This is a genomic window from Marinovum algicola, from assembly GCF_900109145.1.
GTDB classification, from domain to species: Bacteria; Pseudomonadota; Alphaproteobacteria; order Rhodobacterales; family Rhodobacteraceae; genus Marinovum; species Marinovum algicola.
Map to the genome: position 1 here is coordinate 52,118 of NZ_FNYY01000005.1, position 55,834 is coordinate 107,951.

The 55,834-nt window shown below is 66.6% G+C and carries 53 protein-coding genes and 1 riboswitch (1 of these 54 only partly in view); of the genes, 37 read left to right on the forward strand and 16 right to left on the reverse strand.

Features of this window, described 5'->3' with window-relative positions:
- Positions 1-35 precede the first annotated feature (35 nt).
- The 4 genes from BMW90_RS08885 to BMW90_RS08900 all read left to right on the forward strand — a co-directional run bounded on the left by BMW90_RS08885 (position 36) and on the right by BMW90_RS08900 (position 4,832).
- On the forward strand, positions 36-1,922 hold the full coding sequence (locus tag BMW90_RS08885) for a PhoX family protein (protein WP_074836171.1): 1,887 nt from the start codon (positions 36-38) through the stop codon (positions 1,920-1,922).
- Positions 1,923-2,069: 147 nt separating this feature from the next.
- A complete protein-coding gene (gene fabB, locus BMW90_RS08890) occupies positions 2,070-3,299 on the forward strand; it encodes a beta-ketoacyl-ACP synthase I (RefSeq protein ID WP_074836172.1) in 1,230 nt (409 codons plus the stop codon).
- 7 nt (positions 3,300-3,306) lie between these two features.
- Positions 3,307-4,098, forward strand: a complete 792-nt coding sequence (locus BMW90_RS08895) for an enoyl-ACP reductase FabI (protein WP_048533954.1) — start codon at positions 3,307-3,309, stop codon at positions 4,096-4,098.
- 80 nt (positions 4,099-4,178) lie between these two features.
- On the forward strand, positions 4,179-4,832 hold the full coding sequence (locus tag BMW90_RS08900; RefSeq protein ID WP_074836174.1) for a hypothetical protein: 654 nt from the start codon (positions 4,179-4,181) through the stop codon (positions 4,830-4,832).
- Positions 4,833-4,835: 3 nt separating this feature from the next.
- Here BMW90_RS08900 and BMW90_RS08905 read toward each other — a convergent pair whose 3' ends face one another.
- Entirely contained in the window at positions 4,836-5,705 is an 870-nt protein-coding gene (locus BMW90_RS08905; RefSeq protein WP_074836436.1) for a hypothetical protein, read from the reverse strand.
- 105 nt (positions 5,706-5,810) lie between these two features.
- Between BMW90_RS08905 and miaB the strand changes: the two genes are divergently transcribed.
- The gene (gene miaB, locus BMW90_RS08910; protein WP_074836175.1) at positions 5,811-7,142 is read left to right on the forward strand and encodes a tRNA (N6-isopentenyl adenosine(37)-C2)-methylthiotransferase MiaB; all 1,332 of its coding nucleotides are present in this window, start codon (positions 5,811-5,813) and stop codon (positions 7,140-7,142) included.
- A gap of 79 nt (positions 7,143-7,221) precedes the next feature.
- Here miaB and BMW90_RS08915 read toward each other — a convergent pair whose 3' ends face one another.
- Positions 7,222-7,563, reverse strand: coding sequence for a hypothetical protein (locus BMW90_RS08915; RefSeq protein ID WP_048532868.1), 342 nt, complete (start codon positions 7,561-7,563; stop codon positions 7,222-7,224).
- A 494-nt stretch (positions 7,564-8,057) separates the two neighbouring features.
- Between BMW90_RS08915 and BMW90_RS08920 the strand changes: the two genes are divergently transcribed.
- The 14 genes from BMW90_RS08920 (at position 8,058) to BMW90_RS08985 (ending at position 25,125) form a co-directional block, all read left to right on the forward strand.
- Positions 8,058-8,654 (forward strand): OmpA family protein, encoded by a 597-nt coding sequence (locus BMW90_RS08920; protein ID WP_048532867.1) that lies wholly within the window; start codon positions 8,058-8,060, stop codon positions 8,652-8,654.
- Between the two features lie 13 nt (positions 8,655-8,667).
- Positions 8,668-8,979: a hypothetical protein gene (locus BMW90_RS08925; RefSeq protein ID WP_048532866.1), complete on the forward strand. Its 312-nt coding sequence runs from the start codon at positions 8,668-8,670 to the stop codon at positions 8,977-8,979.
- 147 nt (positions 8,980-9,126) lie between these two features.
- Positions 9,127-10,143 carry a PhoH family protein gene (locus BMW90_RS08930; protein ID WP_048532864.1) on the forward strand — a complete coding sequence of 339 codons (1,017 nt, stop codon included), beginning with the start codon at positions 9,127-9,129 and terminating at the stop codon, positions 10,141-10,143.
- An 86-nt stretch (positions 10,144-10,229) separates the two neighbouring features.
- Positions 10,230-10,754 (forward strand): rRNA maturation RNase YbeY, encoded by a 525-nt coding sequence (gene ybeY / locus BMW90_RS08935; RefSeq protein ID WP_048532863.1) that lies wholly within the window; start codon positions 10,230-10,232, stop codon positions 10,752-10,754.
- Between the two features lie 11 nt (positions 10,755-10,765).
- Positions 10,766-11,689 carry a hemolysin family protein gene (locus BMW90_RS08940; protein ID WP_048532861.1) on the forward strand — a complete coding sequence of 308 codons (924 nt, stop codon included), beginning with the start codon at positions 10,766-10,768 and terminating at the stop codon, positions 11,687-11,689.
- A 2-nt stretch (positions 11,690-11,691) separates the two neighbouring features.
- Positions 11,692-13,239, forward strand: a complete 1,548-nt coding sequence (gene lnt / locus BMW90_RS08945; protein WP_074836177.1) for an apolipoprotein N-acyltransferase — start codon at positions 11,692-11,694, stop codon at positions 13,237-13,239.
- Positions 13,240-13,275: 36 nt separating this feature from the next.
- A riboswitch (SAM-SAH riboswitch) is annotated at positions 13,276-13,323 on the forward strand.
- Positions 13,324-13,329: 6 nt separating this feature from the next.
- Positions 13,330-14,496, forward strand: coding sequence for a methionine adenosyltransferase (metK, locus tag BMW90_RS08950; protein ID WP_074836178.1), 1,167 nt, complete (start codon positions 13,330-13,332; stop codon positions 14,494-14,496).
- 109 nt (positions 14,497-14,605) lie between these two features.
- Positions 14,606-15,064: a GAF domain-containing protein gene (locus tag BMW90_RS08955; RefSeq protein WP_074836180.1), complete on the forward strand. Its 459-nt coding sequence runs from the start codon at positions 14,606-14,608 to the stop codon at positions 15,062-15,064.
- Between the two features lie 103 nt (positions 15,065-15,167).
- Positions 15,168-15,737 carry a helix-turn-helix domain-containing protein gene (locus tag BMW90_RS08960; RefSeq protein ID WP_048532857.1) on the forward strand — a complete coding sequence of 190 codons (570 nt, stop codon included), beginning with the start codon at positions 15,168-15,170 and terminating at the stop codon, positions 15,735-15,737.
- Positions 15,738-15,761: 24 nt separating this feature from the next.
- Entirely contained in the window at positions 15,762-18,197 is a 2,436-nt protein-coding gene (locus BMW90_RS08965) for a GcvT family protein (RefSeq protein ID WP_074836181.1), read from the forward strand.
- A 118-nt stretch (positions 18,198-18,315) separates the two neighbouring features.
- The gene (locus BMW90_RS08970; RefSeq protein WP_074836182.1) at positions 18,316-19,212 is read left to right on the forward strand and encodes a homocysteine S-methyltransferase family protein; all 897 of its coding nucleotides are present in this window, start codon (positions 18,316-18,318) and stop codon (positions 19,210-19,212) included.
- Positions 19,213-19,288: 76 nt separating this feature from the next.
- Positions 19,289-21,736 carry a GcvT family protein gene (locus BMW90_RS08975; RefSeq protein WP_074836184.1) on the forward strand — a complete coding sequence of 816 codons (2,448 nt, stop codon included), beginning with the start codon at positions 19,289-19,291 and terminating at the stop codon, positions 21,734-21,736.
- Between the two features lie 188 nt (positions 21,737-21,924).
- Positions 21,925-23,538, forward strand: coding sequence for a tetratricopeptide repeat protein (locus BMW90_RS08980; RefSeq protein WP_074836185.1), 1,614 nt, complete (start codon positions 21,925-21,927; stop codon positions 23,536-23,538).
- Positions 23,539-23,754: 216 nt separating this feature from the next.
- On the forward strand, positions 23,755-25,125 hold the full coding sequence (locus tag BMW90_RS08985) for an aspartate aminotransferase family protein (RefSeq protein WP_048532846.1): 1,371 nt from the start codon (positions 23,755-23,757) through the stop codon (positions 25,123-25,125).
- 118 nt (positions 25,126-25,243) lie between these two features.
- On the opposite strand, the gene BMW90_RS08990 is transcribed toward BMW90_RS08985, so the two are convergent.
- Positions 25,244-25,714: a c-type cytochrome gene (locus tag BMW90_RS08990; RefSeq protein WP_074836186.1), complete on the reverse strand. Its 471-nt coding sequence runs from the start codon at positions 25,712-25,714 to the stop codon at positions 25,244-25,246.
- 193 nt (positions 25,715-25,907) lie between these two features.
- Here BMW90_RS08990 and idi point away from each other — a divergent pair, with 193 nt between their 5' ends.
- The 6 genes from idi to BMW90_RS09020 all read left to right on the forward strand — a co-directional run bounded on the left by idi (position 25,908) and on the right by BMW90_RS09020 (position 30,971).
- Positions 25,908-26,438, forward strand: coding sequence for an isopentenyl-diphosphate Delta-isomerase (gene idi, locus BMW90_RS08995; RefSeq protein WP_048532844.1), 531 nt, complete (start codon positions 25,908-25,910; stop codon positions 26,436-26,438).
- A 71-nt stretch (positions 26,439-26,509) separates the two neighbouring features.
- Positions 26,510-27,481: a KpsF/GutQ family sugar-phosphate isomerase gene (locus BMW90_RS09000; protein ID WP_074836188.1), complete on the forward strand. Its 972-nt coding sequence runs from the start codon at positions 26,510-26,512 to the stop codon at positions 27,479-27,481.
- Positions 27,478-28,269 (forward strand): 3-deoxy-manno-octulosonate cytidylyltransferase, encoded by a 792-nt coding sequence (locus BMW90_RS09005; RefSeq protein ID WP_048532842.1) that lies wholly within the window; start codon positions 27,478-27,480, stop codon positions 28,267-28,269. The genes BMW90_RS09000 and BMW90_RS09005 overlap by 4 nt, the downstream gene beginning before the upstream one ends.
- A complete protein-coding gene (gene kdsA / locus BMW90_RS09010) occupies positions 28,266-29,096 on the forward strand; it encodes a 3-deoxy-8-phosphooctulonate synthase (protein ID WP_074836189.1) in 831 nt (276 codons plus the stop codon). The genes BMW90_RS09005 and kdsA overlap by 4 nt, the downstream gene beginning before the upstream one ends.
- 261 nt (positions 29,097-29,357) lie before the next feature.
- A complete protein-coding gene (gene rarD, locus BMW90_RS09015; RefSeq protein WP_074836191.1) occupies positions 29,358-30,275 on the forward strand; it encodes an EamA family transporter RarD in 918 nt (305 codons plus the stop codon).
- Between the two features lie 48 nt (positions 30,276-30,323).
- The gene (locus BMW90_RS09020; RefSeq protein ID WP_074836193.1) at positions 30,324-30,971 is read left to right on the forward strand and encodes a pseudouridine synthase; all 648 of its coding nucleotides are present in this window, start codon (positions 30,324-30,326) and stop codon (positions 30,969-30,971) included.
- A gap of 15 nt (positions 30,972-30,986) precedes the next feature.
- On the opposite strand, the gene BMW90_RS09025 is transcribed toward BMW90_RS09020, so the two are convergent.
- The gene (locus BMW90_RS09025) at positions 30,987-31,205 is read right to left on the reverse strand and encodes a DUF1127 domain-containing protein (RefSeq protein ID WP_139211291.1); all 219 of its coding nucleotides are present in this window, start codon (positions 31,203-31,205) and stop codon (positions 30,987-30,989) included.
- 138 nt (positions 31,206-31,343) lie between these two features.
- On the opposite strand from BMW90_RS09025, the gene BMW90_RS09030 reads away from it, so the two are divergent.
- Positions 31,344-32,957: a hypothetical protein gene (locus tag BMW90_RS09030; protein ID WP_074836196.1), complete on the forward strand. Its 1,614-nt coding sequence runs from the start codon at positions 31,344-31,346 to the stop codon at positions 32,955-32,957.
- 13 nt (positions 32,958-32,970) lie between these two features.
- Here the strand turns inward: BMW90_RS09030 and BMW90_RS09035 are convergent, their stop codons facing one another.
- Positions 32,971-33,471, reverse strand: a complete 501-nt coding sequence (locus BMW90_RS09035; protein ID WP_048532836.1) for an Lrp/AsnC family transcriptional regulator — start codon at positions 33,469-33,471, stop codon at positions 32,971-32,973.
- 201 nt (positions 33,472-33,672) lie between these two features.
- Here BMW90_RS09035 and trxB point away from each other — a divergent pair, with 201 nt between their 5' ends.
- Positions 33,673-34,677, forward strand: coding sequence for a thioredoxin-disulfide reductase (gene trxB, locus BMW90_RS09040; protein ID WP_074836197.1), 1,005 nt, complete (start codon positions 33,673-33,675; stop codon positions 34,675-34,677).
- Between the two features lie 78 nt (positions 34,678-34,755).
- Here the strand turns inward: trxB and BMW90_RS09045 are convergent, their stop codons facing one another.
- Positions 34,756-35,289 carry a DUF6647 family protein gene (locus tag BMW90_RS09045; protein WP_074836199.1) on the reverse strand — a complete coding sequence of 178 codons (534 nt, stop codon included), beginning with the start codon at positions 35,287-35,289 and terminating at the stop codon, positions 34,756-34,758.
- A gap of 109 nt (positions 35,290-35,398) precedes the next feature.
- Here BMW90_RS09045 and BMW90_RS09050 point away from each other — a divergent pair, with 109 nt between their 5' ends.
- Together BMW90_RS09050 and BMW90_RS09055 are read left to right on the forward strand one after the other, a co-directional pair.
- Positions 35,399-36,310 (forward strand): LysR substrate-binding domain-containing protein, encoded by a 912-nt coding sequence (locus BMW90_RS09050; protein WP_074836200.1) that lies wholly within the window; start codon positions 35,399-35,401, stop codon positions 36,308-36,310.
- A gap of 125 nt (positions 36,311-36,435) precedes the next feature.
- Entirely contained in the window at positions 36,436-38,511 is a 2,076-nt protein-coding gene (locus BMW90_RS09055; RefSeq protein ID WP_048532831.1) for a bifunctional sulfate adenylyltransferase/adenylylsulfate kinase, read from the forward strand.
- 106 nt (positions 38,512-38,617) lie between these two features.
- On the opposite strand, the gene BMW90_RS09060 is transcribed toward BMW90_RS09055, so the two are convergent.
- Together BMW90_RS09060 and BMW90_RS09065 are read right to left on the reverse strand one after the other, a co-directional pair.
- Positions 38,618-38,845, reverse strand: coding sequence for a DUF1150 family protein (locus tag BMW90_RS09060; protein ID WP_048532830.1), 228 nt, complete (start codon positions 38,843-38,845; stop codon positions 38,618-38,620).
- A 5-nt stretch (positions 38,846-38,850) separates the two neighbouring features.
- Complete coding sequence (locus BMW90_RS09065; protein ID WP_048532828.1) at positions 38,851-39,264, reverse strand: Hsp20 family protein; 414 nt, start codon at positions 39,262-39,264, stop codon at positions 38,851-38,853.
- Positions 39,265-39,421: 157 nt separating this feature from the next.
- On the opposite strand from BMW90_RS09065, the gene BMW90_RS09070 reads away from it, so the two are divergent.
- From BMW90_RS09070 to BMW90_RS09085, 4 genes are all read left to right on the forward strand, one after another.
- Complete coding sequence (locus tag BMW90_RS09070; protein WP_048532827.1) at positions 39,422-39,646, forward strand: YdcH family protein; 225 nt, start codon at positions 39,422-39,424, stop codon at positions 39,644-39,646.
- Positions 39,647-39,652: 6 nt separating this feature from the next.
- A complete protein-coding gene (locus BMW90_RS09075; protein WP_074836202.1) occupies positions 39,653-40,606 on the forward strand; it encodes an endonuclease/exonuclease/phosphatase family protein in 954 nt (317 codons plus the stop codon).
- 152 nt (positions 40,607-40,758) lie between these two features.
- Positions 40,759-41,247 (forward strand): 5-(carboxyamino)imidazole ribonucleotide mutase, encoded by a 489-nt coding sequence (purE, locus tag BMW90_RS09080; protein ID WP_048532826.1) that lies wholly within the window; start codon positions 40,759-40,761, stop codon positions 41,245-41,247.
- On the forward strand, positions 41,240-42,313 hold the full coding sequence (locus tag BMW90_RS09085; RefSeq protein WP_074836203.1) for a 5-(carboxyamino)imidazole ribonucleotide synthase: 1,074 nt from the start codon (positions 41,240-41,242) through the stop codon (positions 42,311-42,313). Before purE ends, BMW90_RS09085 begins: the two co-directional genes overlap by 8 nt.
- A 76-nt stretch (positions 42,314-42,389) precedes the next feature.
- Here BMW90_RS09085 and BMW90_RS09090 read toward each other — a convergent pair whose 3' ends face one another.
- From BMW90_RS09090 to BMW90_RS09105, 4 genes are read right to left on the reverse strand one after another with little or no spacing between them, the layout of a single operon-like run.
- Entirely contained in the window at positions 42,390-43,538 is a 1,149-nt protein-coding gene (locus tag BMW90_RS09090) for an alpha-D-ribose 1-methylphosphonate 5-triphosphate diphosphatase (RefSeq protein WP_244526467.1), read from the reverse strand.
- A complete protein-coding gene (locus BMW90_RS09095) occupies positions 43,528-44,259 on the reverse strand; it encodes an esterase/lipase family protein (RefSeq protein ID WP_074836206.1) in 732 nt (243 codons plus the stop codon). The genes BMW90_RS09090 and BMW90_RS09095 overlap by 11 nt, the downstream gene beginning before the upstream one ends.
- Positions 44,260-44,299: 40 nt before the next feature.
- Positions 44,300-45,166: a DMT family transporter gene (locus BMW90_RS09100; protein WP_244526468.1), complete on the reverse strand. Its 867-nt coding sequence runs from the start codon at positions 45,164-45,166 to the stop codon at positions 44,300-44,302.
- Positions 45,163-45,855, reverse strand: a complete 693-nt coding sequence (locus BMW90_RS09105) for a CDP-alcohol phosphatidyltransferase family protein (protein WP_048532821.1) — start codon at positions 45,853-45,855, stop codon at positions 45,163-45,165. The genes BMW90_RS09100 and BMW90_RS09105 overlap by 4 nt, the downstream gene beginning before the upstream one ends.
- A gap of 258 nt (positions 45,856-46,113) precedes the next feature.
- Between BMW90_RS09105 and BMW90_RS09110 the strand changes: the two genes are divergently transcribed.
- From BMW90_RS09110 to BMW90_RS09120, 3 genes are all read left to right on the forward strand, one after another.
- Positions 46,114-47,154: a TRAP transporter substrate-binding protein gene (locus BMW90_RS09110; protein WP_074836441.1), complete on the forward strand. Its 1,041-nt coding sequence runs from the start codon at positions 46,114-46,116 to the stop codon at positions 47,152-47,154.
- Positions 47,155-47,217: 63 nt separating this feature from the next.
- Positions 47,218-47,793: a TRAP transporter small permease gene (locus tag BMW90_RS09115; RefSeq protein ID WP_048532820.1), complete on the forward strand. Its 576-nt coding sequence runs from the start codon at positions 47,218-47,220 to the stop codon at positions 47,791-47,793.
- Positions 47,790-49,286: a TRAP transporter large permease gene (locus BMW90_RS09120; RefSeq protein WP_074836208.1), complete on the forward strand. Its 1,497-nt coding sequence runs from the start codon at positions 47,790-47,792 to the stop codon at positions 49,284-49,286. The genes BMW90_RS09115 and BMW90_RS09120 overlap by 4 nt, the downstream gene beginning before the upstream one ends.
- Positions 49,287-49,346: 60 nt before the next feature.
- Here BMW90_RS09120 and BMW90_RS09125 read toward each other — a convergent pair whose 3' ends face one another.
- Both BMW90_RS09125 and BMW90_RS09130 read right to left on the reverse strand, forming a co-directional pair.
- A complete protein-coding gene (locus BMW90_RS09125) occupies positions 49,347-50,300 on the reverse strand; it encodes a tyrosine recombinase XerC (protein ID WP_407657382.1) in 954 nt (317 codons plus the stop codon).
- Complete coding sequence (locus BMW90_RS09130; RefSeq protein WP_074836210.1) at positions 50,297-51,007, reverse strand: DUF484 family protein; 711 nt, start codon at positions 51,005-51,007, stop codon at positions 50,297-50,299. The genes BMW90_RS09125 and BMW90_RS09130 overlap by 4 nt, the downstream gene beginning before the upstream one ends.
- 288 nt (positions 51,008-51,295) lie before the next feature.
- On the opposite strand from BMW90_RS09130, the gene BMW90_RS09135 reads away from it, so the two are divergent.
- Complete coding sequence (locus BMW90_RS09135) at positions 51,296-53,494, forward strand: primosomal protein N' (RefSeq protein ID WP_074836211.1); 2,199 nt, start codon at positions 51,296-51,298, stop codon at positions 53,492-53,494.
- On the opposite strand, the gene BMW90_RS09140 is transcribed toward BMW90_RS09135, so the two are convergent.
- Both BMW90_RS09140 and ruvB read right to left on the reverse strand, forming a co-directional pair.
- Positions 53,491-54,828, reverse strand: coding sequence for a GH1 family beta-glucosidase (locus BMW90_RS09140; protein WP_074836213.1), 1,338 nt, complete (start codon positions 54,826-54,828; stop codon positions 53,491-53,493). The genes BMW90_RS09135 and BMW90_RS09140 overlap by 4 nt on opposite strands.
- An 89-nt stretch (positions 54,829-54,917) precedes the next feature.
- Positions 54,918-55,834: the 3' portion of a Holliday junction branch migration DNA helicase RuvB gene (ruvB, locus tag BMW90_RS09145; protein ID WP_074836215.1), read on the reverse strand. The gene runs 109 nt beyond the window's last position; only the last 917 of its 1,026 coding nucleotides appear in the window; its start codon lies beyond the right edge, outside the window — the gene reads right to left on this strand; it ends in the stop codon at positions 54,918-54,920.

A 55,834-nucleotide genomic window follows, 5' to 3' on the forward strand; every position in this document is an offset into this window, starting at 1 on the left:
TTCTCAGCCAGACAGTCTAGCAAGGGATTACTGACATGGTGGACAAATCGCTCATCGACCTTTCGTGGGATGACTTCGACGAACAGCGCGATCCGCGCCCCGCGGGCAACCAGTTCGACGCCGTCGTCGACCGTGCCATTTCGCGCCGCGGCTTTCTTGGCGGCGCGCTCGCCTTCGGTTCGGGCGCGGCCGTCTTCGGCACCGGCCTGCTGTCGTCGACCACCGCGTCGCGCGCGGCCGGTCACGGCGGGTTTGCCTTCGAGCCGATCGGCATAGCCACCGACCACGAGATCCATGTGCCCGCCGGCTATGCCCACAAAGTTCTGGTTCGCTGGGGCGATGCGCTCTGGTCCGAGGCCGATGGTGCCTATTCGCCCGAGACCGGCGTGTCGGTCGACATGTCCGACAAGGTCTTTGGCGAAAACACCGACGGCATGGAGCTCTTCGAGGTCGACGGCCGCGAGGTGATCGCCGTCAACTCGGAATACGTGAACCCCAAGATCAACCTGCCCGCCGCCTCTGAAGGTGTGCCGCAGACCGCCGACGAGGTGACCCTGCTGAAGAACCTGCAAGGTGTCACGGTGATGGAGGTGACCCGGGGCGACGCCGGTTACGAGGTGGTCAAGGACAGCCCGCTGAACCGCCGCATCACCCATGAGACCGAGATGACCCTCGAAGGGCCGCTGGCCGGTCATGACCTGGTCAAGACCAATGCCGATCCCGAAGGCCGCACCGTCAAGGGCACGATGAACAACTGCGGTTCCGGCCGGACACTCTGGGGCACCTACCTGACCTGCGAAGAGAACTTCAACGGCTACTTCGGCGCCACCGGCGAGATGCCGGAAGGCGAGGGCTACAGCCGCTATGGCATCGGTGGCGAAGGCCGCTACGCCTATGAGACCTTCGATCCGCGTTACGACATCTCGCAAGAGCCGAACGAACCGCACCGCCATGGGTTCGTGACCGAGATCGATCCCGCCGATCCGGCCTCGACCCCGATCAAGCGCACTGCTCTGGGCCGCATCAAGCACGAGAACGCGGCCATGACCCAGGCCGCTGACGGCCGTGTCGTTGTCTATATGGGCGACGACGAGCGCGGCGAGTTTCTTTACAAATACGTCTCGAACGGCACCTGGGAAGAAGGCCAGGACGGCGGCGATCTGCTGAACGACGGCACGCTCTATGTCGCCAAGTTCAATGACGACATGACGGGCGAATGGCTGGCGCTGACGCCGGAAACCACCGGCATGGCGCTGCCCGAGATCCTCGCCTTCACCCGCATGGCGGCCTCCGCTGCGGGCGGCACCACCATGGACCGCCCGGAATGGGTCGCCGTGAACCCGGTGAAACCCGAGGCCTATGTGGCGCTGACCAACAACTCGCGTCGGGGCGAAGGTGCCACCAACGCCGGCGGCGACGACATGTCGACCAACGCCGCCAATCCGCGCGAGACCAACAACTTCGGTCAGATCGCACGCTGGACCCCGGCAGACGGCAATCACGCCGCCGAGGCCTTTACCTGGGATCTTTATGTCATGGCCGGCAACCCGGCGGTGTATGACAACGCCTATGCCGGCTCGGAGAATGTCACCGAGGGCAACATGTTCAACTCGCCCGACGGGATGATCTTCTCCTCCGACGGCATGCTCTGGATCCAGACCGACGGCGACGACGACAACGAAGGCGACTTCGCCGGCATGGGCAACAACCAGATGCTGGTGGGCAACCCCGAAACCGGCGAGATCGCGCGCTTCATGACTGTGCCGAACGGCGCCGAGGTGACCGGCCTGTGCTTCTCGCTCGACAAGTCGGTGGCCTTTGTCGGCGTGCAGCACCCGGGCGGCGCATGGCCCGACGGCGAAGGCGCCCCGCGTTCGTCCATCGTCGCCGTCTGGCGCGAGGACGGTGCGACCATCGGCTAAGCTGGACCTGAAAGTACAGTGCGCGGCGCCGGGGAACCCTTCGGCGCCGTGTTGCATTGGGGCCTGCGCCGGCGGCGCCCAATCTGCTTGCCCCTAAACCCCTGCCTGTCTTACACAGGGCGCCAACAGGCCAAAGGGAGTGCGTTCATGCGCCGTGTCGTCGTCACCGGGTTGGGGATCGTTTCCTCCATCGGCAACAATGTCGAGGAGGTCCTCGCCTCGCTCAAGGCCGGAAAATCCGGCATCACCGCCAACGAACAGATGAAAGAACATGGCTTCCGCAGCCAGATCGCGGGGGATATCAAGCTCGATGTCGCAGATCACGTCGACAAGCGGACCCTGCGATTCATGGGGCCGGGCGCGGCCTATGCCTATATCGCCATGGGCCAGGCAATTGCCGATGCCGGGCTCGACGCCGACGTGATCTCGAACCCGCGCACCGGGCTTGTCGCCGGCTCGGGCGGGCCCTCGACCAGCGCGATGTTGCAGGCCCATCAGACCGTGCTGAAAACCGGCGCCACCAAGCGCATCGGGCCGTTTGCCGTGCCCAAGACCATGTGCTCGACGATTTCGGCCAATCTCTCGACCGCCTACGAGATCAAGGGCATCAACTATTCGATCACCTCGGCCTGCTCGACCTCGCTGCATTGCATCGGCAATGCCGCCGAGCAGATCATGCTGGGCAAGCAGGACGTGATGTTCGCCGGCGGTGGCGAAGAGCTCGACTGGACGCTGAGTTGCCTGTTCGACGCGATGGGCGCGATGTCCTCGAAATTCAACGACGCGCCGGAAAAAGCCAGCCGCGCCTTCGACAAGGACCGCGACGGGTTTGTCATCGGTGGCGGCGGCGGCATCGTGGTGCTGGAAGACCTCGAGCACGCCAAGGCGCGCGGCGCCAAGATCTATGCCGAGGTCACCGGCTACGCCGCCACCTCGGACGGCCATGACATGGTGGCCCCTTCGGGCGAGGGCGGCGAACGCGCGATGCGGCTGGCATTGCAGAGCCTCGGCGCGGATCGCAAGGTGGGCTACATCAACGCCCATGGCACCTCGACCCCGGTGGGCGATGTCGGCGAGATCGAAGCCGTGCGCCGGGTCTTTGGCGAGGGCACGACCCCGCCGGTCAGCTCGACCAAATCGATGACCGGCCACAGCCAGGGCGCCACCGGCGCGCAGGAGGCGATCTACTGCCTGCTGATGCTCGAACATGATTTCATTGCCCCCTCGATCAATGTGGACAGCCTCGATCCGGCGCTGAAGCCGGAGGAGATCGCCACTTCGCTGGTCGAAAACGCCGGATTGGATTCGGTGATGACCAATTCCTTTGGGTTCGGCGGCACCAACGGGTCGATGATCCTGAGCAAGTACAACGGATGATTTGAAGATGTCTCATTCCATGCAGGGCAAACGCGGGCTGATCATGGGCGTCGCCAACGAGCGCTCGATCGCCTGGGGAATCGCCAAGGCGATGGCCGGGGCCGGGGCCGAACTGGCCTTCTCCTACCAGGGCGAGGCCTTTGGCAAGCGGGTGGAGCCGCTGGCGGCGTCGGTCGGCAGCGATTTCCTGGTCGATGTCGACGTCACCGACGATGCCTCGCTCGACCAGGCCTTCGAAAAACTGGGCGCGCGCTGGCCGACCATCGATTTCCTGGTCCATGCCATTGCCTTTTCCGACAAGACCGAGCTGACCGGCCGGGTGCTCAACACCAGCCGCGACAACTTCAAGAACTCGATGGACATTTCGGCCTATTCCTTCATCGAGGTGGCCCGCCGGGCGCATCCGCTGATGGTAGAGAACGGCGGCACGCTCTTGACGCTCACCTATATGGGATCGAACCGGGTGACGCCGAATTACAACGTGATGGGCATCGCCAAGGCGGCGCTCGAGGCCTCGGTGCGCTATCTCGCCAATGACCTCGGCCCCGAAGGCATTCGCGTCAACGCGATCTCGCCCGGCCCGATGAAGACGCTGGCCGGCGCGGCCATCGGGGGCGCGCGCAAGACGTACAAGCACACCGATCAGAACGCGCCCCTGCGGGCCAATGCCACGCTCGAGGCGGTGGGCGGCACCGCGGTCTATCTGGCCTCCGATGCCGGAGCCTGCACCACCGGCGAGATCATCCGCGTCGATGGCGGCTTTCACGTCCTGGGCATGCCGCAGGCGGAATACCTCTGATGCGCGAATTTCGATAAATCGCCACAACTCTGGCGGTTTTACGCCCCGTTCCTGCCAAGGAGCGGGGCTAATTTTTTTCCATGACACCAGATCAGGCTCTGAAAACCGCCATGATGGGCGACGCGGCCCAGCCGAAGGGCAAGCCCGCGAAACCGCCGCGCGCCGCTGCCCGGCCGAAGTCCCGCGCCTTTCGCTGGACAATCCGGCTGCTGTTTGTCGCGCTGTCGCTGATGATCACCCGCGGCGTGCTTCAGACGCCCGAGATCCGTGCGATGCTGGATGATGGCGTCGCGACGGTGCTGGCGGTGCTCGCCAAGGAGCGCGCGCAACAGGACGCCATGGCCGGTGCCGCAAGGCTGGAAGAGATGCAGGACAGCGCGCCGCGGCAGGCGCCGGCACCGGAGATGTTCGAGGATCGCGTTGCGGTGCGCCGATCCGAAAGCCCGGCCGGGCCGCGCAGGCTGACCGGCCCGGTAGAGGCGGTGATTGCCGGCAATGCCTTCATGCTGGGCGGCGTGCCGGTGGTGCTCGACAGCCTGGTCTGCGCCGCCCCCGACACCGAGGCCGGGCGCAGGGCGACGGACGGGCTTGAGGAACTCACCCGCGCGCAAGACCTGCGCTGCACTGTGACCGGCGCCGCCGGCGAACATGCGGTCCGGGCGACATGTATGCTCAAGGGCGAGGGCGACCTGGCGCTTGCGATGCAGGCCGACCGGCTCTGCGACGCGGACTAGCGGTCAGAACCACTGCCCGGGCTCCATCAGCCCCAGATCCAGCAATTGCCGCGAATGCCATTCGAAGGGCACCGAATTGTGCCAGGTGAAGGCCGCGATGTCATAGGTCGAACCGGGGTTGAGCTTGAGTGCCTTGGCGGTGCGGAACGAGGCCACCGCTGCGGTGATGTTGTGATGCCACGGGCAGGAATAGGTGTTGTATTCCTCGTCGGAAAAGGTGTGATCGGGCCGCATCTTCAGCTTGGGCCGGGCCCGAAAGATCGAGATCCGGTCGATCTTGCGCCGGTGCGCCGGCACATGTTCCTCATAACGCCAGCGCAGCCCGCCGTGGAAATCGAGCTGTCGTTCCTTGGGATGATTGTTGTTCGCGGGATCGGGCCGGGCCAGAGCGTAATAGCCGGTGCGGTCGAGATGCGCGCTCTCGAGCGAGACGGCATTGCCGAAACGCCGCAGATCCCCGGCATAGAGATCGACGACAAAGCTCAGCATCGCATCCCGCCGTTCCTCGCTGTGAAAGGCCAGCATCTCGCCGATGGTCCGTGTTTCGCAGAAGGGATAGAACAGGTATTCGGCGTTGTAGCAGTAATAGACCCAGTTATCGCCGGCCCGGGGGATCACCGCGTTGACGATGGTGTCGATGCCGCCGTCGCGCACGTGGCTGTGGTCGACCCGGTGAATGCTGTCCACCAGATCCTCGGGCAGGGTGATCCGCGCGGGCATGAATCCCACGACCGCCTTGAAGCCCTGATATTGGTGGTGGCGCAGGGTCGAGGCAACCTCGGCCTCATCCTCGCAGAGGATCAGCGCCACGGGCCCTCTGGCCAGCGCGTCTTTGCCTCGGGCGAGGAAATCGGAAAGCGACGAATACTGCATCTCGGCCTCGTTTTGCCGCAGAATCGGTGAATTTTGTGTGCATTGCAAGAGAGGGGGCTTTTGATGTAGGCACGCGGCTCAGACGCGCGTCCGAGGAATCCCCCAATGTCCGACTTGAAGCCCGAACCGAAGAAGCTCTTTATCAAGACCTATGGCTGTCAGATGAACGTCTATGACAGCGAACGCATGGCCGAGACGCTGGGCGGGCAGGGCTATGTCGAGACGTCTTCGCCGGACGACGCCGACATGATCCTGCTCAACACCTGCCATATCCGTGAAAAGGCGGCGGAAAAGGTCTATTCCGAGCTGGGCCGCTACAAGGGGCTGAAGGCCGAGAAACCCGATCTCAAGATCGGCGTTGCCGGCTGCGTCGCGCAGGCCGAGGGACAGGAGATCATGCGCCGCCAGCCGCTGGTCGATCTGGTGGTCGGCCCGCAGAGCTATCACCGCCTGCCCGAGATGGAGGCGAAGACGCGCGAGGGGGCCAAGGCGCTCGACACCGATTTCCCCGAGGAAGACAAGTTCGAACGGCTGAAATCGCGCCCCAAGGCGGCGCGCGGCCCGACCGCCTTTCTCACCGTCCAGGAAGGCTGCGACAAGTTCTGCGCCTTCTGTGTCGTGCCCTACACCCGCGGCGCCGAGGTCTCGCGCCCGGCCGTGCAGGTGCTCGACGAGGCCCGCGATCTGGTGGATCGCGGGGTGCGCGAGATCACCCTGCTGGGGCAGAACGTCAACGCCTATCACGGCGCCGGAGAAGGCGGCGACTGGTCGCTGGCACGGCTGGTCCGGGGCCTGAGCAAGATCGACGGGCTGGCGCGCATCCGCTACACCACCTCGCATCCCAACGACATGACCGACGATCTGATCGCGGCGCATGGCGAGTGTGACAAGCTGATGCCCTATCTGCACCTGCCGGTGCAGGCCGGTTCGGACAAGATCCTCAAGCGGATGAACCGCGCCCATACCGCCGAAAGCTATCTGAAGCTGATCGACCGGCTGCGCGAGGTGCGTCCCGATCTGCATCTGTCTGGCGATTTCATCGTCGGTTTCCCCGAAGAGACCGAAGAGGATTTCCAGGCCACGCTCGATCTGATCCGGGCCGCCCGCTACGGCACCGCCTTTTCCTTCAAGTATTCCACCCGCCCCGGCACCCCGGCCGCCGAGCGCGATCAGGTGGCCGAGGACGTCAAGAGCGACCGGCTCCAGCGTCTCCAGGCGCTGATCAATCAGCAGCAGCGCGAATTGCAGGACGCCATGGTCGGCCGCGAGGTTTCGGTGCTGTTCGAAAAGGAAGGCCGTCTGCCCGGCCAAATGGTCGGCAAGTCGGAATATCTGCACGCCGTTCACGTCGCCGAGGCCAATGTCGCCCGGGGCGAGATCGCCCGCGTCCGCATCGTCGACAGCGCCGCGAATTCCCTCGCCGGCGTCTTGAACTAGGCGGCGCGGCCCGCCGGCCCGTCACAACAAAAGGGCGGACCGAGGCCCGCCCTTGCGTCTCCTGCTCCCCTGCGGGGTGTCAGTAGTTGTGTTTCCGGTGCGAGGCGCGGTTGCGATAGATGTTCCGCATCGTCGATTTCAGCCCCTCGGGATTGCCCACCAGCGCCTTGTCGCGGCAGACCCGCTCAGCAATGGCATGTGCGGTGGGGTATTCGTAGCCGACCGCCACCAGGCTGTCGACGAAGACCGCGTTCGGACGATCCCAGATCACCTCGTTCCACGGGCCGCGAAAGCAGCTCACGACGATCGTGTTGTCGGTCGGGCCATATTCGCGGTTGTGTTTCTTGTGATATTTGCCGCCGGCCATGGCGGGGGCCGCGAGCGCCGCGCAGACAGCGGCCAGTACAAGTGCTTTTTTCATAAGTTTACCCTAACCTAAATCATAGGCCAATTTTTCGGCCAAGCATACGCCCAGACAAACGCTGTCTGCCCGGTTTCGCGGGGCAGCCCATCCAGCGCATCTCAACGAGACTGTGCGGCAGAGTACCGGTCCGTTAAGATTTTCAAAAGAAATTTTTAACTTTGTTGCCCGTAGCGCGCCAAACACGCCATTTTATGGCGATTATCCTGTCTTACTGCGCAATCCTGTGGTGTGGGCGCGCCAGCGGCCGATGATGAACATCTCGTCACGGTTGTCTAACCGCCTGAGAATCTTTGCACTATTCTGCGACCGAACCCGGCGGCAATGGACGATATAGCGGCATGACCCGCAAGTCACCGCAATATCTGGATTTTCTCCTTCACACCTATCAATTGTTTGCTAATGTGTTGATGTCAAATGAGTTCAGGTCCCGGTGCAGCGATTCTCGTGCCGGGATCTCTGGGGGAAACAATTTCGAACAAGGGACAGACGCTGTGGGGATCACAATCACCAAAGCCTTTCGGGCCGCTGCCACCGGATGCGCCGCCGTTGCCGCGGCCGCCCTGCTGACGGCCACTTTGGCCAATGCACAGGGTTTCGCACGCGACACGCCGTCGCAACAGGGCCGAGATCAGGGCCAGTACATACCCAATATCGTGCTCACGCCGGATGGCTGCGAGGTCTGGGCCGCCGATGACGGTGCCGAGGGCTATGCCTCCAACCGGCTGACGCGCAAGGGCACGCCGATCTGCCACGACGTGACGCCCTGCGGGCGGGTCAACACCGATCAGTTCTTTGCCACCGACAGCTATCGCATTCACGCCAACGGCCGCGCCCGGCTGCAAGAGTTCTTCCGGGGGTCTTCGGCCTTCGCCTATACCATCGTCGGCCATACCGACAGCCGCGCCAGCCATGAATACAACCTCCGCCTCAGCTACAACCGCGCCATCGCCGTGGCCAAGGTGGCGGAATCGGTCGGCGCCAAGATCGCCGATGTCCGCGGCATGGGCGAAACCGCGCCGGTCGCACCGAACAGCTCGGTCGAAGGCATGGCGCGCAACCGCCGCGTCGAAATCCTGTGCTTCCAGTAAGGGGACAAGAGATATGAACATCGTCAAACTCTGTGCCGCCCTGACGCTGGGCTTTGCGGTTTCGGCCTGTGACGAAGGTCTGCGCGGCTATCCCGCCGACAAGACCATCGACCGTGGAATCAATGCGCATTCGCTGAAATCGCTGAAGTGGGGCGTCTATGTCGATCCCGACGGCTGCGATCACTGGATCTCCGACGATGGCGTCGAGGGCTATCAGGTCAACCGCCTCGACCGCTACGGCAAACCGGTGTGCTCGGGCGTGGCCCCGCCGACCTATACCGCCGGCGATTTCAAAGGCGGCTCGCCGATCGCCGATCCCAACTGATCCGGGGAAGGGCGCCTGACGAAGCCGACAGCCGCGGAACCGCTCCGCGGCTGTTTTTCGTGACCCGGCAATGACATTTCCATCCGCCCCCTTGCCAAGCCCCGCACACTCGGCCACGCTCGACCTGGATACACGACGGAGACCCCCTTGAGCGCACCGCATCTCGACGACCCGATCACCCCTGACACCCTACAGGAGACGGTGCTTGAGTTCCCCGACAATCGCCTGCTGATCGACCTCTGCGGTGAATTCGACGCCAATCTCGCGGCGCTCGAGGCGCGGCTATCGGTGCAGATTCTGCGCCGCGGCAACCAGCTTGCCGTGATTGGCGAGACCGAGGCCCGCGACCAGGCTGCCGCCGTGCTCACCGCGCTCTACGAGCGGCTCGAAGCCGGCCGCCCGGTCGAGCCCGCCGACATCGACCGCGAGCTGCGCATGGGCGGCCCCGCCGAGGCCACCGGCGCCCGCGACGGCGATCAGCTCGACATGTTTCCCAAGGGCGCGGTCGAGATCAAGACCCGCAAGAAGCTGGTCGAGCCGCGCACCGAGGCGCAGAAGGCCTATGTGCAGAGCCTGTTCGAAAAAGAGCTGGCCTTTGGCATCGGCCCCGCCGGCACCGGCAAGACCTATCTCGCGGTGGCCGTCGGGGTGAACATGTTCATCAACGGCCATGTCGACCGGATCATCCTGTCGCGCCCGGCGGTCGAGGCCGGCGAAAAGCTCGGCTACCTGCCCGGCGACATGAAGGATAAGGTCGATCCCTACATGCAGCCGCTCTATGACGCGCTGAACGATTTCCTTCCGGCCAAGCAGCTGGGCAAGCTGATCGAGGAAAAGAAGATCGAGATTGCGCCACTGGCCTTCATGCGCGGCCGGACGCTTGCCAATGCCTTCGTGGTGCTCGACGAGGCACAGAACGCCACCTCGATGCAGATGAAGATGTTCCTGACCCGTCTGGGCGAAGGCTCGCGCATGGTGATCACCGGCGACCGCACCCAGGTCGACCTGCCGCGCGGCGTGCAATCGGGACTGGCCGATGCCGAACGGCTGCTCAAGACCATCCCCAAGATCGCCTTCAACTATTTCACCGCCAAGGACGTGGTCCGCCACCCGCTGGTCGCCGCCATCATCGAGGCCTATGACAAGGATGCCGAGACGCCGTGACCGGCCGCCGGGCGGGCACCGCCCATCCGTCTTCTTCTGTTTGAAAATACCGCGGGGTCCGGGGCAGCGCCCCGGCGATCAGCCATATGCTCACCGAAACCATCTTCGAAGACGACCGCTGGCAGGAGGCCGGCCTCGAGACGCTGGCCGAAACCGCCGCGGCGACGACTCTGGCGCATCTCGGCCACAGGGCGGCGGAATACGAGATTGCCGTTCTGGCCTGTGACGACGCCCGCATCGCCGTGCTCAACGCCGATTTCCGCGGCAAGCCCCGGCCCACCAATGTGCTGAGCTGGCCCGAAGAGGATCTGGCCCCCGAAGCGGCGGGCGCCGCGCCCGAGGCGCCGGAACCGGGCGACGAAGCCGATCCGCATCACCTCGGCGATGTCGCCATCGCCTGGGAGACTTGCCAGCGCGAGGCGGCAGAGCAGGACAAGCCATTTGCCGCTCATGTCACCCATCTGATGGTGCATGGGGTGTTACATTTGCTCGGGTTTGACCATATCCGCGACAAGGATGCCACTGTGATGGAGGCACATGAACGTGCCATACTTGGCAAACTGGGTATTTCAGACCCATATAGGAGCGATCAGGGCCCGTCAGGCCCGTAACGGACAGATTGATGGACGACATAGACCCCAGCTCTAAGGCAGCGCAACGCGCGCTTCCCGACCTCGACACAGACACACCCCAGCGTCCCGGCCTCTTTGGCAGGATGTTCCAGGTGTTGCGCCCGTCGGACACCGACGAAGCGGCAGACCTTCGCGCCAACCTCCCGGCGCCGCTGCCACAGACCCACGGCATGATCAACCTCCGCCGCCTCGCGGTCGAGGACGTGGCCATCCCCAAGGCCGATATCGTCGCCGTGCCGATCACCATCACCCGCGACGATCTTGTCGATGTCTTTCGCGACAGCGGCTTGTCGCGGCTGCCGGTGTACAACGGCACGCTCGACACGCCCGTCGGCATGGTCCACCTCAAGGATTTTGCCCTCAAGCACGGTTTCAACGGCAAGGGCGGGCGTTTCTCGCTCAAGGCGATGCTGCGGCCGCTGCTCTATGTGCCGCCTTCGATGCCGATCGGCGTGCTGCTCACCAAGATGCAGGCCGAGCGTCGCCACATGGCGCTGGTGATCGACGAATACGGCGGCGTCGACGGGTTGGTGACGATCGAGGACCTGATCGAACAGGTGATCGGCGAGATCGAGGACGAACACGATCTCGACGAGGACAAGCTCTGGACGGTAGAGAAATCCGGCACCTACCTGGCCCTGGCCAAGACCCCGCTGGATGAGTTCCAGGCCGAGATCGGCATGGATCTCACCGCTACCGACGAGGTCGACGCCGAAGAGATCGACACCCTCGGCGGGCTGGTTTTCGTGCTGGCCGGCCATGTGCCGGCGCGCGGCGAGATGGTGCCGCATCCCGACGGGCCCGAATTCGAGGTGGTGGACGCCGATCCGCGCCGCATCAAGCGGCTGCGGGTGCGGCTCCAGGCGCTGGCGCGAAACGGTGTGGATCAGACCCCCGTCGCGGACGCCTCCTAGCGATGCCGGCAGCTCCGGCACATGGCGTGGCGCAGGGCCTGGCCCGAGGGCTTCGCCGGCATCCCTGGCGTCAGCGGCTCTGCGCCGCCTTGCTGGGCGCGCTTGCCGCCACCGGCCTGGCGCCTCTGGGCTGGGCGGCGCTGGGCTTTGTCGCGCTGATCGGCCTTTTCGCCCTCTCCGGCGAGCCGATGGCGCCGCGCCGGGCGGCCGTCCTCGGCTGGTTCGCCGGCACCGGCTATTTCGCCGCCGGGCTGAACTGGATCGTCGAACCTTTTCTCGTCGAGCCCGAGATCTACGGCTGGATGGCACCCTTCGGCCTGATCGGCCTTGCCGGCGGACTGGCGCTGTTCAGGGCGCTGGCCTTCTGGGGCGCGGCGCGGCTGGGCGGCGGGCCGTTGCGCCTTGCCCTCGGGCTGGCCGCTGTGGAGTTGGCGCGGGGCTATGTTCTGACCGGTTTTCCCTGGGCGCTGCCGGGCTATATCTGGACCGAGACGGTTTTTGCCCAGCTGGCGGCCTGGATCGGCCCCTACGGCCTGACGGCCCTGACCCTTGCCATGGCGGCCCTGCCGGTCTGGCTCTGGCAGCGCCTCACGGTCTCGCTGCCGCTGCTCAAGGCCGGTCGGGTCTTCGGTCTCACCGTCGGGCTGGGCACGCTGCTGTGGTATGCGGCGGTGACACTTGATGCCCGGGTGCTGCCAGAGACCCCCGAGACGGCGCCGGTGCTGCGTCTGATCCAGCCCAATGCACCGCAGGACCAGAAATGGGATCCCGACATGATCCCGGTCTTTTTCAACCGCATGGTGGCATTTTCGGCCGAGGGCCCACGGCCCGATCTGATCCTCTGGCCGGAAAGCGCGGTGCCGGTGCTGCTCGAGGATGCGGCGCCGACGCTGGCCTATATTTCCGAGCAGGTGGGGGGTGTGCCGCTGCTGCTGGGCATCCAGCGGGCCGAGGGGCGGGCGTTCTACAACTCCGCCGTGCTGGCGGACGCAGAGGGCCGTGCCGGGCAGGTCTATGACAAGCATCACCTGGTGCCGTTCGGAGAATACATGCCCTTTCCCGGCTTCTGGCAGCGTCTCGGCATCACCGGTCTCGCCGCGCGGGTCGAGAGCGGCTATGCGGCGGGCCCCGGTCCGGCGTTGCTCGACCTCGGCTTTGCCCGGGCCTTGCCTCTGATTTGCTACGAGGCGGTCTTTCCGCAATATGCCCGCTACCGGCCGCGCCCGGATGTGCTGATCCAGCTCACCAATGACGCCTGGTTCGGCGCCCATACCGGGCCCTATCAGCATCTGGCACAGGCAAGGATGCGCGCCATCGAGACCGGGCTGCCGCTGGTGCGCGCGGCCAATACCGGCGTCTCGGCGGTGATCGACGCCAAGGGGCGCATCGTCGAGGCGCTGCCGCTGAACGCGGCCGGCTATTTCGACGCGGCACTGCCGCCCGCGCTGCCACCCACGCCTTATGCCCGGACGGGCGACATGCCGCTGCTGGTGTTGCTGATTGCTCTCGGCCTAGCCGCAATCGCACGGCGCCGGCGCATTCCTGGTTGACCTTGCCCCCGACGCGGCATAGCGCGTCAATTCATTCGGGCGTCACAACGGCTTCCTGGCGTGACGCCGGCAATCAATGGAGCAATCCCAATGTCTCGTCAGAACTACATTTTTACCTCCGAGTCCGTCTCGGAAGGGCACCCCGACAAGGTCTGTGATCGGATCTCGGACGCCGTGCTCGACGCGCTGCTGGCCGAAGATGCGATGGCCCGTGTCGCCTGCGAAACCTTCGCCACCTCAGGGCTTGTCGTCATCGGCGGCGAGGTCGGTCTGACCGATCAGGAATTGCTCAAGAACTACATGGGCCGGATCGGCCAGATCGCCCGTGACTGCATCCGCGACATCGGCTACGAGCAGGAGAAGTTCCACTGGAACACCTGCCACGTGCTGAACTTCCTGCACGAGCAATCGGCGCACATTGCGCAAGGTGTCGACAAGGACGGGGCCGGCGACCAGGGCATCATGTTCGGTTATGCCGCCAACGAGACGCCCGAGCTGATGCCGGCGCCGATCCAATACGCCCATGCCATCCTGCGCCGGCTGACCGAGGCGCGCAAATCCGGCGATGAGCCGACCCTGCGCCCGGACGCGAAATCGCAGATCTCGGTGCGTTATGAAGACGGCAAGCCGGTGGGCGTGACCTCGATCGTGCTGTCGACCCAGCACGAGAGCGAATACCAGAAATCCGCCGACATCCGCGCCATCGTCGAGCCCTACATCCGCGAAGTGCTGCCCGCCGACTGGATCACCGAGGAAACCGAATGGTGGGTCAATCCGACCGGCACCTTCGTGATCGGCGGCCCGGATGGGGACGCCGGCCTCACCGGCCGCAAGATCATCGTCGACACCTATGGCGGCGCCGCCCCGCACGGCGGCGGCGCGTTCTCCGGCAAGGATCCGACCAAGGTGGACCGTTCGGCGGCTTATGCCGCGCGCTACGTCGCCAAGAACGTCGTCGCGGCCGGTCTGGCCGACAAGTGCAACGTGCAGCTCTCCTATGCCATCGGCGTGGCCAAGCCGCTGTCGATCTATGTCGACACCTTTGGCACCGAAAAGGCCGATGTCGAGGCAATCGAACGGGCGATCCCCAAGGTGATGGACCTCACGCCGCGCGGCATCCGCGAGCACCTTGACCTCGCCAAGCCGATCTATGCCCGCACCGCGGCTTATGGCCACTTCGGCCGCGAGCCGGAGGCCGACGGCGGCTTCAGCTGGGAAAAGACCGATCTGGTCGAGGCGCTGAAGAAAGAGATCTGAGACGACGGGTACGGGGGGCTTTGCCCCCCGGCCTGCGGCCTTCCGCCGAGGATACTATCGAACAGAAAAAGAGCCCTGCGGCTCTTTTGTGACAGCCGGGGCGCACGCGATGACACGCATTGAATATTCCGAGATTTCCAAGACGCTTGCCTCCTTGACCGAAGGGGAAAGCGACGAGGTCGCGCTCATGGCGACAATGGCCTGCGAGCTGCATCACGCCGACGACCGCTTTGACTGGACCGGATTCTACCGCGTGACCGGGCCGGAGGTGCTCAAGATCGGGCCTTATCAGGGCGGCCATGGCTGCCTGACCATTCCATTTTCGCGCGGGGTCTGTGGTGCGGCGGCGCGGACCGGCGAGGTGCAGCTTGTCGAGGATGTGGAGGATTTTTCCGGCCACATCGCCTGCGCCACGTCGACCCGGTCGGAAATCGTGTTGCCGGTCTGGCGCGGCGATGGCCGGCTGATCGGCGTGCTCGACATCGACAGCGACCGGCCGGCGGCCTTCACGCAAGCGGATGCCCGGGGATTGGCCGGCCTGCTGACGCAGGTTTTCGGCCAAGTCTGAGCGCCGCAGCGCGGCGTGAAATTTTCTTGCGAAATTTCACGACTCGGTTCACCGTGAAAAACAGGCCCGGATTTTCACCGGGATCGTTCGCACGGGAAGGCCGATGGACCATCACAGCACCAACAGTCAGAGCCTCGGGGCCGACCTGCGCGCTCTTCGCCGGGCGCGGGGGCTGACGCTGGCCGAACTGGCGGCGCGGCTCGAAAGGTCGGTGGGCTGGCTGAGCCAGGTCGAACGCGATCTCTCGGAGCCTTCGATCGACGATCTGCGCCAGATCGGCGCGGTGCTTGAGGCGCCGATCTCGATGTTGTTCGGCCATACGCCGATTCCCGCCGAAGAAGCCGGCCTGGTGGTGCGCCGCGATGCCCGGCGGCGGCTGGGTTCCGGCGCGGCCGGGCTGGTGGAAGAGCTGCTCTCGCCCGATCTGACCGATGATTTCGAGATGGTGCATTCCACCTTTCTGCCCCGAAGCGAGATCGGCGAGACCGTCCGCCGCCCGACCCAGGAGGTGGGGTATCTGATCACCGGCAGGCTCGATCTCGAGATCGGCGCGCGCCGCTTCACGCTGGAGCCGGGCGACAGCTTTCGCATCCGCGGCGAGCCGTTTCGCTGGATCAACCCCTATGACGAGCCGGCGGTGGCAATCTGGGTGATTGCCCCGCCGGTCTACTGAAACCGACAAGCACAGGACCGAACCATGAGCGATTTTCCCACCCAGGCCCGCGTGGTCATCATCGGCGGCGGCGCCGTCGGCGCCTCTTGCGCCTATCACATCGCCAAGGAGGGCTGGGAGGTTGTGCTATTGGAAAAGAACGAGCTGACCGCCGGCAGCACCTGGCATGCGGCGGGCAATTGCCCGAACTTCTCCACCTCCTGGGCGGTGATGAACATGCAGCGCTATTCGCTGGAGCTCTATCGCCGCCTGTCGGACGAGGTGGATTACCCGATGAATTATCATGTCACCGGCTCGATCCGGCTGGGGCACGGCAAGGAACGGGTGATGGAGTTCGAGCGCGCGTGCAGCATGGGCAACTATCAGGGCCTCTCGCTCGAGATGATGCAGGTCTCTGACCTAAAAGACCGCTATCCCTTCATGGAAACCCACGATCTGGCGGGCGCGCTCTATGATCCGGACGACGGCGATATCGATCCGGCACAGCTCACCCAGGCCTTGGCGCGCGGCGCTCGCCAGGCCGGGGCGCGGATCGAACGGTTCTGCCCGGCCACCGGTGTGAGCCGCAGCAACGACCAGTGGGTCGTGCACACCGACAAGGGCGACATCACCTGCGAAAAGGTGGTGAACGCCGCCGGTTACTATGCCCAGCGGGTGGGGGAATGGTTCAAACCCTATGGCGGGCGCAGCGTGCCGATGACGGTAATGAGCCACCAGTATTTCCTCACCGAGCCGGTGGCCGAGCTCGAGGCCTGGTCGCAGGAGAACGGCAAGCTGCCGCTCCTGCGCGACGTCGACAGCTCGTATTACCTGCGGCAGGAGAAATTCGGTCTCAACCTCGGCCCCTACGAGCGCAACTGCAAGGCGCATTGGGTCACGCCCGACGATCCGATGCCCGAGGATTTCTCGTTCCAGCTCTACCCTGACGATCTCGAACGGCTGGAATGGTATATCGAGGACGCCATGGCGCGGGTGCCCCTTCTCGGGCAATCCGGTGTCGGCCGCGTCATCAACGGGCCGATCCCCTATACCCCCGACGGGCTGCCGCTGATCGGCCCGATGCCCGGCGTGCCGGAGGCTTATGAGGCCTGCGTCTTCACCTTCGGCATCACCCAGGCGGGGGGCGCCGGCAAGGTGCTGGCGGAATGGGTCACCGAGGGCCAGACCGAATGGGACATGTGGGCCGTCGATCCGCGCCGTTTCACCGATTACGCCGATCCGGCATATTGCCAGGCCAAGGCGATGGAGGTCTATGGCCACGAATATGCCATGCATTTCCCGCATCATCGCTGGCCCGCCGCACCCGACCGCAAGCTGTCGCCGTTGCATGGCCGGTTGCAAGCGGCGGGGGCGGTCTTTGGCGATTACAACGGCTGGGAACGGGCGAACTGGTTTGCCAAACCCGGCGACGACACCTCCGAAGAGGCCACCCACACCTGGGCCCGCTCCGGCCCCTGGGCGCCGCGGGTGCAGGAGGAATGCGAGGCGGTGCGCGATCACTGCGGCATTCTCGCGATTTCGGGCTTCACCCGGCTCAAGGTCGAGGGCCCCGGCGCGCGGGATTACGTCGACAGTCTCACCGCCTCGCGGATGCCTGGCGAAGGCCGGGTCGGGCTTTGCTATTTCCCCGATGGACGCGGCCGGATCCTGACCGAAATGACGGCAATGGTGCACGGGCCCGATGACGTCGGGCTGATCACCGCAGCGGTGGCGCAATGGCACGACGCCGAGCTGCTCTGGCGGCAGGCGCCCGAAGGCATCACCGTGACCGATCATTCCGACGCGGTCGAATGCCTGCTGGTCACCGGCCCGAAGGCGCGCGAGATCCTCGGGCCGCTCACCGATCACGACCTGACGAAACCCTGGCTTTCGGCCAGTTTCGAAGGCCAGGTCGCGGGCAGGCCCTGCGCCTTGCTCCGGGTTTCCTTCGCCGGCGAACTGGGCTGGGAAATCCACTGCGCCACCGAGGACGCGCCGGCGATCTGGGATGCCGTTACCGAAGCCGAGGCAAAGCCCTTCGGCATGTTCGCCCTCAACGCCCTGCGGCTGGAAAAGGGCTATCGGGCGTGGAAGGGCGATCTGTCGACCGATTACACCCTGCTCGAAGGCGGGCTGGACCGCTTTATCGACTGGTCCAAGGAGTTTCCCGGCAAGGCAGCCCTGGCGGCTGAGAAACAGCAGGGTCCGGTCAAAGGCTGCGTCTCGCTGCAAATCGATGCCGGGGAATGCGACGCGCCTTACATGGCGACCCTGTGGAAAGGCGACGAAGTGGTCGGCGAGGTCACCTCGGGCGACTGGGGTCATCGGGTCGGCGGCTCGGTCGCGCTGGCGATGCTGCGCAGCGATCTGACCGCGCCAGGCAGCGAGATCGAAGTCGATATTTTCGGCACACGTTGTCCCGCCCGGGTCCACCCGGTCGGCGGCCTCTGGGACCCCAGGAACGAAAGAATCCGCGCATGACCGATCCGGCCTTTCTTTTGTGTCCAATTGCCCTCGGGAGGGCCCTCGCGCGCGGGGACAGAGGCAGCGCCGCAGAATGCCCGGCCTGCCGCACCCACCCCGGCCGGGGCGTGGCACGATGAGCCGGATCACCCTCCTCGACGGCGGCATGGGCCAGGAGCTGGTGCACCGCGCCGGAGACCGGCCGACGCCGCTCTGGTCGACCCAGGTGATGCGCGACCATCCCGGCCTGGTGGCGCAGGTGCATGCCGATTTCTTTGCCGCGGGCGCCACCGTCGCCACTGCCAACACCTATGCCATCCTGCGTGATCGGCTGACCCAGGCCGGCATCGAAGCGCAGTTCGCCGCGCTGCATGACCGGGCGCTGCACGAGGCCGAGACCGCGCGCCGGGCGCATGGTGCGGGCCGCATTGCCGGTGCCATCGGCCCGATCGGCGCCTCCTACCGCCCCGATCTGCATCCGGCGTCGGATGCGGCCGTGGCGATCTATCGCGAGATCGCGGCGCTGCACATTCCGCGGGTCGACCTGATCCTCTGCGAAACCGTCGCCTCTCTGGCCCATGCCCGTGACATCCTCGCCGCGACGGTGCCGGGGGGCAAGCCGGTCTGGCTGGCCTGCACCGTGGATGACGAGGACGGCAGCCGGCTGCGCTCGGGCGAGCCGGTCACCGAGGTCGCCCGGATCGCCGTCGGCGAGGGCGCCGCCGCCGTGCTGGCCAATTGCTCGGCGCCCGAGGCGATGCCGGCCGCGCTGGATGCCATGGCCGGGAGCGGGCTGCCGACGGGCGCCTATGCCAACGGCTTCACGCAGATCACCAAGGAGTTCCTCAAGGCCAATCCCACCGTCGACGCGCTGGCGCCGCGCAGCGACATGGGGCCCGAAATCTACGCCCGGCACGCCCTGCGCTGGGTTGCCCAGGGCGCCACCATCATCGGCGGCTGCTGCGAGGTCAGCCCCGCCCATATCGCCGAGATCGCCCGCCGCCTGAAAACCGAAGGCCACAGCATCGTCTGAACCCTCACCCGTTCCAACTCTTTCCGGGTCCGGGGACGCGCCCCGCGAGGCCCGGCCTGCCAGGAAAGTCTGCCCCATGCCGCATCTGCCCACTCACGCCCGCGCCGTCATCATCGGTGGCGGTGTCATCGGCTGTTCCGTCGCCTATCACCTGACCAAGCTGGGCTGGAAAGACGTCGTGCTGCTTGAACGCAAACAACTCACCTCGGGCACCACATGGCATGCCGCCGGGCTGATCGCCCAGCTCCGCGCCACCGCCAACATGACGAAGCTGGCGAAATACAGTCAGGAGCTCTATGGCGCGCTCGAGGCAGAGACCGGCGTTGCCACCGGCTTCAAGCGGGTGGGGTCGATCACCGTGGCATTGACCGGCGAACGGATGGAGGAACTTGCCCGGTCCGCCGGCATGGCGCGCGCCTTCGGGGTCGAGATTGAGGAGATTGGCCCGGACGACATCGGCCGGCGGTATGCCCATCTCAACCGCGAGGATGTGGTCGGCGGCGTCTATCTGCCGAAGGACGGGCAGGGCGACCCCGGCAATATCGCGCTGGCGCTGGCCAAGGGCGCGCGCCAGCGCGGCGCGGTGATCGCCGAGCGCACCAAGGCCACCGGCGTCACCCGCACGGGCCGCCGCATCACCGGCGTCGACTGGCAGGCCGAGGACAGCAGCCAGGGCCATATCGCCTGCGAACATGTGATCAACTGCGCCGGCATGTGGGGCCGCGAGGTGGGCGCGATGCTGGGCACCGATGTGCCGCTGCATGCCTGCGAGCATTTCTACATCGTGTCCGAACCGATTGCCGGGCTCAGCGAGCTGCCGGTGCTGCGGGTTCCCGATGAATGCGCCTATTACAAGGAAGACGCCGGCAAGATCCTTTTGGGCGCCTTCGAGCCGGTGTCGAAACCCTGGGGCATGCAGGGCATTCCCGACAGTTTCGAATTCGACCAGTTGCCCGAGGATTTCGACCATTTCGAGCCGATCCTGGAGCAGGCAGTCAATCGCCTGCCGATGCTGGCCGAGGCCGGCATCCACACCTTTTTCAACGGCCCCGAAAGCTTCACCCCCGACGACGCCTATCACCTGGGCCTCTGTCCTGGCATGGACAATGTCTGGGTCGCCGCCGGCTTCAACTCGGTCGGCATCCAGTCGGCCGGTGGCGCCGGCATGGCGCTGGCCGACTGGATGGGCAGCGGCGAAAAGCCGTTCGACCTGGGGGACGTCGATATCGCCCGCATGGCGCCGGTGCAGAACAACCGCCATTACCTGTTCGAGCGGTCGAAAGAGACGCTGGGCCTGCTCTACGCCGATCACTTCCCCTTTCGCCAGAAGGCCACCGCGCGCGGTATCCGGCGCACGCCTTTCCATGCGCATCTGGCCGCCGAAGGCGCGGTCTTTGGCGAGTTGGCGGGCTGGGAACGCGCCAACTGGTTCGCCCGCGACGGGCAGGCGCGCGATTACGAATATTCCTGGAAGCGGCAGAATTTCTTCGACAATGTCGCCGATGAGGTGGCCGCGGTGCGCAGCTCTGTCGGCATGTACGACATGACCTCTTTCGGCAAGCTGCGCGTCGAGGGGCCGGATGCCGAGGCCTTTCTCAACCATGTCTGCGGCAATGACATGTCGGTGCCGGCGGGCCGCATCGTCTATACCCAGTTTCTCAATGCGCGCGGCGGGATCGAGGCCGATGTCACCGTCACCCGCCTCTCCGAGACCGCGTATCTGGTGGTCACGCCGGCGGCCTCACGGTTGGCCGACGAGACCTGGCTGCGCCGCCACCAGGGCGAAAACCGTGCCACGATCACCGACATGACCGCCGCCGAAGGCGTGCTGGCGGTGATGGGGCCGAACGCCCGGACGCTGCTGCAATCGGTCTCGCCCAATGATTTCTCGAACGCGATCAACCCCTTCGGCACGGCGCAGGAGATCGAAATCGGTCTGGGGCTGGCGCGGGCGCATCGCGTCTCTTACGTCGGCGAGCTGGGCTGGGAGCTGTACGTCAGCTCGGACATGGCGGCGCATGTGTTTGAAACGCTGCGGGCGGCGGGGGCGGACCACGGGCTCAAGCTCTGCGGCATGCACATGATGGATTGCGCCCGGATCGAGAAGGCCTTTCGCCACTTCGGCCACGACATCACCTGCGAGGATCACGTGCTCGAGGCGGGCCTCGGGTTTGCGGTCAAGTCCGCCAAACCGGCGTTCATCGGCCGCGACGCGGTGCTGCGCAAGAAGGAGGCCGGGCTCGACCGGCGCCTGCTTCAGTTCCGCCTGACCGATCCCGAGCCGCTGCTCTATCACAACGAGCCGATCCTGCGCGACGGCAAGATCGTGGGCTACCTGTCGTCGGGTGCCTATGGCCACCATCTGGGCGGCGCCATCGGGCTGGGGTATGTTCCTTGCGCCGGCGAAAGCGCGGCCGAGGTCAAGGCCTCGCGCTACGAGATCGACGTCGCCGGGCAGCGGGTGCCGGCCGAAGTTTCGCTGCGGCCGATGTACGATCCCGGAAACGACCGCATGCGGGCTTGACCTTGGCCTGGCACGGGGATGAAACTGCCGCGCAAAATTGCGCGGGCAGCAACGCAGGGATCACATTCTGCCCTCGCCAGCGACCGGAAGTTGTGCGATTTCACGATTTTTTCACGATTGAAGCGCGTGGGCCTCTTGGCAGAAGTGTGTAACAACAGTCATCTAGACCGCAAAATGGGGGCGGACGGATGGCGGGCGTTTACGAAATCAGATTCTTTGGCACCTTTTCGATGCAGGCGCCTGACGGCCGCGATGTCACACCGCGCGGATCCAAGGCGCGCGCGGTTCTGGCGCTGCTGGCGGCGGCGCAGGACATGCGGCGAGGGCGGCGCTGGCTCGAGGGCAAACTCTGGAGCGATCGCTCGCAGACCCAGGCCAGCGGCAGCCTGCGCCAGACCCTGAGCCAGATTCGCGCCGCTCTGCCTGATGACGAGACGATCTTCGAGGCCAGCCGGCTGAACGTCTGGCTCGAGCCCGGACGCATCCGCACCGATCTCGATCCGGCGGGGGGATTGCCCCGGGCCGATCGCGAGATGCTCGAGGGGCTGACCGTCCGCGACCCCGAATTTACCAAGTGGAAGGCCGATCTGATCCGCCGCCATGCGCCCCCCGCCGAGGTGTCGATGGCCCAGATCATCCGGCCGCGCGGCAGCGTCGGGCTGGTGGTACGCTCGGCGCCCGCCGGCGAAGGGCCGGCGGCGGAACGCATCACCGGCCAGATCCTCGCCGATCAGGTCGCCAAGAGCCTCGAAGAGCGCTTCTCCGTGGTGCGTTTTGCCTGGGGCGACAAGATGCCGGCCGACCTGCTTCCCGATATCGAGGTGCGCTGCGACGTGGCCGAGGACGGCGGCCGCGCGGTGGCTTTCCTGCGGGTGGAGAACGGCAGCGACGGGCGGGTGATGTTTTCGGACTATCGCAGCATGGCCGGGCCGGTGACCGAGATGATCAGCGCCGAGACCGTCACCGGGCTGGCCCATTCCGCCGCCGCGCGCATCCTGCACCGGTTGCCCGCCATGGTGCCGCTCGACCGGCCCGAAGCCGCCGCGGCCGGGTATGGCAGCCTCGGCATGCGCAAGCTGGCGCAATTCGACAAGGTTTCGCTGCAAGAGGCGAACCAGTTTTTCCGCCGCGCCCATGAAGCTGACGGCAATGGTGTCTACCTCGCCTGGCAGGCCTATGTCCGCATGGCGCAACTGCTCGAGACCGGACACGGCAGCGGCCCCGCCGACCGCGAAGAGACCGATGCGCTGATCACCCAGGCGCTGGAAAGCGCGCCCGACAATGCGCTGGCGATCTCGCTGGTGGCGCTGACCCGGATCGGGTTGCAGCATGATCCCGAAGCCCCCGCCGATCTCGCGATGCAGGCGATGAAATTCAATCAGTACAACCTGTTCGCGCAGCAGACGCTGGCGCTGGCGCACAGCACGCTGGGCAATCCGGCCGAAGCCTACCGGCTGTCGATCGCGGCGCGGGCCTCGGAGCCGGACGATGATCTCAGCCACCTCTGGGATCTGTTTCACACGCTGATCTGCATTTCGGCCGGCAAGCTCGACGAGGCGCGGCTTGCCGCCGCCCGTGCCAGCCGTGCCGCGCCCGGGTTCATCACCCCCAAGCGGCAGCTTGTGGTGCTGTGCGCCCACGCCGGCGACATCAAGGGGGCGCAACGCTACATGCGCCAGATTCAGGCGCTGGAGCCTGATTTCACCCTCGACCGTTTCCTCAACGATCCGGCTTATCCGGTGCCGACGCTGCGCCGCGCCGGGCTGATCTCGCAGCTTCGCAAGGACGAGCTGATCGGCTGAATCAAGCCGTCTTGCAATCGCCGATCCGCCGTGAAACGCTCCGCTCATGCGGGTGCATCTCTGCGGGTGCACCACGCAAGTCCCGACGCGATCGCGGCGGGCAAGCCGGGCCGCATTTCCACCCGGCTGCGAGGCGCGGGCGGCCACGGGGCTGCGGATTGTTTTGGAGAATAGCAGGACGGGCGGCTGGCGCGGCCTCTTGCGGAAAGGAAGATCATGCTGAAAAACGACATGCTCGAACAATGGGACCGGGAGAATTTCTTTCACCCCTCCACCCATCTGGCCGATTTCGCGCGAGGCGAGGTCGCACATCGTGTGGTGACCACCGGCGATGGCTGTCACATCGAGGATCGCGACGGCAATCGCCTGCTCGATGCCTTTGCCGGGCTGTACTGCGTCAATGTCGGCTACGGGCGCAAGGAGATCGCCGAGGCGATCTCGGATCAGGCGCATGAGCTGGCTTATTACCATGCCTATGTCGGCCATGGCACCGAAGCCTCGATCACCCTGGCCAAGATGATCCTCGACCGCGCGCCCGACCACATGTCCAAGGTCTATTTCGGCCTGTCTGGCTCGGATGCGAACGAGACCAACGTCAAGCTGATCTGGTATTACAACAACATTCTCGGCCGGCCCGAAAAGAAGAAGATCATCTCGCGCTGGCGCGGCTATCACGGTTCGGGTCTGATGACCGGCTCGCTCACCGGGCTCGAGCTGTTTCACAAGAAATTCGACCTGCCGCTGGCGCAGGTGGTCCACACCGAAGCGCCCTATTACTTCCGCCGGGACGATCTCGATCAGAGCGAGGCGGAGTTCGTGGCGCATTGCGTCGCCGAGCTGGAAGCGCTGATCGCGCGCGAAGGCGCCGATACCATCGCCGCCTTCATCGGCGAGCCGGTGCTGGGCACCGGGGGCATCGTGCCGCCGCCGGAGGGCTATTGGCCGGCGATCCAGAAGGTGCTGCAAAAGCACGACATCCTGCTGGTGGCCGACGAGGTGGTGACCGGGTTTGGCCGTCTGGGCTCGATGATGGGCTCGGATCACTACGGGCTGAAGCCCGACCTGATGACCATCGCCAAGGGGCTGACCTCGGCCTATGCTCCGCTCTCGGGTTCGATCGTGTCCGACAAGATGTGGAAGGTGCTGGAGCAGGGCACCGACGAGAACGGCCCGATTGGCCACGGCTGGACCTATTCCGCCCATCCCATCGGAGCCGCAGCCGGGGTGGCCAACCTCAAGCTGATCGACACGCTCGGGCTGGTCAAGAACGCCGGCGAGACCGGCGCCTATTTCAACAAGGTGATGGCCGAGGCGCTGGGCGGGCATGCCCATGTCGGCGACGTGCGCGGCGAGGGCATGATGTGCGCCGTGGAATTCGTCAAGGACCGCGACAGCCGTGGCTTCTTTGACGCTTCCGAAAAGGTCGGCCCCCGGGTCGCCGCCGCGCTGTTGGAGCAGGGGGTGATCGGCCGGGCGATGCCGCAGGGCGATATCCTGGGCTTTGCGCCGCCGTTCTGCCTGACCCCGGCCGAGGCCGATGAGGTGGCGGAAAAGACCCGCGTGGCGGTGAGCCTGGTTCTGGGGTGATCCCGGGCTGAGCGTGGCCCGGCAAAGTCAGCGCGGCGGGATTGCCCCGCCGCGTGTTACACGCCCGGTTCTTTCCGGGCGCCGGTGTCAGCCGCTGGCGCGCCGCCCGGATGCCCGATCAGCTGCCATCCGCGCCCATATCGGGGCCGATCTTCTTGAGGAAGGCATAGAGGTCTTTCGCCTCGTCTTCCTTGCGCACCCGGAAGCTCATCTTGGAACGGGCGGAACCGTCGCCGGTAACTTCCTGAACCGCGCCTTTCGGATCCATCACGAATGCCACGAAGCTCGCCTCGTCAAACACCAGCCCGGCCTCGCCGGCGGCGATCATGTCCTTGCCATAGCGAAAATCCTCGACGGTACCGGCGGTGCGGCCGACGACGCCATAGAGGTTGGGGCCGGTCTTGGCCTTCTTGCCGGCCAGCACCTCGCCGGCGTCGTTGGTGACGACGTGGCAGGACTGGCACTTGCGGAACGCCTGTTCTCCGGCATCTGCATCGCCGGTGGCGGTTAGGTCGGGGCCGTGGCTGTCGGCCATCGCGGGCATGGCAAGCGCCATAGCCAGAAGCGATGTCAGGGCTAGGGTCTTCATCGGTCAAATCTCCTCAGCAATTCTTTCAGGACATAGGTTCGGGGCCATTAGGTCAAGCGCGACGTTTTGGCAAATCCTGCCCGCCATGGCGCCAGAGCCTTGATTTCCTTGGCGCTGAAAGGGTAGGCGGTCGGACAAGATGCCGCGCCCCGGCCGGGGCGTGGGGGCCTTTGACACCGACAGGAGGGGCATAATGGAAGACATGGTGCCCGCCTGGGTTGACGGAGAGCTTACACCCGTTGGCAAGCTCGAGGCGCATGAACGCGGGCTTCGGCACAAGGCAGTGTCGGTTTTCGTGCTGGCCGGCGATGCAGTGCTGATCCAGCAGCGCGCGGCGGGCAAATACCACACGCCAGGGCTCTGGGCCAACACCTGCTGCACCCATCCGCTCTGGGGCGAAGCGGCCGAGACCTGTGCCATGCGGCGGCTGGAGCAGGAACTGGGCATCACCGCCGTCACTCCGATCTGGCGGCACCAGGCGGAATACCGGGCCGATGTCGGCGGTGGCATGATCGAGCATGAGGTGGTGGAGATCTTCACCGTCGAGGCCAGCCGCGACCTTCCGGTCATTCCCAACCCCGACGAGGTGCAGGCGGTGCGCTGGGTGACGCGGGCCGAGTTGGTGGCCGAGATCGCCGCCATGCCGCAGATCTACACCCCCTGGATGCGCATCTACATGGCCGATCACGCCTCGGCGATCTTTGGTCACGGCCCGGCGGGCTGAGCGGCCGGCGGGCTGGCGCCTGCGCCGGCAAAGGTGTATCCGAGGGCAAAGACAGCGATGAAGGCAGCAGCATGACCAGACAAGCGGCGGATTTCGCAGCGGTGGCAGAGACCGGGCGCCGGGTGTTGCAGACCGAGGCGGAGGCGCTTCTGGCGCTCGGCCGGGCGCTGCCGGAGGATTTCGAGGCGGCGGCGCAGCTGCTGGCCGCGCTCGAGGGCCGGGTGATCGTCTCGGGCATCGGCAAGTCGGGCCACATCGGCCGCAAGATCTCGGCCACCCTGGCCTCGACCGGCACGCCGTCCTATTTCGTGCATGCCTCCGAGGCGAGCCACGGCGATCTCGGCATGATCACCCGGCATGACGTTTGCCTGCTGATCTCCAATTCCGGCGAGACCGCCGAGCTGCGCGACATCCTGCTGCACACACGGCGGTTCTCGATCCCGATGATCGGGATTTCGTCGAACCCGAACAGCACGCTGATGCAGGCCGCCGATTTCAAGCTGACCCTGCCGAAACTCCCCGAGGCCTGCCCGATGGGCCTCGCTCCCACCACCTCGACCACGCTGACCCTGGCGCTGGGCGATGCCCTGGCGGTGGCGGTGATGGAGCTGCGCGGCTTCGGCTCGGAGGATTTCCAGGTGTTCCATCCGGGCGGCAAGCTCGGCGCCCAGCTCAGTCGGGTGGAAGACCTGATGCACGGGCCGGAGATGCTGCCGCTGGTGCCCGCCGACATGGCGATGGCGGATGTGCTGATCACCATGACCTCGAAAAGCTTTGGCATCGCGGCTGTGGTCGACGACGGCCGGCTGGTGGGGGTGATCTCGGACGGCGACCTGCGGCGCAACATGGCCGGGCTGATGAAGATGACTGCCGGCGAACTGGCCAGCCGCAACCCGGTGACGGTGACGCCGGATGTCTTTGCCGCCCAGGCGCTGGCACTGCTCAACGAGCGCAAGATCGGTGCGCTGATGGTTGTCGATGACGACAGCCGCCCGGTCGGCATTCTCCATATCCACGATGTTCTGCGCGCAGGTGTTGCATGAAAACCGTTATCCTGATCCCCGCCCGCTATGCCTCGGCGCGCTATCCCGGCAAGCCGCTGGCCGAGCTGACACAGAAGGACGGCAGCAGGAAAAGCCTGATCCAGATGTCCTGGGAGGCCGCGCGCCAGATCGCCGGCGTCGACGAGGTGCATGTGGTCACCGATGACGACCGCATCCGCGAGGCCTCGGAGGGTTTTGGCGCCTCGGTGATCATGACCTCGCCCGAGGCCGAAAACGGCACCGCCCGCTGCGCCGAGGCGCTGGCCAATGGCGCGATCTCGGCCGATCTGGTGGTGAATTTCCAGGGCGACGCGCCGCTGACGCCGCCCTGGTTCGTGGAAGAGCTGATCGCTGCGATGAAGGCTGATCCCGGCGCGCAGATGGCCACGCCGGTGCTGCAATGCGATCCGGCGACCTATGACATGTTTGTCGAAGACCGCCAGAACGGCCGGGTCGGAGGCACCACGGCGGTATTTGGCGAAGATCACCGGGCGCTCTATTTCTCCAAGGAGATCGTGCCCTATATCGACCCGGCCAAGGTGCCCGAGCGCGACATTCCGGTCTATCACCATGTCGGCGTCTATGCCTACCGGCCCGAGGCGCTGCGGTCTTACACCTTCTGGGGTGTGAGCCGGCTCGAGACGCTGGAGGGGCTGGAGCAGCTGCGCTTCCTGGTGCACGGCGTGCCGGTGCGCTGCGTGGTGGTCGAATCGCGGGGCCGGATGTTCTGGGAGCTGAACAACCCCGCCGATGTGGCGCGGATCGAGAAGGTGTTGAAAGAGCAATGACAGAGACCAGAACCGTCACCATCGGCGAGATCGCCATCAGTGCGCAGGATCCCCTGGCGCTGATCACCGGGCCCTGCCAGCTCGAAAGCCACGACCATGCCCGGATGATGGCCGAGAAGATCGCCGAGGCCTGCGCGCCAAGCGGCACCCGGTTCATCTTCAAGGCCAGCTACGACAAGGCCAACCGGTCCTCGATCTCGACCCAGCGGGGCCTGGGGATGGACGAAGGCCTGACCATCCTGTCGAAGATCCGCGAGGAATTCGGCTGCCCGATGCTGACCGACGTGCATTCCGAGAGCCATTGCGCCCCGGCGGCCGAGGCGGTCGACGTGCTGCAAATCCCCGCCTTTCTCTGCCGGCAGACCGATCTGCTCTTGGCGGCGGGCGAGACCGGTGCCGCGATCAACGTCAAGAAAGGCCAGTTCCTGGCGCCGTGGGACATGGGCAATGTCGCCGAAAAAATCGCTTCGACCGGCAATCAGCGCATCATGCTCTGCGATCGCGGCACCTCCTTCGGCTACAACACTCTGGTGAGCGATTTCCGTGGCCTGCCGACCATGGCCAAGACCGGCTATCCGGTGGTCTTCGACGCGACCCATTCGGTGCAGCAGCCCGGCGGGCAGGGCACCACCTCGGGCGGCCAACGCGAGTTCGCTCCGGTGCTGGCCCGGGCGGCGGTCGCGGTGGGTGTGGCGGCGCTCTTCATCGAGACGCACGAGGATCCGGACGATGCGCCGTCGGACGGGCCGAACATGATCCCGGTGGATCAGATGCGCGCGCTGATCGACCGGCTGGTGGCTTTCGACCGGCTGTCCAAGGGGCTCTGAGCCCCCGCGTCCCGGCCCCGCGCCGGGACCTCGCGCCGCAAACCGTGAGGCCCCGGAACAGGTCCGGGGCGCGGGGATTGCGCCGCAGCCCGGGCCGCTTGCGGGCGGGTTCTCTTGGGGCTGAGAGGCCCCGGCGCGAGGCCGGGGCGTGCTGCGCGACCCTCTGCCCCCGGTCCCGCAATAGAGAGCGCATTTTCCGGGTCGCCTTTGTCGCGCGGTTCTGGCAACAGGATCCGGTCGCCTTGCAGAAGGATCCGCCAGATGCGCCCTGCCGAAGCTCTCAAGCCCAAGACCAACGAAGATACCGCGCAGGGCCTGGCCTTTGCCGTCTCGGCCTATGTCATCTGGGGCTTTCTGCCGCTTTACATGAAGCTGCTGGCGCATATTCCGCCGGCCGAGGTGGTGGCGCACCGGGTGATCTGGTCGGTGCCGATCGCGGCGGTGGTGCTGGTGGCACTGGGGCGGACGGCCACCCTGCGCGAGGCGCTGCGCAACCCGCGGATGCTGGCGATGGGCTGCGTGACGGCGGCGCTGGTGTCGATCAACTGGGGCATCTACGTCTGGGCGATTGCCAACGATCGTGCGCTCGACGCGGCGCTGGGGTACTACATCAACCCGCTGTTCTCGGTCTTTCTCGGCGCGGTCCTGCTGGGTGAACGGCTGAGCCGGGCGCAGATCGCCGCCATCGCCCTGGCGGCGGCGGCGGTGCTGGTTCTGGCGCTGGATGCCGGGCGGCTGCCCTGGGCGGCGGTCGGGCTGATGCTGTCCTGGGGATTTTATGCCCTGGCCAAGAAGCAGTTGCCGATCGGCCCCAACCAGGGGTTCCTGCTCGAGGTGCTGATCCTGACGCCGCCGGCGCTGGGTTACATCGCCTGGACGGTCGCGACCGGACAATCGCATTTCACCACCAGCCTGACGCTGGACACCTGGCTGCTTCTGGGCTGTGGTGTCGTCACCGCCGTGCCGCTCCTGTTTTATGCCAATGGCGCCAAGGGGCTGCGGCTTTCGACCATCGGCGTGCTGCAATATATCGCGCCGACGATGATCTTTCTCTGCGCGGTGCTGGTTTTCAAGGAGCCCTTCGGCCAGGCTCGGATGATCGCCTTTCCGATGATCTGGGCGGCGTTGGTGATCTATTCGGTGGCAATGCTGCGCGGCATGCGGCGGCTGGGCGCCTGACCCGTGGACCCTTGCGGCGGCGCCGCGCATTTGCCACACCCTCGGCGCATGGATGACAGCTATCAGCCCCCCGACACGCCGCTCGACGTGCTGCACGAAGATCACGAGATCCTCATCGTCAACAAGCCCGCCGGCCTCCTGTCGGTGCCGGGCAAGGGGCCGCATCTGGCCGATTGCCTGATCGCCCGGGTGCAGGAGGCCTTTCCGACGGCGCTGCTGGTGCACCGGCTGGACCGCGACACATCCGGCGTGATGGTCTTTGGCCTGACGCCGCATGCCCAGCGCCACCTTGGTCTGCAATTCGAGAAGCGCGGCGTCAGGAAAACCTACGTCGCGCGGCTCTGGGGCCGGCTGGAGCCGCGCACCGGCACCGTCGATCTGCCGCTGATCGTCGACCGGGAGAACCGGCCGTTGCAAAAGGTCTGTCACGAGACCGGCCGGGCGGCGCAGACCGATTGGCGGGTCCAATCCTACAAGGCCGACGAGACCCGCGTGCGCTTCATGCCCAAGACCGGGCGCAGCCACCAGTTGCGGGTGCATGCCCTGGCGCTGGGGCATGTGATCCTCGGTGATCCGCTTTATGCCAGCGGCGCGGCGCGGGCCTATCCTCGGCTGATGCTGCACTCCGAGGAGCTGCGGTTCCGCCATCCCGATGGCGGCGAGGGGGTGAAGTTCCGGGCGGTGGCGCCGTTCTGAGGGCGCCGGCCGGTTTCAGTGGCCGCCGGTATCGGCGTCGCGGCGGGTGAGCCCCATGTCGCGCAGTGCCGCGTCGCTCAGGCGGCGCATCTGCTGGCGTTGGCGATAGGCACCGTCGGCGGCGATCAGCCAGCCCAGGACGCGGGCCAGGATCGAGCGGGTGGCGGGGCGGTGAAGCGGGCGGGGGAGGCTGCGATGGGTCAGCATGGTCGGGCTCCTTTCGAGGTATGACATTGGATGACCTCAGACTGACAGCCGCCTGCAAAAGCAGCGCAAAAAGCCGGGTGCAAAGGCCGCCCCCGCGTGCAAGACTTTCGTAAAATGAGCCGGATACACCGTAAAATCGGCGGTGAGAGGAGCCTGACAGCCGAAATGCCCGATCTCGTGATCCATCTGCGCGGCCCCTTGCGGATCGCCACCGGCGACGGCCGGCCGCTGGCCGGCCTGACGCGGCGGGGGCAGGCGATGCTGGTCTGTCTGGCGTTGCAGCCGGGGATGCGGGCCGAACGGGGGTATCTGGCCGAGCTGCTCTGGAGCGACCGGTCGGAAGAACAGTCGCGCGCCTCGCTGCGACAGGAGCTTTCGGTGCTGAAACGGGCCGTGCCGGAGGCGATTCTGGCGGCGGATCGCCAGGCGGTCTGGCTCGATGCCGGCGCGGTGCAGGTTGACGAGGGCGGCGCCGGCGATCTGCTCGAGGGGTTCGATCTGGCTTCGGAAGGTTTCGAGGACTGGCTGCGGCAGGCACGGGCGGGGCGCGCAGCAGATGCGCCCGCCGAGACCAGCGCTGCGGCGCGGGGCGAGCGGCCGACGCTTGCGGTGCTGCCGTTCGAGGAATTTGGCGCCGCCGCGCGGGACATGTTCGCCGACGGTGTGGTCGACGAGATCACCAGCGCGCTCAGCCGGTGCAAGGAGTTCCGCGTCATTGCCCGGCAATCGGCTTTTGCGCTGGGCGATCCGGGGCTTTCGGTGCCCGAGGCGGCGGCGCGACTGAAGGCGGATTACATCGTCGAGGGGTCGGTGCGCCGCGCGGGCGAACGGCTGCGGATTTCGGTGCAGCTGGTGCGGGGCCACGACGGGCATACGCTCTGGACCGCGCGCTTCGATGATCGGCTGGACGATCTGTTCGACCTGCTCGACCGGATCGCGGCCCAGGTGGCGGGGCAGATCCTACCCAACCTGCGCGCCGCCGAGATCGCCCGCGCCCGCGCCCGGCCGCCGCAGGACCGGACCGCCTATGAGCTGATGCTGACCGCGCTGCCGCATTTCTGGGCGCATCGCGGCGAAGAGAACGAACGGGCCATCGCGCTGCTGGATCAGGCGTTGCTGCATCAGCCGGATTTCGCGCCGGCGATGGCCTACAAGGCGTGGTGCCATGCACATCACTGCTGTTACACGTGGACAACCGACGGCGCACCGCATCAGGCGGCGGCCCGGACGCTCGTGTCCCGGGCGGCGCCGATGGTGCAGGACGATCCCGGCGCGCTGGTGGCGCTATCGGCGGCCTGCGGGCTGGCGCTCAACGATTTCGCCCGGGCGCGGAGCCTGGTCGACCGGGCGTTGCTGCTTGATCCGAACAACGCCTGGGGCTGGCTACGGCTGGGCTGGACGGCGGTTTATGTCGGAGAGTTCGACACCGGCATGGCGGCCTTTGATCGCTACGATCAGCTCAGCCCGCTCGATCCCTTCCGCTTCAACGGGCTGTTCGGCCGCTCGGCCGCGCTGCGGGCGATGCGGCGGTTCGACGAATCGGTGGCGCTTTGTGAACAGGGGCTGCGCGAAGGGACTGGGGTGACCTGGGCCTACCGGATGCTCTTTGGGACCCATTGGCTGGCCGGCAACAAGGATGCGGCAATGGCGGCGGCGCGGAAATGGCGGGCCGCCTATCCCGACATCACCTTCGAGATGGCGCGCAACCTGATGCCGAAATGGCAGCACGACCCGGCCTATTACAAGGCGCTTCAGGAATTGTGGCGGCAGGACGGCTGAGTCGCGGGCCGGATCAGGCGCTCTTGCTCAGCCGCGCTTCCAGCACGTCGAAGGGCACGCCGGGCTCGTCCTTGGCGCCGCGGATCACCAGCGAGGTCTTGACCGAGGCGACATTGGGCGCGGTCAGCAGTTCGCCGGTCAGAAAGCTCTGAAAGCTCGACAGATCGGGCGCCACGCATTTCAGGATGAAATCCACCTCGCCATTCAGCATGTGGCACTCGCGCACCAGCGGCCAGGCGCGGCAGCGGTCCTCGAAGGCCGAAAGATCGGCCTCGGCCTGGCTCACCAGACCGACCATGGCAAAGACCTGCACCTCGAATCCCAGCTCGCGGGCGTCGATATCGGCATGGTAGCCGCGTATGAATCCCTGCTCTTCGAGCGTGCGCACCCGGCGCAGGCAGGGCGGGGCCGAAATGCCGACCCGGCGGGCCAGCTCGACATTGGTCATCCGCCCGTCGGCCTGAAGCTCGGCCAGGATTTTGCGATCTATCGGGTCTAGTCGAGTTCCCGGCATGTATCCCTCCGCCGAAATTGCGTTTGTTATACCAGCCCTGTCAGGCGACGCAATAATGTTTCGCTCTTGCGCAAGATTGTTTTTGCCGCGCCGGTCTGGCCGGTGTCAGGGCGCATAGCGGCCCTGCATGGTCTTTTCGTCGGGCGACGGGATCGCTATATGCGGCCTCTGACATGCAAGCGCAAGCCAAAGGGGCACAACATGGGTGAGACACGCCACACCAAAGTTCTGATCATCGGGTCCGGCCCCGCGGGCTATACCGCCGGGGTCTATGCCAGCCGCGCCATGCTGAGCCCGATCCTCGTGCAGGGAATCGAGCCGGGCGGCCAGCTGACCACCACCACCGAGGTCGAGAACTGGCCCGGCGACACCGAAGTGCAGGGCCCCGATCTGATGGTGCGGATGGAGGCCCATGCCAAGGCGATGGGCACCGAGATCATCGGCGACATCATCACGTCGCTCGATACCTCCAAGCGGCCGTTCGTGGCCAAGGGGGACAGCGGCACCACCTACACCGCCGACGCGGTGATCCTGGCCACCGGGGCGCGGGCGAAATGGCTGGGGCTGGACAGCGAAGAGGCCTTCAAGGGCTTTGGCGTCTCGGCCTGTGCCACCTGCGACGGTTTCTTCTATCGCGGGCAAGAGATCGTCGTGGTCGGCGGCGGCAACACCGCTGTCGAAGAGGCGCTGTTCCTGACCAATTTCGCATCCAAGGTCACGCTGGTGCACCGCCGCGACGAGCTGCGCGCCGAGAAGATCCTTCAGGAACGGCTGTTGAAACACCCCAAGATCGAGCCGCTGTGGTTCCATGAGCTGGATGAGGTCTTTGGCAATGACATGCCCAAGGGCGTCGAGGGCGTGCGGGTAAAGCACGTCAAGACCGGCGAGATCACCGAAATCCCCTGCAAGGGCGTCTTTATCGCCATCGGCCATGCGCCGGCGACCGAACTGGTGAAAGACACGCTGGAGCTGCACAACGGCGGATACGTTAAGGTCGAGCCGGGCAGCACCCGCTCTTCGGTGCCGGGCATCTTTGCCGCCGGAGATCTGACTGACCACATCTATCGCCAGGCGGTGACCTCGGCCGGAATGGGCTGTATGGCGGCACTCGATGCCGAGAAGTTCCTGGCCGAGCACGGCGAAGCCGAGCGCAGCCCCGAGGCGGTGACCGAACCGCTGGGCTACGGCGCCGAAACCCCGGCTTGAGCCGGGGTCCTACCCGCCCGGTGCACCCCCGGGGGTGATGGGCACGCCGCCATCCCCCCGCGGCGGTCGACGCGGCGCCTAGGGGTGGATGTCGCGCGGCGTGCATCCCGATTCCAGCACCACCGCGATCCAGTTGACCTCGGGCTCGAGGCCCAACTCGTTCAGCCAGGCCTGTTGCAGCCGATAGGCGGGCAGTTCCTGCGCGCCGGGGCAATACCAGTGCCGCGCCTCGGCCTGTCGGTGGTGCGCCAACTCATGCAACAGCGTGCTGACGTCAAAGGGATCGCGCGGCGACCAGGGGCGGATCAGCCAGATCACCTGCGCCTCGGCATCGTAGAGCCCGCGCAGGGCGGCGTGCCGCGAGGACAGCCCGTCCAGCGCGGCGGCCCGGGCGGCGCTGACAAGCCGCACGGCGGGCGGCTGGGCACGGCGCGGCAGATCGGAGCGGCGGTCGAGCCAATCGTCGAGATGGGCCACGAGTTCGACCAGCGTCGGCGCGGTGCGCCAGGCCAGCGGATCGGCCGGTTCGGCAGCAGCGGGCAAGAGGGACAGGATCAGGCATAGGGCGCCTGTGCGTGCCAGCGCAAGGCTGGCCCGGAAAGGGAAGGTCATCACGTCCTCCGCATCTTGTTTTGTCAGGCTGTGCTTTGATGATACGCTGGGGGCGAGGGATGCCGCAAAAGACGTTTTTTCATCCCCGGATGAAGGGAATTCATCTGCCATGGGCCGACATTTGCCGCCTTTCGCCGCGGTGCGGGCTTTCGAAGCCGCCGCGCGCCACCGCAGCTTCAAACGCGCCGCCGAGGAGCTGTGCCTCTCGCCGTCGGCGATCAGCCATCAGATCCGCGCGCTCGAGCAATATCTCGACACCGCGTTGTTCGAGCGGGACGGCAACCGGCTCGAGCTGACGCTGACCGGGCGCGGCTACGCCGGCAAGCTGACCGGCTTGCTCGACCAGCTCGACGAAAGCACCCGCGCGGTCAGCCAGGCCGGGGCGCGGCCTTTCCGGGTTCTCTGCACGCCGGGCTTTGCGGCGCGCTGGCTGGTGCCGCGGCTGGACCGGCTGGAATTTGGTGACCGGGTGCGGCTTCGGGTCTCGAGCGGCGCGCCATCGACCGATTTCGCCGGCAATGACAGCGATGTGGTGATCCAGTGGTCGGTGACGCCGACGGCGGGCGTATCTACCGAGCCCCTGATGGAATCGAGCCGCTACCCGGTGATAAGCCCCGAGTTGAAACACCGGGCCGCCGTGCACCGGCCCGGTGACCTTCTGCGCCTGCGGCTGATGTACGACGAGACCGACGATGCCTGGGGCGAATGGTTCCAGGCCGCTGGCGTGACGCCGGCCGCACTGCCGCAGGGCCCGGTCTTTCCCAATTGCGAGCTGGCAACCACCGCGGCCGAGCGAGGGCAGGGGGTGTCGCTGGCCTATGATGCGGTGGTGCGGGCCACGCTGGCATCCGGGCGGCTGGTGCGGCTGTTCGAGGCGGTGACCCTGCCGATGGTAATCTATTCCCTGGCCTATCCCGAGGGGCGGGCCGGCGATCCGATGATCCGCGCCTTTCGCGACTGGATCTTCGCCGAGGTCGCGCGCGAGCAGGTCGGGGTGCGGGTGGCTTCGGCGCTGGCCTGAGCGCGTCATGCGGCTGCTGCAAAGCGGCATTTCGGCAACGGCGTGCCTGCGCCGCCGCTTCGGGCTTTCCTGGGGCGGCGACTTGTGCGATGTGTTCAGCGTTGAACATACTTTGAGTCGCTCCCATGGCCCCGCCCAAAGCCAAACCGATCACCGATGAGGACGGCAATGTCTTTCGTCTCCTGCGCCAGCTCGATCTGGCGCCGGAGGCGTCGCAGCGGTCGATCGCCGAGGCGCTGGGCCTGTCGCTGGGCACGCTGAACACGCGGCTCAAATCTGCCGAGGCGGCCGGGTTCATCAAGATCAGCGAACGTTCGGGGCCCGACCGGCGCCAGCGGTTCGCCTATGTGCTGACCCCGCGCGGGGCAGCGGAAAAGAACCGGCTGACCGAGAGTTTCCTCGCCCGCAAGCTGGCGGAATACGAAGCGCTTCATGCCGAACTGACGGGCACCGCCAGCGGTCTCGTCCCCATCAAACACAGGACTGAATTGATGCAGAACAACCTGGCTCCGATTTCGGAACTCTATGTCTCTTACGAGAGCGCCCAGAAGCTGAAGGTGGAGGCCGGCAATCTGGTCAGCCACGATCTCAGCCCGCGCCAGATCTGTGATCTGGAACTTCTGATGAACGGCGGTTTCAACCCGCTCAAGGGGTTTCTGTCGGAAGAGGACTACAACGGCGTTGTCGAGAACATGCGCCTGGCCGACGGGTCGCTCTGGCCGATGCCGATCACGCTCGACGTTTCCGAGGAATTCGCCGCCTCGCTCGAGATCGGCCAGGACATCGCGCTGCGCGATCAGGAAGGCGTGATCCTCGGCACCATGACCGTGACCGACCGCTGGACCCCCGACAAATCGCGCGAGGCGGAAAAGGTGTTTGGCGCCGATGATGCGGCCCACCCGGCGGTCAACTACCTGCACAACACCGCCGGCAAGGTCTATCTCGGCGGGCCGGTGACCGGTATCCAGCAACCCGTGCATTATGATTTCCGCGGCCGCCGCGACACGCCGAACGAGCTGCGCGCCCTGTTCCGCAAGCTGGGCTGGCGCAAGGTCGTGGCCTTCCAGACCCGCAACCCGCTGCACCGCGCCCACCAGGAGCTGACCTTCCGCGCGGCCAAGGAAGCCCAGGCCAACCTGCTGATCCATCCGGTTGTCGGCATGACCAAGCCGGGCGACGTCGATCACTTCACCCGCGTGCGCTGCTACGAGGCGGTGCTGGACAAGTATCCGCAGTCGACCACCAACATGTCGCTGCTGAACCTGGCGATGCGCATGGGCGGCCCGCGCGAGGCGGTCTGGCACGGGCTGATCCGCGCCAACCACGGCTGCACCCATTTCATTGTCGGCCGCGACCACGCCGGCCCCGGCAAGAATTCCCAGGGCGAGGATTTCTACGGGCCTTATGATGCGCAGGATCTGTTCCGCGAGTACCAGAGCGAGATCGGCGTCGAGATGGTCGATTTCAAGCACATGGTCTATGTGCAGGAGCGCGCGCAATATGAGCCCGCCGACGAGATCGAGGATCGCGACAATGTCACCATCCTCAACATCTCGGGCACCGAGCTGCGCCGGCGTCTGCAAGAGGGGCTGGAGATCCCCGAATGGTTCTCGTTCCCCGAGGTGGTGGCCGAGCTGCGCCGCACCCGTCCGCCGCGGGCCAAACAGGGCTTCACCGTGTTCTTTACCGGTCTCTCAGGCTCCGGCAAATCGACCATTGCCAACGCGCTGATGGTGAAGCTGATGGAAATGGGCGGCCGCCCGGTGACGCTGCTCGACGGCGACATCGTGCGCAAGAACCTCAGCTCCGAGCTGGGCTTCTCGAAGGAGCACCGCGACCTCAACATCCGCCGCATCGGTTATGTCGCCAGCGAGATCACCAAGAACGGCGGTATCGCCATCTGCGCGCCGATCGCGCCTTATGCCACCACCCGCCGTGCCGTGCGCGAGGACGTGGAGCAATTCGGCGCCTTCATCGAGGTGCATGTGGCCACCTCGCTCGAGGAATGCGAGCGGCGTGACCGCAAAGGGCTCTACAAGCTGGCGCGGGAAGGTAAGATCAAGGAATTCACCGGCATCTCCGATCCCTACGACGTGCCGGCGGATCCTGAACTGAGCGTCGAGACCGAGAATGTCGAGGTCGACAACTGCGCGCATCAGGTGATCCTGAAGCTCGAGAGCATGGGGCTGATCGCCGGCTGATCGCGGCAAAAGCCACGCAAAACGACAAAGGCCGCGGGTGATCCCGCGGCCTTTTGCCTGTCATACGGAGTGTGTCCGCCCGGCTCGGTACGGCGGGGAGGGCGGCCTAGTGGACCGCGACCGGCGCCATGTCGTGCTGCCGCGCCAGAACGAAGGCCAGCTTGCGGTCGGCCACGAGGGCCAGCTGCTCGCCATCCTCGCGGTGGACGGCGTAAAGCGTTTCGGCGCCATGCGCCTGATCGCGGATTTCCTCGGGAAGGTCGGCGACCGCCACCGGTTTCACATAGACGATATTGAGCGGCACCGTCTGGCCGAAATCATAATTCGTGTTCATGACATTCACCCTTTCCTGATATTGATCGTCTGCACCACGGTTTCTGGGCGTTGCATCGTCAGATCGACATGCAGCAACCCGTTTTCCATCACCGCTTCGCCCACCTCGACACCATCGGCCAGCACGAAGCTGCGCTGGAACTGCCGCGCCGCGATGCCGCGATGGAGAAAGACACGTTCGCTGCCGTCGTCGCGCTGGCGGCCGCGGATCACCAGTTGTCGGTCCTCGACGGTGATCGAGAGATCGCCCTCGGCAAATCCGGCCACGGCCAGAGTGATGCGATACGAATGATCGGAGGTCTGTTCGATATTGAAAGGCGGATAGCCTTCGTTGCCGGTCTTCGCCGTGCGTTCCAGCAGGCGCTCCAGCTGCTCGAACCCCAGCATATGGGGGTAGGAGCCCAGGGTCAGTTTTGTCATGACACGTCCTTTGGCAAAGCGACATCTCTTGACCGGCCCCGTCAGCGGCAACCGGTTCACAACGAATATGGTGTGGCATCCGGTGGGCTGCAAGGCCTTTGCCAAAAGCCTTTGAACACAGTATCCTGAACACCTGCCCGCGATGGAGAATACCCGGATGAACATGCAGACCGAACTGGCGATGAAGACCGACGAGGTCTTGCGCGTTGAACTCGAGGTCTTCAAACGCGAGCACCGCGATCTCGACCAGGCGATCGATGCGCTTCAGGCCGAGGGCCGCGCCGATGCGCTGACCATTCAGCGGCTGAAGAAGAAAAAGCTGATGCTGAAGGACAAGATCGCCCAGATCGAGGACCGGCTGCTGCCCGACATCATCGCCTGATCCGCCATGGCGCGGCTTGCGGTCCGGCCCAAAGTCTGGCCCCAACGCCTGCGGCGCGCGCTGCTTGGCGTCCTGGGGCTGTTTGGCCTCCTGCTGCTGGCGCTGGGGGTGCAGCATCTGCGTCTCTCGGGCGGGCCGGCGCTGGGCCCACCTGTGCCGGGCGGGCTGCGGCTGGCCACGCACAACGTGCATTACATCGTTACCCGGCGCGACACCGGCCTCTGGTCGCTGGCGGACTGGCGCCGGCGCAAGCCGGTTCTGGATGCGACCTTCAAGGCGCTCGCGGCCGATCTGGTGGCCTTTCAGGAAATGGAAAGCTTTGCCGGCGGTTCCGGCAGCGACGAGAACCTCGCCCGCGACTGGCTGTTGCAGCAGAACCCGGGCTATGCCGCCGCGGCCACCGGGCCCTGGCGGGAATTTCCGCCGACCCAGCCGATCCTCTACCGCCGCGCCAGGCTCGAATTGCTGGATCAGGGCTGGTTTTTCTTTTCAGAGACGCCGGAGGTGATTTATTCGCGCACCTTCAATGGCTCCTGGCCGGCCTTTGCCGCCTGGGCCGAGTTCCGCGACCGTCGGGGCGGCACGGTGTTTCGGGTGTTGAACCTGCATCTGGATTATTCCAGCCTGGACAACCGGCGCAAATCCGTCGTGCTGATCCGCGCGCGGCTGGCGGACTGGCGGGCGGCGGGCCATTCGATGGTGGTGCTGGGTGATTTCAACGCGCTGGCGGGCTCGGCGCTGCTGGCGCCGCTGGAGGCGGAGGGGCTGCGGTTCGTGCCGGTGCCGGGGGCGACCTATCACTTCGATCGCGGGCTCAACCTCTTTGGCGCGATCGATCATGTCGGGTTGGGGCCGGGGCTGCGCGCGCTGCGCCCGGCGGCGGTGTTTCGCGAGCGGTTGGGGCCGGTCTGGCCGAGCGACCATTACCCGGTGGTGGTGGATGTGACTTTCGGGGATTAGGGGCGCTGCCCCCGGCCTGCGGCCTCCCCCGGCGGTATTTTTCAAGAGAAGAAGCCACGGGAATGCGAAAATGCTGCCGCTGCGACCGGCGGGGCCGTTGCCAATGGGGGCGCTCTGGCTATAGTGCGGCCTTCCTAACGTGAGGGGATGCGATGACAGAGCCGGTAGTGGGCATCATCATGGGCAGCCAGTCGGATTGGCCCACCATGAAGGAAGCGGCGGATGTGCTGGACGAGCTGGGCGTGGCCTATGAGGCGCGCATCGTCTCGGCGCATCGGACGCCGGACCGGCTCTGGGACTACGGCAAGACGGCGGTGGACCGGGGGGTGCAGGTGATCATCGCCGGCGCCGGCGGCGCGGCGCATCTGCCGGGTATGATGGCGTCGAAGACCCGGGTGCCGGTGATCGGCGTACCGGTGCAGACCCGGGCGCTCTCGGGGGTCGATTCGCTGTATTCGATCTTGCAGATGCCGCGCGGCTATCCGGTGGCGACCATGGCGATCGGCGCGCCGGGAGCGAAAAACGCGGGGCTGATGGCGGCGGGCATTCTGGCGTTGCAGGATGCCGGGCTGGCGCAGCGGCTGGAGGATTGGCGTGCTGCGCTCTCGGCCTCGATCCCGGAGGTGCCGGTCGATGAATAAGGCTCTGGCGCAGGGGGCGGTGATCGGCATTCTGGGCGGTGGCCAGCTTGGCCGCATGCTCGCGGTGGCGGCGAGCCGGCTGGGCTTTCGCTGCCATGTCTTCGAGCCGGGGGCCCATCCGCCGGCCGGTGATGTCGCCTGGAAAGTGACGACGGCGGGCTATGACGATGCCGCGGCATTGCGGGCCTTTGCTGAGAGCGTCGATGTCATCACCTATGAATTCGAGAACATTCCGACGGCGGCGCTCGACATCCTCGAGGCGCTGCGGCCGATCCGGCCGGGGCGCGAGGCGCTGCGGGTGAGCCAGGACCGGCTGATCGAGAAGGACTTCCTGTCGGGGTCGGGGCTGACGGTGGCGCCTTATGCCGATGTCGGTGACGCGGCATCGCTGGAGGCGGCGCTGGCGCGGATCGGCACGCCGGCGATCCTCAAGACCCGGCGCTTCGGCTATGACGGCAAGGGCCAGGCGCGGATCATGGCGCCGGGCGATGCCGGTCAGGCGCTGGCCGACATGGCGGGCGCGCCGGCGGTGCTGGAGGGCTTCGTCGATTTCGAGCGCGAGATCTCGGTGATCGCGGCGCGCGGGGTGACCGGCGAGGTGGCCTGTTTCGACCCGGGCGAGAATGTGCACGAGGGTGGCATCCTGCGCACCACCACGGTGCCGGCCGAGATCCGGCCGATGATGCAGGCCGATGCGGTGCTGCTGGCCGGGCAGATCCTCAATGCGCTGGATTATGTCGGCGTGATGGGGGTGGAGCTTTTTGTCACCGGCCGGGGCCTCGTGGTCAACGAGATCGCGCCGCGGGTGCATAACTCGGGCCATTGGACCCAGGCGGGCTGTGCCGTCGATCAGTTCGAACAGCATATCCGCGCCGTGGCGGGCTGGCCGCTGGGCGATGGCGGCCGACATGCCGATGTGGTGATGGAAAACCTGATCGGCGAGGACATGGACCGGGTGCCGGAGATTGCCAGGGAGCGCCATGCCAGCCTGCATCTTTACGGCAAGACCGAGGTCAAGCCGGGGCGCAAGATGGGGCATGTGAACCGGGTGAAGACCGCAGGATAAACCCGTCGGCGGCGGGGGGCTCTCTGCTGCGAAGATCTGCGATCGGGGAGGTCCCGGATCGGGGTCCGGGACGGGGTCAGGCGGTGACCAGCCGGCGGGCGGTTTCGCCAGCCAGATGGGTGAAGACCCCGGCGCAGAGCGTCGCCTCGACCCGGCGGGTCGTGGCGTCGAGCACCACCAGATCGGCGCGTTGGCCGGGCGCCAGCGTGCCGCGGTCTGTCAGGCCCAGCACCTGTGCCGGGCCGGAGGAGATCAGCGCCCAGGCCTGCGCCAGATCCCGCTGTCCGAGATCGACCAGCTGCCAGACCGCGTTGCGCGGGGCCGGGTAGTGGTAGTCCGAGGCCAGCGCGGTGCAGAGCCCGTCCTCGACCAGCGCCCGGGCCGAGACCTTGCCCTTGTGGCTGGCGCCGCGCACCACGTTGGGCGCGCCAAGCACCACCGGCTGGCCACGGTCCCGCGCCGCCTGGGCGGCCTCGCGGGTCTCGGGGAATTCGCTGATCGCGGCGCCGCGGGCGGCCCAGATGGCGCGGTCCTCGGCGCTGGCATCGTCGTGGCTGGCGTAGCGGATGTCGCGCCGGCGCAGATCGGCGCAGACCGCATCCAGCGCCGCCGGCACTTCGGCCGAGCGCGCATGCAGCGCCTGCATCAGCGCCAAATGCGCCTCGGGGCTGCGGCCGGATTTCAGCGCCGTGCCGGTGAGCCGCGGGATCGCGCGGCCCGATGCCAGCCGGTCGTGCGGCAGATGATCGTTGAAGGCGACATAGCGGATGTCATGCTCTGCCAACAGCCCGAGCACTGTCCGGAAATCGTCGATCATATGGGTCTCGAGCCGCAGCTGGACCTGTAAATCCGTGTCGAGCTGCGGCCGCACCCGGGCCAGCGCCGCCAGCATCCGCCTGGCGAACTCGGGGCTACGCAGCCCGCCTTCCCAGGAATAGAATTGCGCCAGAACGGCGGTGGTGATGCCATTGGCGGCCAGTTCGGCTTCGGCCGAGACCAACCCGGCGGCAAGGTCGGTCATGGCGCCGCGGCGGGGGGCGAGATGGCGTTCGAAACCGTCGCCGTGCAGATCGACGATGCCGGGCAGGATCAACTTGCCGGAGACGTCGACAGGGCGCCCGCCAGCCGCCGCGCCGACCAACCCGCCGGAGATCGCCAGCGGCCCGCCGCGCAGCCCATGCGGCGAGAGCCAGCGCGCGCCGGTGAAGGTGAGATCAATTGGCATCGTCATCTCCGAACAGCATGTCGGCAAGATCCATGCCGGGGTCGAAACGGCCTTCGCGCAGGAACAGCAGGGTCTGTTGTATCACGATCGGATTGTTCATCATGAAGGTATGGGTGACCGGCAGGGTAATATGCCAGTCCATGCCCTCGACCTTGGTCGAGGCGACCGAGACCTTGCCATCGTCCGGCCCGTCGATCAGCGACGAGAAATAGGGGTTGAGCGAGCGGTTGCCGGCGATCACGCCGAGTTCTGCCTCCACCGGGGGAAGCTGCGGCGGCAGGCTTTCGGGATCGGTGCCCAGTTGCAGCCCGGCCGGGCCGTTCATCCAGCGGAACAGCTCGAGCCCGCCGAGCTCGTCCACCAGCTCGCTACCGTGGTTGGGCGGGGCGAGCATCACCACGCGGCCCAGATTGTCGGGCGTGCCGTGATCGCGCAGCCAGACGCGCAGCAGAATGCCGCCCATGGAGTGGGTGACGAAATGCGTGGTCTGGGTGCCGCATTGCGCCAGGGCTTCGGGCAGGGTCTTGCCGACCAGGGTTTCCACATCGGCCGAGGTCGAGGGATAGGAGGGCAGCACCGTGTCATAGCCTTCGAGGCGCATCACCTGTTCCATCACCGCGAAACTGTATTCGCTGCGGGCCAGGCCGTGCAGGAAGACGATGCACTCGGCCCGGACGACGCCGGGCAGCATGAACAGGACAAGGGCAAGGACAAGACGCATGAGGCCTCAGATAAGCGGCGGGCGGGGCATGCGGAAGGGGTTACCTTGCGCGCAATGACAGCGCCACGCCGCCCAGCACCAGAAGCGCCGAGAGTACGAAGCGCAGAGTAAGCGGCTCGGCCAGGAAGAGCATGCCGCCGGCCATGGCGATGATCGGCACGGTCAGCTGGACCACGGCGGCGGTGGCGGCGCGCAGTTGCGGCAGCACGGTGTACCACAGCGCATAGCCCAGGCCCGAGGTCACCGCACCTGCGATCACCGCGAGGATCACGCCGCGCAGGTTGGTCGCATCCGGCCAGAACGCAAAGGCCAGGGCGCCGAGCGGCACCGACCAGAGGAACGACGCGCTCATGGTCTGCAACGGCGCGCCTCGCTTGCGTCCGATCAGCGAAAACAGCCCCCAGCCCAGCGCGGCGGCCAGCATCAGCGCCGCGCCCAGCGGATCGGGCCGTTCCGCGCCCGGCCCCATCAGCCAGGCCAGGCCGGCAAAGGCAATCGTCGCGCCGAGGATGCGCAGCGGCGGCAGCGGCTCGCGGGCCAGAACCGCGCCGGCGAACATGGTGATCTGCACCCCGCCAAACAGGATCAGCGCGCCGATCCCCGCCGGCAATGTCCGATAGGCAAAGGAGAAGCCGAGGATATAGAGCGTCAGCGTCGCCACCCCGGGCCAGACCGCTCGGGTCGGGCGCAGGGCGCGCGCCTCGCCGCGCAGCGACACCAGCAGGCCGAGCAATGCGGCGCCGGAGATCAGCCGGATCAGGGCAAAGCTCGAGGCACCGGCGCCGCCTTCGAGCGCCATGCGGTTGAGCACAGAATTGGCCGCAAAGGCCACCATCACCAGCGCCGTCAGCCCGACCAGGCGCAGGCCGGCGCTCCCGGCCGGCGGGGGGGCCGAGGCGGCGCTCATGCCGCTGCCTCCGGCACGATCTGCTGCACGATGCCGACCGAGATCAGGTAGAGCGAGGTCACCACCAACCCCCAATGCGCCCAGCTCTGGGGATCGAAGTTCACCCAGGCGGCCCAGCCGGCAAAGAAGGTCCAGGCCAGCGCCACGGGCAGCGACAGCAGGCGCCAGCGCTCGGTGCGGACCGGGTGGATGAACTTGAGCGGCAGGAACATCGCCACGGCACAGACCAGCACGATGGCCAGGATCACCGGCGGCGGCGGCGCGATGGCAAACATGACAATCACCACCATGTTGAAGCAGCCGGGGAAGCCGGCGAAGGAATTGTCTTTTGTCTTCATGCCGGTATCGGCGAAATACAGCGCGCTGGCAAAGGTCACCACAATGATCGCGAGCCAGCCGGGCCAGCCGGGTAGCAGGCCGGATTGAAACAGCGCAAAGGCCGGAATGAAGACATAGGTCAGGTAGTCGATGATCAGATCGAGCAGCACGCCGTCAAACCGCGGCGCATTGTGCTTGACGTCGTATTTCCGCGCCAGCGGCCCGTCGACGCCATCGACCGCAAAGGCCACCACCAGCCAGACGAACATCATCGGCCAGTCCGCGCGCGCCGCCTCGAGAAGCGCCAGCATGGCAAAGACGGCGCCGGTGGCGGTCAGCCAGTGGATCGAGAGAGCGCGGAGATTTGTCATCGGTCAGTCATCCCCGATATGGCGGTTGGATTCAATGGGGGCCGCTGGCACAGTGTTGAAAATCCGCGTGAACCCCACGGCAGGCCAACGCCCGGACCTGCGGCCGCCGGTACGAAAATGATGCGCGTTGCAACGGATGGGTATAGTCTGAGCTTATCTCGCCGGCGGCAATTTTATTTGCCTGAGGCAGAGCGGAAGCTACAGGGTCGGCAAGGCCCGAAAAGAAATGTCCAATGGGAGCCTATGGGAGGAATGATGATGACCGATACGCGTAACCTGGTGAAGCTGGCAATGGGCACGGCGCTGGCCGCCGCCTTCGGGGGCGGGGCGGCCTTCGCGCAGGAGGTGACGCTGCGGCTGCATTCCTTCCTGCCGGAGCAGGCCAATGTGCCGCAGAACATCCTCATCCCCTGGGCCGAGAAGGTCGAGGCCGAGAGCGATGGCCGGATCGACATCCAGCTGTTTCACGCCATGGCTCTGGGCGGCACCCCGCCGGAGCTGATGGACCAGCTTGTCGATGGCGTGGCCGATATCGTCTGGACCCTGCCGGGGTATACGCCGGGCCGGTTCCCGCGGGCCGAAGTATTTGAACTGCCCTTCACCATGACCACCGCCGAGGCCGCCAGCCGGGCCTATTGGTCGCTGGCCGAAGAGACGATGATGGAGGACGATTTCAAGGACATCAAACCGATCGCCCTGCATGTGCACGGGCCGGGGATCATCCATACCTCGGATCCGGTGGTAGAGGTGTCCGACCTCAACGGCGTCAAGCTGCGGGCGCCGACCCGGGTGACCAACCAGATGTTCGCCGCGCTGGGCGCGACGCCGGTTGGCATGCCGGTGCCGGCGGTGCCGGAGGCGCTGTCGAAAGGCGTGATCGACGGCACGGTAATCCCCTGGGAGGTGACCGGCGCGCTCAAGGTGCCGGAACTGGTGCAGAACCATACCGAGATGGGCGGCGACAAGGCGCTCTATACCGCGGCTTTCGTCTTTGCCATGAACAAGGACAAGTACGAGTCGCTGCCCGACGATCTCAAGGCGGTGATCGATGCCAATTCCGGGCTCGAGACCTCGGCGCAATTCGGCCGGCAGATGCAGGAGGACGACGCGCCCGAACGCGAGACCGCGCTCGACCTGGGCAACAATGTCATCACCCTGAGCGACGCGCAGACCGCGGAATGGCGGGCCGCGGCCGCGGGCACGATCGATGCCTGGATCGCCGAGATGGAGGGCAAGGGCATTGACGGCGCGGCGCTGCGCGCCCGCGCGCTCGAGCTGATCGAAGACGCCTCTATGTGAGGCCTTCGGCCCCAGGCGCAACGCCGCCGGGGCCGTGCGACGACGCCGGGAGGGCCGGGCAAGATGCTGACATTCATGGACCGGCTGGCCCGGCTGATGGCGATCACCGGCGGGCTGGTGCTGACTGTCCTGGTCGGGTTGACCTGTGTTAGCGTGCTGGGCCGCGGGCTCAATACCCTGGGCCATTCCGGCGTTCTGGGCGAGGCCCTGGGCGCGGCGCTGATCAATAGCGGGGTCGGCCCGGTGGCCGGCGATTTCGAACTGGTCGAAGCCGGGGTGGCCTTTGCCATCTTTGCCTTCCTGCCGATCTGCCAGCTGCACGGCGGCCATGCGACGGTGGACATCTTTACCCAGGCCCTGCCGCTGCGCGCCAACCGCTGGCTGATCGCCTTCTGGGAGGTTGTGCTGAGCCTGACGATCTGGCTGATCACCCTGCGTCTGGCGGCCGGCATGATCGGCAAATACGGCAATGGCGAAACCACTTTTCTGCTGCAATTCCCCGTCTGGTGGGCCTATGCGGCCAGCCTCGTGGCGGCCGGCGTGGCCGCCGTGGTGGCCGGCTATTGCGCCTATGCGCGGCTGGCCTTTGCCCTGACCGGGCGGGCGCGGCTGCCGCAGGCCGAAGGAGCGGTGCATTGAGCTTGCTGACGCTGGGTTTCCTGTCCTTTCCCGTACTGCTGGTGATGATCTTTCTGCGCGCGCCGATCGGGCTGGCCATGCTGCTCTGTGGCATCGGCGGGCTCTGGCTCGCCACCGATGGCACCACGGTCTTCATGGCGCGGCTGAAGAGCGAGACCTACACCACCTTTTCCTCTTATTCGCTGTCGATCATCCCGCTGTTCCTGCTGATGGGCCAGTTCGCCACGCTGTCGGGCATGTCGGCGGCGCTGTTTCGCGCCGCCGAGAGCTTTCTCGGCCATCGCAAGGGCGGGGTGGCCATGGCCGCCGTCGGCGCCTGCGCCGGATTTGGCGCGATCTGCGGCTCGTCGCTGGCCACGGCCGCCACCATGAGCCGCGTCGCCCTGCCGGAGCTCAAGCGCTACGGCTATTCCGGCGGCTTCTCGACCGCGACGCTGGCGGCGGGCGGCACCCTGGGCATCCTGATCCCGCCCTCGGTGATCCTGGTGATCTATGCCATCCTGACCGAGCAGAACATCGCCAAGCTGTTTCTTGCGGCCTTCGTGCCGGGGCTTCTGGCGGCGCTGGGTTATATCCTGACGATCTCGATCTATGTCCGCGTGAACCCCGAGGCGGCGGGCGTGCGGGCGCCGGTGCCCTGGGCCACGCGGCTGCGGAATTTCCTCGACGTCTGGCCGGTGGTGCTGGTCTTTGGCCTGGTGGTGGGCGGCATCTATGTCGGCTGGTTCACCCCGACCGAGGGCGCCGCGGTCGGCGCCGCCGGCACCGGCATCATTGCGCTGATCGGCGGCAACATGTCCTGGACAGTGTTCAAGGAGGCGATCCTGGTCACCGCTTCGTCGACCGCGATGATCTTTTTCATCGTTCTGGGGGCGGGGATCTACAATGGCTTCCTGGCGCTGACCCAGGTGCCGCAGGAGCTGGCCGACTGGGTAGTGGGGCAGGGCTTCAGCCCCTGGACGGTGCTGGCGCTGGTGCTGGTCTTCTATCTGGTGTTCGGCTGCCTGATGGACAGCCTGTCGATGATTCTGCTGACCATCCCGATCTTTTTCCCGGTGATCTCGCTGATGGATTTCGGTTTTGTCGATCTCGCCGCGATGCAGGCCGAGGCGGCGCGCGAGGTGCTGGCGGCGGGGGTGCCCGAGGGGATGGCGGCCGAGATGCTGGCCGCGATCCGCGAGGCCATGGCGACGGGCGCCGAGCTGAGCCGCGAGCAGATGCAGGCGCTGGGCATCCGGGTGACCGAAGGCATCGCCAACCGGATCGAGGCGGAACAGGTGGCGATCTGGTTCGGCATCCTGGTGCTGATCGTCGTCGAGGTCGGGCTGATCACGCCGCCGGTGGGGATGAACCTCTTTATCATCAACACCATGGACCGGACGACACCGATGGCCGACACCTATCGCGCGGTGATCTGGTTCGTCACCTCCGACATCCTGCGGGTGATCCTTCTGGTACTGTTTCCGGGGATCACATTGTTCCTGCTGGCGTGAGGCGGCGGGGCGCGGGTCTTGCCCGGGGGTGGCGACGCGAACCGGCGATCATCTCCCGGTCTACCCGAATGTCCCGGCCTGCCCGGCCTTGGGATGCGCTTTCTCGTAGACCTCGAGCAGCCGGGCGCTGTCGATGCCGGTGTACCCTTGGGTGGTGCTCAGCGAGGCATGGCCGAGGAGTTCCTGGATCGCCCGCAGGTCGCCGCCGGCGTTGAGCAGATGGGTGGCGAAGCTGTGGCGCATGGCATGCGGCGTGGCACTGGCGGGCAGGCCGAGCTGCATGCGCGCCTGCTGCATCGCCTTTTGCACCAGCCGCGGGTTGAGCCGCCCGCCGCGGGCGCCGAGAAACAGCGGCGCCTCCGGTTCGGGATCGAAAGGGCAGAGGGCGAGATAGGCATCGACAGCACGGGCGGCGGCGGGGATCACCGGCACGATCCGCTCTTTCTGACCCTTGCCCAGAACGCGCAGGCTGTCGCCCAGCGGCGCGGCGCCGCGGCTCAGCCCCAGCGCCTCGGAGATCCGCAACCCGCAGCCGTAAAGCAGCGTCACCACCGCCATGTCGCGGGCGGCGATCCAGCCGGTCTGGCTCTGCATCTCGATGGTGTCGATCATCGCGCGGGCGGCCTCTTCGGCCAGCGGGCGGGGCAGCTTGCGGGTATATTTCGGCGCCCGGGTCGAGAGCACGGCGGTGGGCTCGAAGCCCTCGCGTTCGGCCAGCCAGCGGTAGAAGCTCTTGACCGCCGAGAGCTTGCGCGCCAGCGTGCGCGGCCCCACCTCCGGTCCGCGAGTATGGGCCATCCAGGCGCGCATGTCGCGCAGGGTGATGCGCGAGAGCGGGCCCAGCCCTTGGGTGCCACCGTGGTATTCGGTCATGAAGGTTAGGAAGTTCAGCACATCGGCGCGATAGGCCCCGGTGGTGTTCTCGGCCCGGCCTTGCAGCGCGCGGGCCTGGGTCAGCCAGTCCTCCAACGCGTCGCGCGCCGCAGGCGAGATGAAGGTCGCGGGCGTGCTCACGCCAGCCAGCGGCGCATCGAGCGCTCGAAGACACCGGCGAAGAAGGCCAGCAGATCGGTGCCCTGCTGCGGCGTGAAGAGATGCGGATCCTCGGCGCCGAAGGCCAACATGCCGGGCAGCCGGCCGGGGCCGAGATCGAGCACCAGACAGGCCTCGGAACGGATGTCGCCGGCCTTGCCGCCGTAGAGCGCCGGATCGCCGGCGGCGCGCTGGCGCAGGGTGACCGGGCGCAGCCCGCCCATGCGGCCCTCGGTCACATATTGCGAGACATAGCCGGGTTCGGCCACCCGCAGCACATCTCCGAGTTTCGAGAACGCCGGATCGTCCTCGGCTCGCTCGGCGCTTTCCAGCACCAGCCGCACCGCATCGACGCGCAGGATATCGGCCACTTCGCCGCCCAGGCCGCGTAGGAAGGCTTCGAAATCCACCGGGTCGAGCATGCGCAGGATGGCGCGGTGCACCTGGTTGGTGCCGGCGAGATTCTCATAGGCCGCGGCAATGACGCTGCGGTGAGTGTCCTCGAGCCGGTCGAGGCGACGTTCCAGCCGCTCCATGGCAATGCCGCGCAGATCGACGATATTGCTGCCCATGGCCTTTTCATTGGCAGCGATCAGCGCATGCATCACGTCCTTGTCGTCGAGGATCACGGTGGGGCGCGCAATGATGGTGGCGCGGAGGTCGTCGTCGATCTTGAGGCTGGAGGTCATGCGTGTCCCTTAAGCGAATCCCGTGGTCCTTGCCGGAGGCTAGCAGGGCCTGCCCGGGCTTTCCGCAGGTTTTTGAGCGGCTTTGCGCCTTTTCTTCAGGTTGTGCCTTTCTGCCAACGCCGGACTGCGGGGCCGGGGCGGGAGCGAGGGGCCAGCCCCTCGCGCTCCCCGCGGTATTTGCAGCAAGAGGAAAGGGGCGGCCAGGGCCGTCCGCTGCCGGTGTCTTGGCAAACCGGCAGCGGTGGCATACCTCTCGGCAGAGTTTCGAGCCGCGAGGGACAGGGCCGCATGTGCCGCAGCTATTTCGACGAAGGCGACCGGATCGGTGTGCTTCTGACCCAGGCGATGGGCGATCTGGCCGGGGTGCTGGATTACCTGGCGCCGGCGGGCGGCTGCCATCTCGGGGCCTTTGTCGAGGTGCCGCTGGGCCCGCGCAGGATGCTGGGCGTGGTCTGGGGCGCCGGGGCGGGGGAGTTCGACCGCGCCAAGCTGCGGGCGGTGATCCGGGTGCTCGACGCGGCGCCGATGCGCGAGGGGATGCGTGCCTTTCTGACCCGCGCCGGCGCCTATACGCTGACGCCCCTGCCGGCGATGCTGCGGCTGGCCACCCGGGCGCCGGGGCTGGGCGCGCCGCCGGGGGCGCGCAAGATCTATCGCCGGGGCGAGGGGCTGCCGGATCGCGACACCAAGGCGCGTCGCGCGGTGCTCGGGGTGCTGGAGGACTATGGCGGGTTGGCCTTTACCCTCAAGGAGCTGGCCGAGATGGCCGGGGTTTCGCCTTCGGTGGTCAAGGGGCTGGCCGCCCAGGGCGTGGTGCGTGAGGAGGAGGCGCCGCGCGACACGCCCTATCTGCCGCTCGATCCCGCGCGTCCCGGCAAGACGCTGACCACCGACCAGATGACGGCGGTGGCACATCTGCACACCGCCGCCGGCCAGGGTTATTCCACGACGCTGCTGCGCGGGGTCACCGGATCGGGCAAGACCGAAGTCTACCTCGAGGCGGTGGCCGATTGCCTGCGCCGCGGACGGCAGGCGCTGGTGCTGCTGCCCGAGATCGCGCTGACCCAGGAATTCCTGACCCGGGTGGAGGCGCGGTTCGGCGCGAAACCGGCGGAATGGCATTCGGGCATTACCCAGACCGAGCGGCGGCGCTGCTGGAAGATGGTCGGCGAGGGCGGGGCGCAGATGGTCGTGGGCGCGCGGTCGGCGCTGTTCCTGCCGTTTCGCGACCTCGGGCTGATCGTCGTCGACGAGGAACATGACACCTCCTACAAGCAGGGCGACGGGGTGCTCTATAATGCGCGTGACATGGCGGTGCTGCGCGCTTCGCTGGAAGACGCGCAGGTGGTGCTGGCCTCGGCGACGCCGTCGCTGGAGAGCTGGGCCAATGCGCAGGCCGGCAAGTACACGCGGATCGAGCTGACGTCGCGTTTTGGCGCGGCGGTGCTGCCGGAGATGCGGGCGATCGACATGCGGGCCGAAAGCCTGCCATCGGATCGCTGGGTCTCGCCGACGCTCCAGGCGGCGGTGAATGCCCGGCTGGAACGCGGCGAGCAGTCGCTGCTGTTCATCAACCGGCGGGGCTATGCGCCGATCACGCTGTGCCGCGCCTGCGGCCATCAGATCGAATGCCCGCAGTGCGATGCGCGGATGGTCGAACACCGGTTTCTCAAGCGGCTGGTCTGCCATCAATGCGGCGAGAGCCGGCCGATGCCCGAGATCTGCCCCTCCTGCGAGGCGGAAGGCCGGCTGGCGGCGGTGGGGCCGGGGGTGGAGCGGCTGACCGAGGAGGCGGTGGCGCTGTTTCCGCAGGCCCGCGTGGCGACATTGTCGTCAGACATGTACGGCTCGGCCCGGGCGCTGAAGACGCAGATCGAGGAGATCGCCGGCGGCGGTGCCGATATCGTCATCGGCACCCAGCTGGTGGCCAAGGGGCACAATTTTCCGCTGCTGACGCTGGTCGGGGTGATCGACGCCGATCTCGGCCTGCATGGCTCCGACCTGCGGGCCGCCGAGCGTACCTTTCAACTGGTGCGCCAGGTCGCAGGCCGCGCCGGGCGGGCCGAGAAGCCCGGCCTTGCGCTGATCCAGACCCACCAGCCCGAGCATCCGGTGATCCGGGCGATCATTGCCGGCGACGAGGAGCGCTTCTGGCAGGCCGAGGCCGAGGAACGCCGCGCCGCCGGGGTGCCGCCTTATGGCCGGCTGGCGGGGATCATCATTTCAGCCGAAGAGGCGCAGCCGGCCTTCGACCTGGGCGCGGCGCTGGCGCGCAATGACGCGGCGCTGCGGCGGGTGGGGGCGCAGGTCTTTGGCCCGGCGCCGGCGCCGATCGCCCGGGTTCGCGGGCGGCACCGGGTGCGGCTTCTGGTCAAGGCCGACAAGGGGGTGGCCTTGCAGGGGGCGCTGGCCGAATGGATCGGCCAGTTCCCGGTGCGTGGCGGGCTCCGGCTGGCGGTGGATATCGACCCGCAGAGTTTCTTCTAGCGGCTCAGCGCGTGCGCCAGGGCGTGGTACGACGCTTTGGGCGTGCGCGCCTGGGTGGCGTAATCGACGTGCACGAGGCCGAAGCGCTTGTCATAGCCGAAGGCCCATTCGTAATTGTCCAGCAGCGACCAGTAGAAGAAGCCGCGCAGATCGACATCCTCGGCAATGGCGGCGCGCGCGGCATCGAGATGGGAGTCGATGAAGCCCTGGCGTAGCGGGTCGTGTACCGCACCGTCCTGCACCGCATCATCGCCCGCCATGCCGTTCTCGGTGACATAGATCGGCAGCCCCCGGGCCGGTCCCTGTGCCAGCCGCAGCAGGAACTCGCGCAGGCCCTCGGGGCGGATTTCCCAGCCCATTGCCGTCTTGGGCAGCGGGCCATCGACCGTGCGGTATCGTGGCCAGGGCCGGGTGGGGTCGGCGGCATAAAGCGCGCGGGTGTAGTAATTCACCCCCAGCCAGTCGAGCGGGGTGGCGATGGTGTCCATATCCGCCTGCCAGCCCGCCGGCATATGCGGGCCGAGGCCTTCGAGCGCCTCGGCCGGATAGCCCTGGCCGGCGATGGCCTCGATGAACCAGCGGTTGTAGATCGCATCGGCCCGGGCGGCGGCGGCCCGGTCTTCGGAGCTGTCGCTGGCGGGGCTGGCGGTTTCGAAGTTCAACACGATGCCGAGGTCTTTCGCCCCGCTGGCGCGAAGCGCCTGCATCGCGGTGCCATGGGCCAGCAATACATGGTGCATGGCATGGGCGGCGGCGCGGATGTCGCGCAGGCCGGGCGCATGGGCGCCGATGAAATGCGACAGCCAGGCGACGCACCAAGGCTCGTTGATGGTGGCGGTGGCGGCGACACGATCGCCGATGCGGTCGAAGACCACCGCGCAATAGTCGGCGAACCAGCCGGCAATGTCGCGATTGGTCCAGCCGCCTTTCATCGCCAGCGCCGACGGCAGATCCCAGTGATACAGCGTCAGGAACGGCGTCATCCCGCGCGCGAGCACGCCGTCGACCAGCCGGTCGTAGAAGTCGAGGCCCTCGGCGTTGGGGCGGCCGGTGCCCTCGGGCATGACCCGTGACCAGGAGGTCGAGAAGCGGTAGGCGTCGAAGCCGGCCGCCTGCATCAGATCGAGATCCTCCTGCCAGCGATTGTAATGGTCGCAGGCCACCGCGCCGTCGTCGGCGCCGGCCACATTGCCGGGGGTGGCGGCGAAGGTGTCCCAGTGGCTGGCACCGGCGCCGCCGAAGCCGGAGCCCTCGATCTGATAGGCCGCGGTTGCGGCGCCAAACAGGAAGTCGGTCGGGAAATCGCTGCGGGCGTTGCGAAGCGCGTCTGTCACGGGTCGGTCTCCTGTCAAAATAGGGTGGTGCCGGCGCAGAATGACAGCGCTAACGGCGCTGTCAACTTGGCGATCCGCCGGAGCGGGGTTTATCCGAACAGGTCGCTCTGTCCCGGCGCGCGGGGGGCGGGCAGGCCGAGGTGGGCCCAGGCCTTCTGGGCCAGCATCCTGCCGCGCGGGGTGCGCTGGATCAGGCCCTGTTGCAGCAGGTAGGGCTCGATCACCTCTTCCAGCGCATCGCGGCTTTCGCTGAGCGCGGCGGAAATCGTCTCGATCCCCACCGGGCCGCCGGAGTAGTTTTCGGCGATCAGCTTGAGATAGCGCCGGTCGGCGCCGTCGAGGCCGAGGTTGTCGACGCCCAGCCGGGTCAGCGCGCCATCGGCCAGCTCGCGGGTGATATGGCCGTCGCCATCGACCACGGCGAAATCCACCACCCGCCGCAGTAGCCGCCCGGCGATGCGCGGCGTGCCACGGGCGCGGCGGGCGATCTCTCTGGCGCCTGCGTCGTCGGCGGGCACCCCGAGCTTGACGGCATTGCGGCTGACAATCTCGTGCAGCTCGTCGATGGTGTAGAAATTGAGCCGCGTCGGAATGCCGAAGCGGTCGCGCAGCGGCGTCGTCAGCAGGCCAAGGCGGGTGGTCGCGCCGACCAGGGTGAAAGGTTGCAGCTCGATCCGCACGGTGCGCGCGGCCGGGCCTTCGCCGATCACCAGGTCCAGTTCGAAATCCTCCAGCGCCGGATAAAGCACTTCTTCCACCACCGGGTTGAGCCGGTGGATCTCGTCGATGAACAGGACGTCGCGGGCCTCGAGGTTGGTCAGGATGGCCGCCAGATCGCCGGCCTTGGCCAGCACCGGTCCCGAGGTCATGCGGAAGTTGACGCCCAGCTCGCGCGCCATGATCTGCGCCAGCGTCGTCTTGCCCAGGCCCGGCGGGCCGTGAAACAGCGTGTGGTCCATCGCCTCGCCGCGTTGCCGGGCGGACTGAATGAAGACGCGCAGGTTGG

Bases quoted from the DNA above. Each gene is read 5' to 3' on its own strand.
- BMW90_RS08885 (WP_074836171.1), top strand. From the start codon at position 36: ATGGTGGACAAATCGCTCATCGACCTTTCGTGGGATGACTTCGACGAA.
- fabB (WP_074836172.1), top strand. From the start codon at position 2,070: ATGCGCCGTGTCGTCGTCACCGGGTTGGGGATCGTTTCCTCCATCGGC.
- BMW90_RS08895 (WP_048533954.1), top strand. From the start codon at position 3,307: ATGTCTCATTCCATGCAGGGCAAACGCGGGCTGATCATGGGCGTCGCC.
- BMW90_RS08900 (WP_074836174.1), top strand. From the start codon at position 4,179: ATGACACCAGATCAGGCTCTGAAAACCGCCATGATGGGCGACGCGGCC.
- BMW90_RS08905 (WP_074836436.1), bottom strand. From the start codon at position 5,705: ATGCAGTATTCGTCGCTTTCCGATTTCCTCGCCCGAGGCAAAGACGCG.
- miaB (WP_074836175.1), top strand. From the start codon at position 5,811: ATGTCCGACTTGAAGCCCGAACCGAAGAAGCTCTTTATCAAGACCTAT.
- BMW90_RS08915 (WP_048532868.1), bottom strand. From the start codon at position 7,563: ATGAAAAAAGCACTTGTACTGGCCGCTGTCTGCGCGGCGCTCGCGGCC.
- BMW90_RS08925 (WP_048532866.1), top strand. From the start codon at position 8,668: ATGAACATCGTCAAACTCTGTGCCGCCCTGACGCTGGGCTTTGCGGTT.
- ybeY (WP_048532863.1), top strand. From the start codon at position 10,230: ATGCTCACCGAAACCATCTTCGAAGACGACCGCTGGCAGGAGGCCGGC.
- BMW90_RS08940 (WP_048532861.1), top strand. From the start codon at position 10,766: ATGGACGACATAGACCCCAGCTCTAAGGCAGCGCAACGCGCGCTTCCC.
- lnt (WP_074836177.1), top strand. From the start codon at position 11,692: ATGCCGGCAGCTCCGGCACATGGCGTGGCGCAGGGCCTGGCCCGAGGG.
- metK (WP_074836178.1), top strand. From the start codon at position 13,330: ATGTCTCGTCAGAACTACATTTTTACCTCCGAGTCCGTCTCGGAAGGG.
- BMW90_RS08955 (WP_074836180.1), top strand. From the start codon at position 14,606: ATGACACGCATTGAATATTCCGAGATTTCCAAGACGCTTGCCTCCTTG.
- BMW90_RS08960 (WP_048532857.1), top strand. From the start codon at position 15,168: ATGGACCATCACAGCACCAACAGTCAGAGCCTCGGGGCCGACCTGCGC.
- BMW90_RS08965 (WP_074836181.1), top strand. From the start codon at position 15,762: ATGAGCGATTTTCCCACCCAGGCCCGCGTGGTCATCATCGGCGGCGGC.
- BMW90_RS08970 (WP_074836182.1), top strand. From the start codon at position 18,316: ATGAGCCGGATCACCCTCCTCGACGGCGGCATGGGCCAGGAGCTGGTG.
- BMW90_RS08975 (WP_074836184.1), top strand. From the start codon at position 19,289: ATGCCGCATCTGCCCACTCACGCCCGCGCCGTCATCATCGGTGGCGGT.
- BMW90_RS08980 (WP_074836185.1), top strand. From the start codon at position 21,925: ATGGCGGGCGTTTACGAAATCAGATTCTTTGGCACCTTTTCGATGCAG.
- BMW90_RS08985 (WP_048532846.1), top strand. From the start codon at position 23,755: ATGCTGAAAAACGACATGCTCGAACAATGGGACCGGGAGAATTTCTTT.
- BMW90_RS08990 (WP_074836186.1), bottom strand. From the start codon at position 25,714: ATGAAGACCCTAGCCCTGACATCGCTTCTGGCTATGGCGCTTGCCATG.
- idi (WP_048532844.1), top strand. From the start codon at position 25,908: ATGGAAGACATGGTGCCCGCCTGGGTTGACGGAGAGCTTACACCCGTT.
- BMW90_RS09000 (WP_074836188.1), top strand. From the start codon at position 26,510: ATGACCAGACAAGCGGCGGATTTCGCAGCGGTGGCAGAGACCGGGCGC.
- BMW90_RS09005 (WP_048532842.1), top strand. From the start codon at position 27,478: ATGAAAACCGTTATCCTGATCCCCGCCCGCTATGCCTCGGCGCGCTAT.
- kdsA (WP_074836189.1), top strand. From the start codon at position 28,266: ATGACAGAGACCAGAACCGTCACCATCGGCGAGATCGCCATCAGTGCG.
- rarD (WP_074836191.1), top strand. From the start codon at position 29,358: ATGCGCCCTGCCGAAGCTCTCAAGCCCAAGACCAACGAAGATACCGCG.
- BMW90_RS09020 (WP_074836193.1), top strand. From the start codon at position 30,324: ATGGATGACAGCTATCAGCCCCCCGACACGCCGCTCGACGTGCTGCAC.
- BMW90_RS09025 (WP_139211291.1), bottom strand. From the start codon at position 31,205: ATGTCATACCTCGAAAGGAGCCCGACCATGCTGACCCATCGCAGCCTC.
- BMW90_RS09030 (WP_074836196.1), top strand. From the start codon at position 31,344: ATGCCCGATCTCGTGATCCATCTGCGCGGCCCCTTGCGGATCGCCACC.
- BMW90_RS09035 (WP_048532836.1), bottom strand. From the start codon at position 33,471: ATGCCGGGAACTCGACTAGACCCGATAGATCGCAAAATCCTGGCCGAG.
- trxB (WP_074836197.1), top strand. From the start codon at position 33,673: ATGGGTGAGACACGCCACACCAAAGTTCTGATCATCGGGTCCGGCCCC.
- BMW90_RS09045 (WP_074836199.1), bottom strand. From the start codon at position 35,289: ATGACCTTCCCTTTCCGGGCCAGCCTTGCGCTGGCACGCACAGGCGCC.
- BMW90_RS09050 (WP_074836200.1), top strand. From the start codon at position 35,399: ATGGGCCGACATTTGCCGCCTTTCGCCGCGGTGCGGGCTTTCGAAGCC.
- BMW90_RS09055 (WP_048532831.1), top strand. From the start codon at position 36,436: ATGGCCCCGCCCAAAGCCAAACCGATCACCGATGAGGACGGCAATGTC.
- BMW90_RS09060 (WP_048532830.1), bottom strand. From the start codon at position 38,845: ATGAACACGAATTATGATTTCGGCCAGACGGTGCCGCTCAATATCGTC.
- BMW90_RS09065 (WP_048532828.1), bottom strand. From the start codon at position 39,264: ATGACAAAACTGACCCTGGGCTCCTACCCCCATATGCTGGGGTTCGAG.
- BMW90_RS09070 (WP_048532827.1), top strand. From the start codon at position 39,422: ATGAACATGCAGACCGAACTGGCGATGAAGACCGACGAGGTCTTGCGC.
- BMW90_RS09075 (WP_074836202.1), top strand. From the start codon at position 39,653: ATGGCGCGGCTTGCGGTCCGGCCCAAAGTCTGGCCCCAACGCCTGCGG.
- purE (WP_048532826.1), top strand. From the start codon at position 40,759: ATGACAGAGCCGGTAGTGGGCATCATCATGGGCAGCCAGTCGGATTGG.
- BMW90_RS09085 (WP_074836203.1), top strand. From the start codon at position 41,240: ATGAATAAGGCTCTGGCGCAGGGGGCGGTGATCGGCATTCTGGGCGGT.
- BMW90_RS09090 (WP_244526467.1), bottom strand. From the start codon at position 43,538: ATGCCAATTGATCTCACCTTCACCGGCGCGCGCTGGCTCTCGCCGCAT.
- BMW90_RS09095 (WP_074836206.1), bottom strand. From the start codon at position 44,259: ATGCGTCTTGTCCTTGCCCTTGTCCTGTTCATGCTGCCCGGCGTCGTC.
- BMW90_RS09100 (WP_244526468.1), bottom strand. From the start codon at position 45,166: ATGAGCGCCGCCTCGGCCCCCCCGCCGGCCGGGAGCGCCGGCCTGCGC.
- BMW90_RS09105 (WP_048532821.1), bottom strand. From the start codon at position 45,855: ATGACAAATCTCCGCGCTCTCTCGATCCACTGGCTGACCGCCACCGGC.
- BMW90_RS09110 (WP_074836441.1), top strand. From the start codon at position 46,114: ATGACCGATACGCGTAACCTGGTGAAGCTGGCAATGGGCACGGCGCTG.
- BMW90_RS09115 (WP_048532820.1), top strand. From the start codon at position 47,218: ATGCTGACATTCATGGACCGGCTGGCCCGGCTGATGGCGATCACCGGC.
- BMW90_RS09130 (WP_074836210.1), bottom strand. From the start codon at position 51,007: ATGACCTCCAGCCTCAAGATCGACGACGACCTCCGCGCCACCATCATT.
- BMW90_RS09135 (WP_074836211.1), top strand. From the start codon at position 51,296: ATGTGCCGCAGCTATTTCGACGAAGGCGACCGGATCGGTGTGCTTCTG.